At 69.2% G+C, this 55277-nt stretch carries 61 protein-coding genes and 1 tRNA gene (2 of these 62 cut by a window edge); 17 read left to right on the top strand and 45 right to left on the bottom strand.

Annotation, left to right across the window (positions count from 1 at the left end):
- Positions 1-683 carry the beginning of a sodium:solute symporter family protein gene (locus DI005_RS25280; RefSeq protein ID WP_112271188.1) on the bottom strand. It extends 1018 nt beyond the left edge of the window, so only the first 683 of its 1701 coding nucleotides appear in the window; it begins with the start codon at positions 681-683; the stop codon falls past the left edge of the window.
- Positions 684-1049: 366 nt separating this feature from the next.
- Here DI005_RS25280 and DI005_RS25275 point away from each other — a divergent pair, with 366 nt between their 5' ends.
- The 5 genes from DI005_RS25275 (at position 1050) to DI005_RS25255 (ending at position 5105) form a co-directional block, all read left to right on the top strand.
- Positions 1050-1337 (top strand): hypothetical protein, encoded by a 288-nt coding sequence (locus DI005_RS25275; protein WP_113643826.1) that lies wholly within the window; start codon positions 1050-1052, stop codon positions 1335-1337.
- Positions 1334-1687: a hypothetical protein gene (locus tag DI005_RS25270; protein WP_113643824.1), complete on the top strand. Its 354-nt coding sequence runs from the start codon at positions 1334-1336 to the stop codon at positions 1685-1687. The genes DI005_RS25275 and DI005_RS25270 overlap by 4 nt, the downstream gene beginning before the upstream one ends.
- The gene (locus DI005_RS25265; RefSeq protein WP_113643822.1) at positions 1684-2346 is read left to right on the top strand and encodes a DUF2637 domain-containing protein; all 663 of its coding nucleotides are present in this window, start codon (positions 1684-1686) and stop codon (positions 2344-2346) included. The genes DI005_RS25270 and DI005_RS25265 overlap by 4 nt, the downstream gene beginning before the upstream one ends.
- A complete protein-coding gene (locus DI005_RS25260) occupies positions 2343-4472 on the top strand; it encodes an FtsK/SpoIIIE domain-containing protein (protein ID WP_113643820.1) in 2130 nt (709 codons plus the stop codon). The genes DI005_RS25265 and DI005_RS25260 overlap by 4 nt, the downstream gene beginning before the upstream one ends.
- A gap of 108 nt (positions 4473-4580) precedes the next feature.
- A complete protein-coding gene (locus DI005_RS25255; RefSeq protein WP_113643818.1) occupies positions 4581-5105 on the top strand; it encodes a phosphoribosylamine--glycine ligase in 525 nt (174 codons plus the stop codon).
- A gap of 488 nt (positions 5106-5593) precedes the next feature.
- On the opposite strand, the gene DI005_RS25250 is transcribed toward DI005_RS25255, so the two are convergent.
- The 6 genes from DI005_RS25250 to DI005_RS25225 all read right to left on the bottom strand — a co-directional run bounded on the left by DI005_RS25250 (position 5594) and on the right by DI005_RS25225 (position 9501).
- On the bottom strand, positions 5594-6352 hold the full coding sequence (locus DI005_RS25250; protein ID WP_113643817.1) for a hypothetical protein: 759 nt from the start codon (positions 6350-6352) through the stop codon (positions 5594-5596).
- An 18-nt stretch (positions 6353-6370) separates the two neighbouring features.
- Positions 6371-6796, bottom strand: a complete 426-nt coding sequence (locus tag DI005_RS25245; protein WP_113643816.1) for a hypothetical protein — start codon at positions 6794-6796, stop codon at positions 6371-6373.
- Between the two features lie 151 nt (positions 6797-6947).
- Positions 6948-7211, bottom strand: a complete 264-nt coding sequence (locus tag DI005_RS25240) for a hypothetical protein (RefSeq protein ID WP_113643815.1) — start codon at positions 7209-7211, stop codon at positions 6948-6950.
- Entirely contained in the window at positions 7208-8647 is a 1440-nt protein-coding gene (locus tag DI005_RS25235; protein ID WP_233520310.1) for an AAA family ATPase, read from the bottom strand. The genes DI005_RS25240 and DI005_RS25235 overlap by 4 nt, the downstream gene beginning before the upstream one ends.
- Entirely contained in the window at positions 8644-8976 is a 333-nt protein-coding gene (locus DI005_RS25230; protein WP_113643813.1) for a hypothetical protein, read from the bottom strand. The genes DI005_RS25235 and DI005_RS25230 overlap by 4 nt, the downstream gene beginning before the upstream one ends.
- 318 nt (positions 8977-9294) lie before the next feature.
- Complete coding sequence (locus DI005_RS25225) at positions 9295-9501, bottom strand: AlpA family transcriptional regulator (RefSeq protein WP_113643811.1); 207 nt, start codon at positions 9499-9501, stop codon at positions 9295-9297.
- Positions 9502-9601: 100 nt separating this feature from the next.
- Between DI005_RS25225 and DI005_RS25220 the strand changes: the two genes are divergently transcribed.
- Together DI005_RS25220 and DI005_RS25215 are read left to right on the top strand one after the other, a co-directional pair.
- Positions 9602-10075, top strand: a complete 474-nt coding sequence (locus DI005_RS25220; protein ID WP_158559900.1) for a helix-turn-helix domain-containing protein — start codon at positions 9602-9604, stop codon at positions 10073-10075.
- Positions 10062-11360 (top strand): site-specific integrase, encoded by a 1299-nt coding sequence (locus tag DI005_RS25215; protein WP_113643807.1) that lies wholly within the window; start codon positions 10062-10064, stop codon positions 11358-11360. Before DI005_RS25220 ends, DI005_RS25215 begins: the two co-directional genes overlap by 14 nt.
- Here DI005_RS25215 and nucS read toward each other — a convergent pair.
- Positions 11312-11971 (bottom strand): endonuclease NucS, encoded by a 660-nt coding sequence (nucS, locus tag DI005_RS25210; RefSeq protein WP_112271187.1) that lies wholly within the window; start codon positions 11969-11971, stop codon positions 11312-11314. The genes DI005_RS25215 and nucS overlap by 49 nt on opposite strands.
- Before the next feature lie 88 nt (positions 11972-12059).
- Here nucS and DI005_RS25205 point away from each other — a divergent pair, with 88 nt between their 5' ends.
- Positions 12060-12599, top strand: a complete 540-nt coding sequence (locus DI005_RS25205) for an NUDIX hydrolase (RefSeq protein WP_113643847.1) — start codon at positions 12060-12062, stop codon at positions 12597-12599.
- Positions 12600-12693: 94 nt separating this feature from the next.
- Here DI005_RS25205 and DI005_RS25200 read toward each other — a convergent pair whose 3' ends face one another.
- The 10 genes from DI005_RS25200 to DI005_RS25155 all read right to left on the bottom strand — a co-directional run bounded on the left by DI005_RS25200 (position 12694) and on the right by DI005_RS25155 (position 22085).
- On the bottom strand, positions 12694-13467 hold the full coding sequence (locus tag DI005_RS25200) for an enoyl-CoA hydratase-related protein (RefSeq protein ID WP_112271185.1): 774 nt from the start codon (positions 13465-13467) through the stop codon (positions 12694-12696).
- Positions 13468-13499: 32 nt separating this feature from the next.
- The gene (gene ehuA, locus DI005_RS25195; protein ID WP_112271183.1) at positions 13500-14285 is read right to left on the bottom strand and encodes an ectoine/hydroxyectoine ABC transporter ATP-binding protein EhuA; all 786 of its coding nucleotides are present in this window, start codon (positions 14283-14285) and stop codon (positions 13500-13502) included.
- A 21-nt stretch (positions 14286-14306) separates the two neighbouring features.
- The gene (ehuD, locus tag DI005_RS25190; protein WP_112271181.1) at positions 14307-14966 is read right to left on the bottom strand and encodes an ectoine/hydroxyectoine ABC transporter permease subunit EhuD; all 660 of its coding nucleotides are present in this window, start codon (positions 14964-14966) and stop codon (positions 14307-14309) included.
- Positions 14963-15649, bottom strand: coding sequence for an ectoine/hydroxyectoine ABC transporter permease subunit EhuC (ehuC, locus tag DI005_RS25185; protein WP_112271179.1), 687 nt, complete (start codon positions 15647-15649; stop codon positions 14963-14965). The genes ehuD (DI005_RS25190) and ehuC (DI005_RS25185) overlap by 4 nt, the downstream gene beginning before the upstream one ends.
- A 13-nt stretch (positions 15650-15662) precedes the next feature.
- Complete coding sequence (gene ehuB / locus DI005_RS25180; protein WP_228714122.1) at positions 15663-16580, bottom strand: ectoine/hydroxyectoine ABC transporter substrate-binding protein EhuB; 918 nt, start codon at positions 16578-16580, stop codon at positions 15663-15665.
- 229 nt (positions 16581-16809) lie between these two features.
- A complete protein-coding gene (gene ehuA / locus DI005_RS25175; RefSeq protein WP_112271178.1) occupies positions 16810-17577 on the bottom strand; it encodes an ectoine/hydroxyectoine ABC transporter ATP-binding protein EhuA in 768 nt (255 codons plus the stop codon).
- A gap of 19 nt (positions 17578-17596) precedes the next feature.
- A complete protein-coding gene (gene ehuD / locus DI005_RS25170) occupies positions 17597-18253 on the bottom strand; it encodes an ectoine/hydroxyectoine ABC transporter permease subunit EhuD (protein ID WP_112271176.1) in 657 nt (218 codons plus the stop codon).
- Positions 18253-18966 carry an ectoine/hydroxyectoine ABC transporter permease subunit EhuC gene (ehuC, locus tag DI005_RS25165; RefSeq protein WP_112271174.1) on the bottom strand — a complete coding sequence of 238 codons (714 nt, stop codon included), beginning with the start codon at positions 18964-18966 and terminating at the stop codon, positions 18253-18255. The genes ehuD (DI005_RS25170) and ehuC (DI005_RS25165) overlap by 1 nt, the downstream gene beginning before the upstream one ends.
- A gap of 12 nt (positions 18967-18978) precedes the next feature.
- Positions 18979-19872, bottom strand: coding sequence for an ectoine/hydroxyectoine ABC transporter substrate-binding protein EhuB (ehuB, locus tag DI005_RS25160; RefSeq protein WP_112271172.1), 894 nt, complete (start codon positions 19870-19872; stop codon positions 18979-18981).
- A 188-nt stretch (positions 19873-20060) separates the two neighbouring features.
- Positions 20061-22085 carry a protein meaA gene (locus DI005_RS25155; RefSeq protein ID WP_113643805.1) on the bottom strand — a complete coding sequence of 675 codons (2025 nt, stop codon included), beginning with the start codon at positions 22083-22085 and terminating at the stop codon, positions 20061-20063.
- Between the two features lie 160 nt (positions 22086-22245).
- On the opposite strand from DI005_RS25155, the gene DI005_RS25150 reads away from it, so the two are divergent.
- Together DI005_RS25150 and DI005_RS25145 are read left to right on the top strand one after the other, a co-directional pair.
- On the top strand, positions 22246-22869 hold the full coding sequence (locus DI005_RS25150) for a LysE family translocator (protein ID WP_113643846.1): 624 nt from the start codon (positions 22246-22248) through the stop codon (positions 22867-22869).
- Positions 22870-22970: 101 nt separating this feature from the next.
- Positions 22971-23711 carry a trypsin-like serine protease gene (locus tag DI005_RS25145; RefSeq protein ID WP_228714121.1) on the top strand — a complete coding sequence of 247 codons (741 nt, stop codon included), beginning with the start codon at positions 22971-22973 and terminating at the stop codon, positions 23709-23711.
- 4 nt (positions 23712-23715) lie between these two features.
- On the opposite strand, the gene murA is transcribed toward DI005_RS25145, so the two are convergent.
- Positions 23716-24990, bottom strand: a complete 1275-nt coding sequence (gene murA / locus DI005_RS25140) for a UDP-N-acetylglucosamine 1-carboxyvinyltransferase (protein WP_112271166.1) — start codon at positions 24988-24990, stop codon at positions 23716-23718.
- A gap of 154 nt (positions 24991-25144) precedes the next feature.
- On the opposite strand from murA, the gene DI005_RS25135 reads away from it, so the two are divergent.
- A complete protein-coding gene (locus DI005_RS25135) occupies positions 25145-25720 on the top strand; it encodes a cob(I)yrinic acid a,c-diamide adenosyltransferase (protein WP_113643801.1) in 576 nt (191 codons plus the stop codon).
- An 80-nt stretch (positions 25721-25800) separates the two neighbouring features.
- Here DI005_RS25135 and DI005_RS25130 read toward each other — a convergent pair whose 3' ends face one another.
- From DI005_RS25130 to argS, 22 genes are all read right to left on the bottom strand, one after another.
- On the bottom strand, positions 25801-26232 hold the full coding sequence (locus DI005_RS25130; protein WP_112271162.1) for a DUF2550 domain-containing protein: 432 nt from the start codon (positions 26230-26232) through the stop codon (positions 25801-25803).
- 25 nt (positions 26233-26257) lie between these two features.
- Complete coding sequence (locus tag DI005_RS25125) at positions 26258-26623, bottom strand: F0F1 ATP synthase subunit epsilon (protein ID WP_112271160.1); 366 nt, start codon at positions 26621-26623, stop codon at positions 26258-26260.
- A gap of 120 nt (positions 26624-26743) precedes the next feature.
- Positions 26744-28168 carry a F0F1 ATP synthase subunit beta gene (gene atpD / locus DI005_RS25120; RefSeq protein WP_112271158.1) on the bottom strand — a complete coding sequence of 475 codons (1425 nt, stop codon included), beginning with the start codon at positions 28166-28168 and terminating at the stop codon, positions 26744-26746.
- A 3-nt stretch (positions 28169-28171) separates the two neighbouring features.
- Positions 28172-29107 carry a F0F1 ATP synthase subunit gamma gene (locus tag DI005_RS25115; RefSeq protein WP_112271156.1) on the bottom strand — a complete coding sequence of 312 codons (936 nt, stop codon included), beginning with the start codon at positions 29105-29107 and terminating at the stop codon, positions 28172-28174.
- Positions 29108-29119: 12 nt separating this feature from the next.
- On the bottom strand, positions 29120-30760 hold the full coding sequence (atpA, locus tag DI005_RS25110) for a F0F1 ATP synthase subunit alpha (RefSeq protein ID WP_113643799.1): 1641 nt from the start codon (positions 30758-30760) through the stop codon (positions 29120-29122).
- Between the two features lie 63 nt (positions 30761-30823).
- Positions 30824-31645 (bottom strand): F0F1 ATP synthase subunit delta, encoded by an 822-nt coding sequence (locus DI005_RS25105; protein ID WP_113643797.1) that lies wholly within the window; start codon positions 31643-31645, stop codon positions 30824-30826.
- Between the two features lie 12 nt (positions 31646-31657).
- Positions 31658-32218: a F0F1 ATP synthase subunit B gene (locus DI005_RS25100; protein ID WP_112271150.1), complete on the bottom strand. Its 561-nt coding sequence runs from the start codon at positions 32216-32218 to the stop codon at positions 31658-31660.
- Between the two features lie 31 nt (positions 32219-32249).
- The gene (locus DI005_RS25095) at positions 32250-32507 is read right to left on the bottom strand and encodes an ATP F0F1 synthase subunit C (protein ID WP_110337835.1); all 258 of its coding nucleotides are present in this window, start codon (positions 32505-32507) and stop codon (positions 32250-32252) included.
- Between the two features lie 73 nt (positions 32508-32580).
- On the bottom strand, positions 32581-33372 hold the full coding sequence (gene atpB / locus DI005_RS25090; protein ID WP_113643795.1) for a F0F1 ATP synthase subunit A: 792 nt from the start codon (positions 33370-33372) through the stop codon (positions 32581-32583).
- A gap of 362 nt (positions 33373-33734) precedes the next feature.
- Positions 33735-34169 (bottom strand): hypothetical protein, encoded by a 435-nt coding sequence (locus tag DI005_RS25085; RefSeq protein WP_113643793.1) that lies wholly within the window; start codon positions 34167-34169, stop codon positions 33735-33737.
- A complete protein-coding gene (locus DI005_RS25080) occupies positions 34166-35329 on the bottom strand; it encodes a glycosyltransferase family 4 protein (protein WP_112271144.1) in 1164 nt (387 codons plus the stop codon). The genes DI005_RS25085 and DI005_RS25080 overlap by 4 nt, the downstream gene beginning before the upstream one ends.
- 70 nt (positions 35330-35399) lie before the next feature.
- Positions 35400-36050, bottom strand: coding sequence for an L-threonylcarbamoyladenylate synthase (locus DI005_RS25075; protein ID WP_112271142.1), 651 nt, complete (start codon positions 36048-36050; stop codon positions 35400-35402).
- Positions 36051-36061: 11 nt separating this feature from the next.
- On the bottom strand, positions 36062-36925 hold the full coding sequence (gene prmC, locus DI005_RS25070) for a peptide chain release factor N(5)-glutamine methyltransferase (RefSeq protein WP_112271140.1): 864 nt from the start codon (positions 36923-36925) through the stop codon (positions 36062-36064).
- A gap of 4 nt (positions 36926-36929) precedes the next feature.
- Entirely contained in the window at positions 36930-37295 is a 366-nt protein-coding gene (locus DI005_RS25065) for a MerR family transcriptional regulator (protein WP_113643791.1), read from the bottom strand.
- A 93-nt stretch (positions 37296-37388) separates the two neighbouring features.
- The gene (gene prfA, locus DI005_RS25060) at positions 37389-38465 is read right to left on the bottom strand and encodes a peptide chain release factor 1 (protein ID WP_112271136.1); all 1077 of its coding nucleotides are present in this window, start codon (positions 38463-38465) and stop codon (positions 37389-37391) included.
- A gap of 92 nt (positions 38466-38557) precedes the next feature.
- Entirely contained in the window at positions 38558-38782 is a 225-nt protein-coding gene (rpmE, locus tag DI005_RS25055) for a 50S ribosomal protein L31 (RefSeq protein ID WP_112271135.1), read from the bottom strand.
- Between the two features lie 138 nt (positions 38783-38920).
- The gene (gene rho, locus DI005_RS25050) at positions 38921-40846 is read right to left on the bottom strand and encodes a transcription termination factor Rho (protein WP_112271134.1); all 1926 of its coding nucleotides are present in this window, start codon (positions 40844-40846) and stop codon (positions 38921-38923) included.
- A gap of 324 nt (positions 40847-41170) precedes the next feature.
- Positions 41171-42055, bottom strand: a complete 885-nt coding sequence (thrB, locus tag DI005_RS25045) for a homoserine kinase (RefSeq protein ID WP_112271133.1) — start codon at positions 42053-42055, stop codon at positions 41171-41173.
- The gene (thrC, locus tag DI005_RS25040; RefSeq protein ID WP_112271132.1) at positions 42052-43131 is read right to left on the bottom strand and encodes a threonine synthase; all 1080 of its coding nucleotides are present in this window, start codon (positions 43129-43131) and stop codon (positions 42052-42054) included. Before thrC ends, thrB begins: the two co-directional genes overlap by 4 nt.
- Entirely contained in the window at positions 43128-44441 is a 1314-nt protein-coding gene (locus DI005_RS25035; protein ID WP_112271131.1) for a homoserine dehydrogenase, read from the bottom strand. The genes thrC and DI005_RS25035 overlap by 4 nt, the downstream gene beginning before the upstream one ends.
- Positions 44438-45877 carry a diaminopimelate decarboxylase gene (gene lysA / locus DI005_RS25030; protein ID WP_112271130.1) on the bottom strand — a complete coding sequence of 480 codons (1440 nt, stop codon included), beginning with the start codon at positions 45875-45877 and terminating at the stop codon, positions 44438-44440. Before lysA ends, DI005_RS25035 begins: the two co-directional genes overlap by 4 nt.
- 8 nt (positions 45878-45885) lie before the next feature.
- Positions 45886-47541, bottom strand: coding sequence for an arginine--tRNA ligase (gene argS / locus DI005_RS25025; RefSeq protein ID WP_112271336.1), 1656 nt, complete (start codon positions 47539-47541; stop codon positions 45886-45888).
- A gap of 237 nt (positions 47542-47778) precedes the next feature.
- Here argS and DI005_RS25020 point away from each other — a divergent pair, with 237 nt between their 5' ends.
- A complete protein-coding gene (locus tag DI005_RS25020; protein ID WP_113643789.1) occupies positions 47779-48615 on the top strand; it encodes a DUF3105 domain-containing protein in 837 nt (278 codons plus the stop codon).
- 3 nt (positions 48616-48618) lie between these two features.
- Positions 48619-49320, top strand: a complete 702-nt coding sequence (locus DI005_RS25015) for a DUF305 domain-containing protein (protein ID WP_113643787.1) — start codon at positions 48619-48621, stop codon at positions 49318-49320.
- Positions 49321-49323: 3 nt separating this feature from the next.
- On the opposite strand, the gene DI005_RS25010 is transcribed toward DI005_RS25015, so the two are convergent.
- On the bottom strand, positions 49324-50250 hold the full coding sequence (locus DI005_RS25010; RefSeq protein ID WP_113643785.1) for a cation diffusion facilitator family transporter: 927 nt from the start codon (positions 50248-50250) through the stop codon (positions 49324-49326).
- Between the two features lie 143 nt (positions 50251-50393).
- Here DI005_RS25010 and DI005_RS25005 point away from each other — a divergent pair, with 143 nt between their 5' ends.
- The gene (locus DI005_RS25005) at positions 50394-51869 is read left to right on the top strand and encodes an NAD(P)/FAD-dependent oxidoreductase (RefSeq protein WP_233520309.1); all 1476 of its coding nucleotides are present in this window, start codon (positions 50394-50396) and stop codon (positions 51867-51869) included.
- A 24-nt stretch (positions 51870-51893) separates the two neighbouring features.
- Positions 51894-51966 (top strand) — tRNA-Arg (locus DI005_RS25000).
- A 65-nt stretch (positions 51967-52031) separates the two neighbouring features.
- On the opposite strand, the gene DI005_RS24995 is transcribed toward DI005_RS25000, so the two are convergent.
- From DI005_RS24995 to DI005_RS24985, 3 genes are read right to left on the bottom strand one after another with little or no spacing between them, the layout of a single operon-like run.
- Positions 52032-52682 carry a DNA alkylation repair protein gene (locus tag DI005_RS24995; protein WP_113643845.1) on the bottom strand — a complete coding sequence of 217 codons (651 nt, stop codon included), beginning with the start codon at positions 52680-52682 and terminating at the stop codon, positions 52032-52034.
- On the bottom strand, positions 52682-53509 hold the full coding sequence (locus tag DI005_RS24990; RefSeq protein WP_113643782.1) for an alpha/beta fold hydrolase: 828 nt from the start codon (positions 53507-53509) through the stop codon (positions 52682-52684). The genes DI005_RS24995 and DI005_RS24990 overlap by 1 nt, the downstream gene beginning before the upstream one ends.
- 11 nt (positions 53510-53520) lie before the next feature.
- Positions 53521-54027 carry a PadR family transcriptional regulator gene (locus tag DI005_RS24985; protein WP_113643780.1) on the bottom strand — a complete coding sequence of 169 codons (507 nt, stop codon included), beginning with the start codon at positions 54025-54027 and terminating at the stop codon, positions 53521-53523.
- A gap of 106 nt (positions 54028-54133) precedes the next feature.
- Here DI005_RS24985 and DI005_RS24980 point away from each other — a divergent pair, with 106 nt between their 5' ends.
- Together DI005_RS24980 and DI005_RS24975 are read left to right on the top strand one after the other, a co-directional pair.
- The gene (locus DI005_RS24980) at positions 54134-54568 is read left to right on the top strand and encodes a VOC family protein (RefSeq protein ID WP_112271087.1); all 435 of its coding nucleotides are present in this window, start codon (positions 54134-54136) and stop codon (positions 54566-54568) included.
- 96 nt (positions 54569-54664) lie between these two features.
- Positions 54665-55277 carry the 5' portion of a GNAT family N-acetyltransferase gene (locus tag DI005_RS24975; protein ID WP_113643779.1) on the top strand. It continues 335 nt past the right edge of the window, so 613 of the gene's 948 nt are visible here — the first part of the coding sequence; its start codon is at positions 54665-54667; the stop codon falls past the right edge of the window.

Below are 55277 nucleotides of genomic sequence, written 5' to 3'. Positions count from 1 at the left end.
CCGCCGGGGCCGCCGCTGATCCTGTCGACGAGGCCTTCCCACCCGCCGACCTTGTAGAGGCCGACGATCGTGAGCGGCAGCAGCGCGGCCACGATCACGAAGAACTGGAGCACCTCGTTGTAGATCGCGGCCGAGAGACCGCCGAGCGCCGTGTAGGACAGCACGATCACGGCGGCGAGGATGATCGACACCCAGATGGGCCATCCCAGCAGCAGGTTGACCACGCTCGCGAGCAGGAACAGGTTCGCCCCGGCGATCAGGATCTGCGCGAGCGCGAAGCTGATGCCGTTGACGAGGTGCGCGGGCTTGCCGAAGCGGCGCAGCATGAACTCGGGAACGCTGCGCACCTTGGATCCGTAGTAGAACGGCATCATCACGATGCCGAGGAAAAGCATGGCCGGCACCGCGCCGATCCAGAAGTAGTGCGCGGTCGGCATGCCGTACTGGGCACCGTTGGCCGACATGCCCATGACCTCGATGGCGCCCAGGTTGGCAGCGATGAACGCGAGCCCGGTCACCCACGCCGGCAGCGACCTGCCGGACAGGAAGAAGTCGAGGCTGGTGGACACCTGCCTTCGCGACAGATAGCCGATTCCGAGGACCAGCAAGAAGTAGAAGGCCAGCAGTAAGTAGTCGATCGCGTTCGCATCGAGCCTCAGATCCGCCTGGGCAAGGACGGTCACCAGCCCACCTCCGGAATCAACACTAGTCAACAACACTCATCAGGGATCAACCTGCGGGCGCACATTACCGCACGATTTCCCGCGGGTGAATGGCACACGGCAAATCGGCACGTGTTGGTGACTTGGTGACAGCCGTCGCGGAGGTCAGAACAGGCGGAACTGATGTCGGCGAACGCGCTACCAGCGCGAACGCGACCAGATGGCTGCTGACCTGCTCAAACAGCTTCTAGCTACTTCCAACAACTTCTAGCCGCTTACAGCCTGGCGCGCCCCCAGTGCGCCCCAGGAGCCAACAGAACAAGGCGGCCCCCGGCGGTGCGCGAACACCAACCGAGGGCCTTGATCCACTGACAAGGAGTGGACCCGTTGAATGACACTACTGCCCAGGGCCTGGGCGAGATCCGCGTGCTGCTGAGCACCACGCTCGAAGCGACCGAGAGAGTGGGCCGTCAGCTTGCCGAGGTGCATGCCCGGCTCGATGCGCGCGACGAGGTGGCCCGGACGCTGATCCGCCACCACCGTGAGACCGAGCTGCGGGCAGCCGAGGCCTACCTCGGCATGCGGCCGCCGTTGCGCGTGATCCCCGGCTCCCCCACGCGGCGTACCGCCCGCCGCGGGCAGCTCCGCATCGTGCGTGGTGGTGGTTCCCGATGACCGCCGAGCCGTACCCCCAGCTTGGGATGCTGGAGCGCACGTTGCGCGAGGAGCGCGACGAGCACAGTCTGGCGCTGGACCAGACCGGGGACCGCTACGACGAGGGCGGTCTGGACGCCCTCACCGGTGCCTTGGACGCGCTGTGGCGCTTCACCGGGGGCCGCTACGGCGAGCCGTGGCCTGACGACCGGCTGACGCTCCCCGGCGCCCTCAACCGTCCCCCGGCACCCACCCCTCGGCGTGGCTATCTGGTGCTCGCCATCGCGCTGGCCGTGCTCCTGGTGCTCGTGATCGTGCTGCATGTCGCCACGGTCACCGCGGGCCTGTACTGCCCGGAGGTGACCCGATGAGACGTTCGTGGATCACATGGGCCGGGCTGGCCGTGGTGGCCGGCGCGGCTGCGGTGCTGTCGTTCGACGCGCTCCGGCAGCTCGCGGTGCTGGCGGGTACCCCGGCAGGGCTGGCGTGGCTGCTGCCGGTCACGTTCGACGCGGCCGCGCTGGTGGCCACGCGGCTGTGGCTGGCAGGTGACGCACCGGGCGCTGCCCGGCGGTTCGCCCGCACGCTGGCGTTGACGATGATCGGACTGTCGGTGGCCGGGAACGCCACCAGCCACGCCCTGGTGGCCTACCAGGTGACGCCACCGTGGTGGGCGGTGGTCGCGGTGGCCGCGGTGCCTCCAGCCGTGCTCGGGGCGGTGGCGCACCTGGCCGCCCTGGCAGCGCGGACGGCGGCCTTCACTCCCGCGGTTAGCCCTTGCAAGGGCGAACCGTTCTCTGGCGAGACGTCTGGCCACCCCGGCAACTTCCGTCCGGCACCGGGCGGAAGTGACCTGGTGGACCGGGCGCGGTACCTGGTGGCCGCTGGTGACGCCGAGGGTGTGAAGGTCGGGCGGGGTCGCCTGGCGCGGGAGCTGGGCATCAGCGAGAACCAGGCGCGTGGGCTGCTGCGCCAGCTCGAGTCCGAGCGACGCCCGTCCCTGCGCGTGGCTGGGGGTGAGGCCCGATGACCGCCGAGCGCATCGAACGCGATCGGTCCCGGCAAGGCAACCGGGACCGAGACGACGAGGCGGGCGAGGTGGTGCCGTTCCGCGGCGCCACCCCCGCGCCCGCCGACGAGCCGGGCGAGGTTGAGCAGGCCGTACCGGTGCTGGACGGCGAGCTGATCGAGGAACCCCAGCCCGTCGACACCGCCGAGCAGGCCCCCGCCCGGTTGCGCGCCAAACGAGTGGAGCGGCGCCCGGTGCTGCCCACGTGGATGCACTCCACCGACGAGGCCAAGGAAGTGGCGCGGTGGGCCGCCGGGCACGCCGGGCACGTGCTGGCCTACCACCTGGTGCGGGTGCCGCTGTACGCCGCGAAGCTGGTGGCCTGGTCCCCGGTTGGGCTGGTGAAGATCCTGGTGGCTGGTGGCCGGTGGGTGTTCGACACCGAGTCGCACCAGGTGCGTCTCGACGCGGTGCGCCGATCCGACGCCGACACCTACATGCGGCTGGATCGCCAGCACGGCGAGCACGTCAAGCACCGGGCGATCGTGGCCGCCCTCGTGGTCGCCCTGGTCACCGTGGGCGGTGTCCTGGTGGTGCTCCTCGGCCCCGGCTGGGTCACCGCGCTCATGACCGCGGGTACCGTGACAGCGCTGGGTGTGCTCGGTGCGCCGAAGGACCGGCCCGTGACCGGGCACGCCGTGGTCGTGGAACGCTACGAACGGCTCACCTCCGAGCAGGTCGAGCGCGCGTTGTCCTCCCTCGGTATCGCCGCGATGACCGCGAAGGGCGCCCGGATCACCTTCCCCGCGCCGATCCAGCGGCACGGCCCCGGCTGGCGAGCCGAGGTCGACCTCCCGTACGGCGTCACCGCATCCGACGTCATCGAACGCCGTGACCGGCTCTCCGCCGGGCTACGGCGCCCCCTGGGCGCGGTGTGGCCCGAACCGGTCGCCGAGCAGCACGCCGGGCGCCTGGTGATCTGGTGCGGTGATCAGGACATGGCCAAGGCCAAGCCGACGCCGTGGCCGCTGCTCAAGACGGGCAAGCCGCACAGCGTGTTCGCGGCCCTGCCGTTCGGCACCGACCAGCGCGGCCGCGCCGTGGGCGTGGACCTCATGTACTCCAACGTGCTCATCGGCGCGCTTCCCGGTGCGGGCAAGACGTTCGCCCTGCGCGTACTGGTCCTCGGTGCCGCGTTCGACCCGCTGTGCGAACTGCGCATCTTCGAACTCAAGGGCTCCGGTGACCTCGATCCGCTGGAGGCGGTGGCGCACCACTTCGGGTCCGGCGCCGACGACGAGACCGCCGCCGAGTGCGTCGCGTCCATGCGCGAGGTCTACGCCGAGCTGGAGACACGCGCCCGCACGCTCAAACGGCTCGCCAAAGCCGGGCGCGCACCCGAGAACAAGGTCACGCCGCGGCTGGCCGCCGAGGTCCCCGAGCTGCGCCCGCTGCTGTTCGTCGTCGACGAGTGTCAGGAGCTGTTCGCCCATCCCGTCTACGGCAAGGACGCCGCCACGCTCGCCACGGCGATCATCAAGCGCGGCCGGGCACTCGGCATCATGCTCGCGCTCGCCACCCAGCGCCCGGACAAGGACAGCCTGCCCACGTCGATCAGCGCCAACGTCGGCATCCGGTACTGCCTGCGCGTCGCCGGGCAGCTCGAGAACGACATGATCCTCGGCACCTCGGCCTACCGGAACGGCATCCGCGCCACCATGCTCCGCCCGTCCGACAAGGGCGTCGGCTGGCTCGTCGGCGCCTCCGACGAACCGCAGATCGCCCGCGGCTACTACGTCGACGGCGAGGACACCAAGCGCGCCGTGCAGGTGGCCCGGTTGCTGCGCGAGCAGGCCGGCACCCTCACTGGCGCCGCGGTCGGCGAGGAACGGCACGTGGTCAACGTGCTCGACGACGTGCGGGCCGTGTTCGGCGACGAGCCGAAGCTGTGGACCACCACCGTCCTGGAACGCCTCGCCCAGCTCCGCCCCGAGGTCTACACCGGCTGGACCGCCGAGCAGCTCGCCGCCGCGCTGCGCCCGTTCGGGGTGCGCCCCACACAGGTGTGGGCCACCAGCGACGACGGCACCGGCAGCAACCGCAAGGGCTACGCACTCGACGCACTCACTAGCGGCGAACAGGGCTAGACCTATCCCCCCACCTAGACCCCTGGCGGGCCGCTGACCAGCGACCTAGCGGCTAGCGGCCCGCCAAGGCCAACCGCAGGCTCGTCCGCGGATGCTTGGATAGGTCGCATGACGCTCACAGCGTTCGTCACCGGCCTAGCCGGGCTCGTCCTCGCCGCAATGTCCCTCGGCTGGCAGATCGCCTCCTGGTTGCTATCCGGGGGGCGCGTGAAAGCCAAACTCCGCCATGGGGTCATCGGCTGGAACGGGACCGCTGCGGTTGTCGGCGACGTCCAGCGCGACGGCAAACCCAACGACATCGCCCCGGTCCGAGCACAGGGCGGGAACGGCCCCGAAGTCCTCGCCCTTGAGGTCGCGAACGTGGGCCGTGCCGCGGTGACCATCACGAGCTATGAGGCACGGCTCAAGGGAACCGGCACTGCCTTCGGGCCGATCCGGGACCACATGGGACCGCAACTACCACACCGACTGCAACCCGGCGAGCGCGCGACCTGGTACATCGAGATGCAGAGCGTACGTGCGCTTGTGCACGCCGGGCAGGTCATTGCGAAGGGAGCGCGAGAGGTAGACATGGCCGTCACTCTGGGCACCGGCAAGAGAGTTGCCACTCCGACCAGAATCATCGTCGCCTAGTCGCCACCCCCGTGGAAGACATCTCTACGAGACGTCCTGGTCCCTGCGCGAGGCAGGGCTGTCCACGCGGGCTATCGCATCGGCCACTGGAGTCGATCAGGCGACCGTCGTCCGGGACCAGCGACAAGCACGTGATGCAAATGCATCACGTCAGGTTGAGCAAGATGCAGAACCGTCCAACGTGGTCGGCCTGGACGGCAAGACCTACACCCCCTGGGGCCATACCCCCCATACCCCTACCCACCTGGACCGCCGGGGAGGTCTCTCGAAGGTGCGGAGGGTTCAGACTTTTCGTACTGCAACGCCGTTGCGCCCGCGCAAACCCTTTCAGTTGCGGAGCTGGCCGGAAACCTCTCCGGCGGTCCCTCCCTGGCCCACTTGGGGGGTTTCCCCCCAGGGGGATGACGCTGAGGCGACCGACCCCCGCAACCTGGAGGGATCGGTCGCCTCGCGCTCAACCCGGGCGATGCGATGTTTCGCCTGGGGAGTCAGCCGACTTGCGGTACTCGCTCGTTGAGCCAATCGGCGAGCGCGGCTTGTCGTTGGTCCTGCTGCTGTTGGACTGCCTCGCGCGCCTGCTGTTCGGTGACCTGGCTGACGGCTTCGGCGTAGGTGCGTGCACCGTGTGGCGCCGGGTTCTGTTCGGCGAAGCTGGCGAGGCCGGCCGTCGCCGGTCGGGTGCCGACGTAGTCAGGTAGCGCGTGGAGGGCGGCCAGCACGCCCTTGTGCTCGCTGGCGAACTCGCGACCGAGCAGGCGTGAGGCTTCCTTGGTGGCCTCGTCCCGCATCTGCCGGAAGTCCTGTAGCTCCATGCCCATGTTGTCGGCGACGCGCTTGTCCCCGTGGGGGGTGAGGCAGCGTCGCAGGACGGCCTGCAGCCGTTGGGCGTCGGTGGCGCGCTGCTCGTAGGCCTGCCCGGCCTCGCGCACGAAGTAGGTGTCGATGGTGAGCTTGTCGAGGTGCCGCCACTTCACGGCACTGCGGTATGCGGTCCACTCGGCTACGCCCGGCTGTCCGGCGCGCACGGCGGTCTCGAAGTCGCGCCACGCGGACTCGACCTGGCCGCGGTGCCGGTCGAGGAAGGTGTGACGCTGCTCGGCCCAGAACTCAGGGGTGAGCCGCGCGCGTTCGGCCTGCCGTTCGGCTTCACGCCGTGCGCGTTCGGCCTGCTCGGCTTCGGCCCGCGCCTTGAGTTCCTGGTAGCGCTGCTCGACTTCGGCGAGCTGTTCCACGGTGGGGCTGGACATGTGGTGTACCTCCTGTTGTTAGCGGAGCGAGGGGCCGTCGTAGCGGGGGATCCGCTGGTTGAGCATGGTCAGCGCGTCGCGGGTGCGGCCCTGCTTTGCGGCCATTTCGGGGCTGTCTCCGTTGCCTCCTCCGCTCCGTCCGCCTTGGGACGGGTCGGGTTTCGGGTTCTGTGTCCGCGGCGGCTCGGTGTGCGCCGGGGTGCTGGCCTGGGCGGCGGCGTTGTAGAAGTCGACGGTTTCGTGTGGCTGGTCGCCGTGTGGCCCGCCGTAGGTGCGAGCCGCGGTGTCGACGTAGCCGAGTTCCTGTGGCTCGGCCTCAACGTGGCGGTAGAAGCGGGAGATCCCGCCGTCGTGGGTGCCGTCGGCGTTGTGCGGGGGCATCTTGGCGCGCTGTCCGGTGATTTCTTCGCGGATGGCGCGCATGCGGGCGGCTGGGTCGGTCATCGGCGTTCCTTTCGGTGGGTGGGTGCCCGGCGTCGCCGGGCGTAGGCGTCCTGGGCGCCAGCAAGGGCCAAGGCGAGCATGGTGATGACGACGAGGGCCACGGTGAACGCGCCGACGACGGCCAGGGCATGGATGGCTGGCTCGGGGAGCTTCACTGGCTGGCCTCGCTGTCGCCGGGCAGCAACCGAAGGTGCGGCGGGCTGGTGCGGGCTACCCGGATGTCGTCCATGGCGTTGCACTCGGGCATGTGCAGCAACGTGGCGTCCCACGAGAAGGTGTCCCGCAGGGTGTTGACCACGATCGCTGGCTCAGACTGGCACTCGGTACAGGGCGTGAGGGTGGTGGCGAACTCGGCGGCGATCTCGTCCCGGCTGATCACCAGTGGCTCGCTGGGCTTGGGCGTCGGGTTGTTCATGCGGTTCCCCTTGTCTCGATCTGCTTGAGGATTCGGTGGTAGGCCGTGCTGGGATCTGAGGGTGGATTGCGTCCGCTGTACACATCGGCTACGAGGCGCCGGGCTACCTCAACGGTGAGGCGAAGGCTGCTGTTCACCAGGCGATCCACCACGGCCTGCTGCGGGGTCTCTGCGAGGTCCGGCAACAAGCGTTCCCCGTCCCCGACAGCGGGGGTGGGGAACAGGGGAACGCTGTTGTCTGTCGGCCCAGTGGGCTCAGCACTGTGGCCTTGAGCCGACTGCGCTGACTGCACCGGCGATCCGCTCTGTTTGTGCAGGTCATGCCCAGTGGGCTCAGTTGGCTCAGTCGTGTCACCACTGGCCGGTTGGGTCACGGGTGAGCCGACTGTGTCGAGGGTCCACACGGTGGTCCGGGGGAAGCCGCTGGACTCGTGTCCGACACCGGCCTTGTCCTTGGCGCGCTTCAAGGTGGCTTCGCTGAATCCGGCGCCGCGACCGGCCTTGAACACGTCCTTGCGGGGGGCCGATCCGCCTTGCTCTACGAGGTAGTCCGTCAACCACGCGGCAGCCTCGTCACGTTCGGTCCGGTCGACCGGCGGCGCGGCTTCGTGGTCAAGGAGGTCCCGCACGTGCGTGTCGGATTCACCGATCGGCACGAAGGTGCCGACATCGGTGGGTCCTTCGGGAGTGTCGACAAGCGCGGGCTCGATGCGGTAGCGGATGCTCGGCAGGCCCTGAGGGGCCACGTTCGTCTTGATGAGGCTCAGCACGCACGAGTCGTCGTCGGCGTCGCGGTCACGGGCGAATCCGATGGCGGAGCGCACGACCTGCCCGAACTCGGCGGAGCCGCTGATCATGTGCAGCGGGTCCGCGCCGGCGCTCTTGCGGAAGTGGGCGACACCCACAACGGCGATGTTGAGTTCCTGCGCCAGCCGGGAAACGGGCTCGAGGTAGCGACGCACCACACCCTGCTTCACGAGGTCGCTCGCCCCGGACATGGTGGACAGCAACGCGTCCAGCACCACCAGCCTTGCGCCAGTGCCCTTGATCTCCTCACGGAGCTCGTCGAGGTCGACGGCGAGGGACACGATCGCCTCACCACCGTCGCTGGTCTCGGCGTAGAGCCGGTACACGCGGTCGAGGTCAGCCCCGGAGGCAACGAACCGCGGCGCCAGGGTGAAGGACCAGGAGTCTTCGGTGCCGAGGTACAGCACGGGCGAGGGCACGCCGTAGAGCTCGCCGGGCAGACGGCCGCGGGACAGTTCGGCGGCTAGCCACACCGCGGCCTGACTCTTGCCGATGCCCGCGTGCCCGACCCAAAGCGTCAGCTCGCCGAGGGGCACCCGCTGGTCCCACAGCCACGTGCGCCGCTTGAGCGGGATCTCAGCGACGGGCTGAGACCGCACACGACGCACGGGCTGGCCTGGCTCGGTCACGCGGCCCTCCCCTGGGTCATGAACACGCGCCAGGACCAGCGGGCCTGGGCGCGAATCTGTTCGGGTGTCCGCGGCGGGCTGTCGAAGGTGTTCCGTCGCCTCTGAAGCTCGGCGTACGTCGGCGCCGCCGCGACGGCCCGCCAGTCGACGAGCGCGGCCATATCGGCGGTGCTCGCCGACAGGTCGCGCCGCTCGCGCCACTCTCGCCACTCGGCGAGCAGGTCACGGACGTGTTCGGAGGCCCACAGCTCGCGCCAGGTCGCGGCGTCGGTGTAGAGCGCGGCGTACTCGGAGCGGGTGAGCACCACGACGTCGTGTTCGTCAGCCATGACGCACACCCCCAGCGTTGAACAGACGGGTGCAGCGAAGCCGGTAGCGCCGTCCGCATCCGCCCCTGACACCGGTCAGCAGGTCGCCGAGGGCGTCGGCGAAGTGTTGGTGTGAACCACCGCAGTGGGGGCAGCGCACGACGAGGGCGAGGTACCGCTGACGGCGAGCGGACGGCTCGTACACGTCGCAGGTTGCGATGCGGAGCTGTCGCTCCGGGCCGGTAGACTGGGCGCCATCAGGTGATCTGGTGTTCTTTCCTCCAGCGACGGCGGCCCTCTGCCCAGGGCCGCCGCTTCGCGTTTCCGGGGCCATCACGATCAGGCAGCCCCCCGTTCAGCTCCACCGACGGCCTGCTGCGCTAGCCAGCTCTCAACGTCTTCCCACGAATAGCGGGCATATCGTCCGATTCGGACGTATCTTGGCCCCTTCTTCCGGTGCGCCCATTGCGTGAGGGTCGCCGCAGGAACGCCGAGATACTCGGCGACTTCCTCGCGCGTGGCGAGCTTTGGTCTGACATCTCGCATGCTGTTTCCCCTTGGAATCAATGGCGCGTTACTTGGCAACGCCTGATGCGAGTTTCCGTGAGGGGTTGCATGTTGTCAAGTGACGTGCCACTGTTGCCATGTGGAAACATTCGCTTCGGCACTACAGAAGAACATTGCCGACCTTCGACGGCAGCGCCTCTATACAGTGCGTTCGCTCGCTGACCGACTCGCCGAACTGGGCCAGCCCGTGCACCCATCGGGCATCACGAAGATGGAGAACGGCACGCGGACACCAAGCGCGCTGGAGGTCGTCGCACTGGCGCTCGCGCTCAATGTGAACGTGAGCCGACTACTGATGCCGTTCACAGCCTCGAGCAACGAACAGTTCGAGCTCCCTGGGGTCGGAAAGGTTTCGGCGTTCGACATGTGGCTCTGGGCGGACGGATGGCAGCCCCTCGACCTTCCCGACGACGAGAACACGGGTCGAGCACTCCTCGACTTCCAGTTGCACGCACGTCCTCCACAGTTGGTGAAGCCTGAAGCAAGAGAAGACTGGGAGCGACTGCGCAACATCCGCGCAGCCAAGGGGGACGACGCGAGTGGCGAGCATTGAGGACCGCTGGCACCGAACGGTGAAGCTCCCGGACGGAACCACAGCAAAGGAACGCACTGACCGGTACGGCACCGGCCTGCGTTGGCTGGTGAGGTGGCGTGAACCGGCCGGGAACGAGCGGAAGCAGAGCTTCGCGAAGAAGGTCGACGCGGACGCTCACGCGAACCGTGTCGAGGCCGACAAGCTGACCGGCGCCTACATCGACGTGCGCGCCGGCAAGGAGCTGTTCAGCGCGTACGCGACACGGTGGCTCGCGGACCAGACCACAGACGCGCTCACCCGCGAGAACATCGGCGGCCGGCTACGCCGCTACGTCGAGCCGTACCCGCTGTGGAACTCTCCCCTCAACCAAATCAGGGCCGGGGCGTTGCAGTCGTGGCTGAAGTCGTTGGCCGTCGTCCGGACGTCCGGTGGTTCACCGTTGGCTTCGAGCACTCGGGGCGTTGTGTTCTCCCACGTGTCGGCGATCTTGAATGCCGCCGTTGACGATGGGCTGATTGGGAAGAACCCCGCCCGTTCGTCAAGCGTCAGCGCGCCCCGTCCTGACCCGCGGAAGGTGACGCCGTGGCCGCGCGAGTGGGTGATCGGGATGCACGAGCAGCTGCCCGAGCGGTACCGGCCGTTCGTCACCCTCGGCGCCGGGCTGGGACTTCGGCAAGGTGAGATGTTCGGCCTGTCCCCCGACGACGTGGACTTCCTCCGTGGATGGGTGAAAGTTCAGCGGCAGGTCAAGATCGTCGGCAACAAGCTGGTGTTCGCCTTGCCGAAGGGGCGGAAGGTGCGGCAGGTGCCGCTGCCCTCGGTGGTTCGTGATGAGCTCGCCGCGCACCTGGCGGCACACTCAGCCGTGACGGTGACGCTGCCGTGGGAGGAGCCGGACGGCGCCCCCACAGCGGTGCCGCTCGTGGTGACCACACGGGAGTCCCGAGCATGCAACCGCAATCACTTCAACCAGGAGGTGTGGAAACCCGCGCAGGAACGCGTTGGCATCCCCAGCTCGCGCGAGAACGGATGTCACGCACTCAGGCACCACTACGCATCCGTTCTGCTCGACGCTGGTGAGTCCATCAAGGCTGTGTCGGAGTACCTGGGGCACTCGTCCGCGGCGTTCACGCTCCGGACCTACACGCACCTGATGCCGGAGAGCGAAAGCCGCACGCGGGCAGCCGTTGACGCCGCACTGCGCCCCCAGTGCGCCCCAGGAGCAGCGGAAGGGGGCTTGACCAGCACAGACGTTCAGAACAGGCGGAACTCGTCGGACTCGATGCCCCGCAGCGCGTCGTAGTCGAGCGTGACGCAGCGGATGCCGCGGTCCTCGGCGAGCGTGCGGGCCTGCGGCTTGATCTGCTGCGCGGCGAACACGCCCTGCACGGGAGCCAGCAGCGGGTCGCGGTTGAGCAGCTCGAGGTAGCGCGTCAGCTGCTCGACGCCGTCGATCTCGCCACGCCGCTTGATCTCCACGGCCACCGCGGCGCCACCCTCGTCGCGGGCCAGGATGTCCACCGGCCCGATCGCGGTCGGATACTCGCGGCGCACGAGCGAGTAGCCCTCGCCCAGCGTCGTGATGTGCTCGGCCAGCAGCTCCTGCAGGTGCGCCTCGACGCCGTCCTTGACCAGACCGGGCTCCGCGCCGAGGTCGTGCTCCACCTCGTCGATCACGTTCTCGATCGTGATCACGAGCTTCTCGCCGGCCTTGTTCTCGACGATCCAGAGGTTGCCGTCCTCGATCAACCAGCACGGCGGACTCATCCAGTTCAGCGGCTTGTAGGCGCGGTCGTCGGAGTGCACCGACACGGAACCGTCGGACTTGACGAGCAGCAGCCGGGTGGCCATGGGCAGGTGGGCGGTGAGCCGGCCGGCGTAGTCGACCTGGCAGCGAGCGATTACTAAGCGCACAGGGGTGAGATTAGGCGACCTGGCGTCGCGGGTGGCGTGACGGGTGGGAGCACCGGAGGAAGATCAAGGGACTTGGCAGACTGGGATGGTGGACCCCATACAGCGCGTGTCGAGCCGCGAGGTGTACCGCAACGACTGGATGACCGTCCGCGAGGACGCCATCCGCAGGCCTGACGGCTCCGACGGCATCTACGGCGTCGTCGACAAGCCGCGCTACGCCTTGGTCATCCCGCTCGACGGCGACCGCCTGCACCTGGTGGAGCAGTTCCGGTACCCGCTCGGGATGCGCCGGTGGGAGTTCCCTCAGGGCACCGCGCCCGGCCGGGCCGACACCGATCCGCTGGAGCTGGCCGCGCGCGAGCTGCGCGAGGAGACCGGGCTCGAGGCCGGGTCGATGACGGAGCTCGGCGTGCTCGACGTCGCGGCGGGCATGTCGAGCCAGCGGGGCACCGCCTACCTGGCGACGGACCTGCGCGAGGGCCCGCACGAGCGCGAGCACGAGGAGCAGGACATGCGCACGGCTTCCTTCTCCCGAGCGGACTTCGACAAGATGGTGGCGAACGGCGACATCACCGACGCCCAATCGCTGGCCGCCTACGCCCTCCTGCTCCTCCACGAGCGCCGCTAAGCCGCGAAGGGACCGTTCACCGCGCCCACCAAACTGCCCCCAAGGCCACCTTTGTTGCGTTGAGCGCAACAAAGGTGGCCTTGGGGAGCGTCAGTCAGTCGGGCCAGTTGGGTTTGCGCTTTTCCAGGAAGGCGGCCATGCCTTCACGGGCGCCCGGCAGCTGGGACGCGCTCGCCATCACCTCGATCGCGATGGCGTAGGCGTCGTCCTCGGGCCGGTCGAGCTGGGCGTAGAGCGTCTGCTTGCCCATCGCCTTCGCCGCCCGGCTCCCCCGCGTCGCGCGCCCGAGCAGCTCCGCGACGGCGTCGTCCAGCTCGGCATCGGGCACCACGCGGTTGACCAGGCCCCAGTCCAACGCCGTCGCCGCGTCCACCACGTCGCCCGTCAGCGCCAGCTCCATCAGCCGCTTGCGGCCCACCGAGCGCGCGACCGGCACCGCGGGGGTGTGACAGAACCAGCCGCCCTTGCCGCCCGGCAGCGCGAAGCCGGCCGACTCGGCGGCCACCGCGAGGTCGCACGACGCCACGAGCTGGCAGCCCGCCGCCGTCGCGAGGCCGTGCACGCGAGCGATCACCACCTGCGGCACCGCGTGCATGGTCCGCATCAGGTCCGTGCACACCCGCAGCAGCTCGCGCACACCCATGAGGTCGCGCGCGGCGACGTCACCGAAGTCGTGGCCCGCGGAGAACACCGGCCCGGCGCCCGCGAGGACGATGCCGGTCGCGTCGGACGCACCCGCCTCCTCGAAGGCCGCCAGCAGTTCCCTGAGATGCCCCTCGGACAGGGAGTTGCGCCGCGACGCACGGTTCATCGTGATGGTGACCGTGTCACCCTCTCGCTTGACCAGGAGATGCTCGTACTCGCCCATCCCCTGACCGTAACGCCGTTCGGCCCCGTTCGTCAGGTCTCGTCGATGACAGAACGCAGGAAGCTCTTTGTGCGTTCGTGTTCGGGTTCGTTGAAGAGCTGTTCGGGCGAGGCGTCCTCGATGATCCTGCCCTCGTTGAACATCAGGACCCGGTGCGAGACGTCGCGCGCGAACTTCATCGCGTGGGTCACGAGCAGCATCGTCACGTCGGTGGTCTTCGCGATGTCGCGCAGCACGTCGAGCACCTCGGCCGCGAGCTCGGGGTCGAGCGCCGAGGTGACCTCGTCGAGCAGCAGCACGTCCGGGTCGACGGCCAGCGCCCGCGCGATCGCCACGCGCTGCTGCTGTCCACCAGAGAGCTGCGACGGGTGCGCGTCGAGCTTGTCACCGAGGCCGACGAGCTCGAGCAGTTCCTTGCCCCTGGCCTCGGCCTCGTCCTTCGGCTTGCCGAGCACGTGGATCGGCGCCTCGGTGACGTTGCGCAGCACCTTCATGTTGGGGAACAGGTTGAAGTGCTGGAACACCATCGTGATCCGGCTGCGCACCTTGCGGATGTGCGCGTCGCTCGCCGGGACGAGCTGGTCACCGCGCTTCTCGTGGTAGAGGTAGTCGCCGTCGACGCCGATCGTGCCGCGGTCGGGCCGCGTCAGCGTCATCAGCATCCGCAGGATCGTGGTCTTGCCCGAGCCACTCGGCCCGATGAGCGTCACCCGCTCGCCCTCGCCGACCGAGAAGGACAGGTCGTCGAGCACCACGTTCTTGCCGAAGCTCTTGTGCACCCCGTCGAAGGTGATGAACTCACCGTTGGTGGTGGTCAAGGTCGTTCCTCTCTAGCAGTCTCAGACGCGGACCTGGCCGTAGCGGCGCTCGACGACACGAGCGACCCAGGCCATCAGCAGCGCGACGACGAGGTACACGAGTCCGGCGGCGGCGATCGGTTCGGAGTAGCGGAACGTCTCGGAACCGATGGCGATCGCACCGCCGAGCATCTCCACCACCGTGATCGCCAGCAGCTGCGGGGTGTCCTTGAACATCGCGATGACGTAGTTGCCGAGCGCGGGCACGACACGCGGGATCGCCTGGGGCAGGATCACGTTCGTCCACGTACGCCGCGTCGACAGGTTGAGCGCCGTCGCCGCCTCCCACTGTCCCGGCGGGACACCGTCGATGCCGGACCGGTACACCTCCGAGGTGTAGGTGGCGTAGTGCAGGCCGAGCGCGAACGCGCCGGTCGCCAGCGGCGAGGCACTGATTCCGATGAGCGGCAGCACGTAGAAGAAGAAAAAGAGCTGCACCAGCAACGGGGTCGAGCGGATGAACTCCACCAGGAACCCCACCGGCATGCTGACCCAGCGGTTGTCGCTGCGCCGCAGGAAGGCGAAGACGAGTCCGAGGACCAGCGCGATCACGTAGCCGATACCGGTGGCCGCGAGGGCGACGAGCAGCCCGTCGAGCATCGTGGGCATCGCGTCCCACACGCCGCTCCACTCGAAGTTCACGCCGCGACCTCCTTACGCCCGAACAGTCCCGACGGGACGGTGCGCCCGAGCGAGCGGGCCGCCATCCGTTCCAGCAGCTTCATGATCGCCGTGAAGAACAGCGCGATGACGCCGTAGCCGACGAGCAGACCGAAGAACACGAGCGCGGTCTCTCCCGTCGACGCGCGGATGAGCTGGGCCGAGAAGGTCAGGTCCGAGATGTAGACCAGCGACACGAGCGAGGTCGCCTTGAGTAGCTCGATCAGGTTGTTGGTGAACGGCGGGATCATCGCGACGACCGCCTGCGGCAGGACCACTTTGCGCAGCCGCTGCCACGGCGTGAAGTTCAGCGCGATCGCCGCCTCGATCTGCCCTGGCGGCACTGCTTTCACGGCGCCGCGCACGACCTCGGCCGCGTACGCGCCGATGTTCAGGGCGAGCGCGAGGATACCGGCGAACAGCGGGTTCAGCTGGTAGCCGAAGGTGGGGACGATGAAGATCAGCGCGAACAGCAGGACCAGCGAGGGAAACCCGCGGAAGATCTCCGTGTAGACCATCGCGATCCCGCGGACCCACGTGCGTTCGCTCGATCGCCCGAGCCCCGCGATGAACGCGAAGACCAGGCCGAGCAACGCACCGAAGACCGTGAGCAGGAGGGTGTTGCCCAATCCCTCCCAGACATAGGACATCAAGCCAGAAGACATCGACCGCTTCCCCTCAGCCCGCCGTACCCGTGCACAGCTGCTGTGCCGTGAGGTCGGTCATCTCGTCCCGCGAGAACCCGAACGGACGCACTGTCCTCAGCACCTCGCCGCTCTCCTTCATGGCGGCAAGCTCGCGGTTGAACTCGCGGACGATGGCGGTCTCGCCCTTGCGGAAACCGAAACCGCCCGCACCGTACTGCTTCTCGCCCTTGACCACCGGGATGAAGGTATCGCCGATCTCCAGCCCGGAACCGGGCCGTTCGCCGAGCGCGGACACCAGCGAGAGCCGGGTCAGCATGAGGCAGTCGGCGCGGCCAGCGCGCACGCCGTCGATCCCGGAGGACTGGTCGGGGAACACGATGATGCGGCCGTTCGGCACGCCCACATCAGCGGCGTAGCCCTGCTCGACCGAACCGGTCAGCACCCCGATCCGCGCCCGCTTCTGCACGACACTGTCCAGATCGGACAGACCGAGCGGGTTACCCCGCCGCAGCAGCAAGGCCGCGGGGGCGTTGTAGTCGGGGTTGGTGAACTCGATCTCGGCGCAGCGCTCGGGCGTGATGTACATCCCGGCGGCGATCACGTCGAACAGGCCCGCTTTGAGACCGGGGATGAGCGAGCTGAAGTCGGCGAGCTTCGGCTCGAACGAATCGATGCCGAGCCTGCGGAAAACGGCCTTGCCGATCTCCGGGGCCTCTCCGGTGAGGTTTCCCTCTGCGTCGATGAAGCCGAACGGGCGCTCGTTGGCGAAGCCCATCCGCACCGTGCCCGAGTCGCGTAGCCGATCGAGCAGGTTGCCGCCTTCACCTCCCGCCGCGACACTGATCGACGTGCATCCGCTGGCCAGCGCACCGCCGCCCACAGCGAGACCAAGGCTCACCCCGGTGGCACCACGCAGAAAACCGCGCCTGCTCAGGCTGGAGTTGTTCACGTACTCGTAGCTCCTGTCAGCCGACACCCGCGTCCGCGGTGGAACCGTAAGCGCGGACTCGATTGGACTCACCCTAGGCAATTCACCTGTTCGGGCGCAATCGGAACAGAAAATTTCCGGCGCCGACAACACCTTCGGATGGCCGGCAGGACACGACGACGTGCGGATTCAACACCGGCGACATGCACGTTAAATCGGCGAGTCGCGGTGTCGCGCTGCGGCGGGCGGTTCAGACCGCCCTGTCGATCACGGCGTGCAGGAACGAGCGCGTGCGCTCGTGCGCGGGCTGCGTGAAGAGTTGCTCCGGCGGCGCGTCCTCGATCACTTGGCCCTGGTCGAACATCATCACGCGGTCCGACACGTCCTGCGCGAACTGCATCTCGTGCGTCACGCACAGGAAAGTGATGTCCGTGGTGCGGGCGATCTCCTTGAGCACGGCCAGCACTCCGGCCACCAGTTCGGGGTCCAGCGCCGAGGTGACCTCGTCGAGCAGCAGCACCTGCGGCCGCATCGCGAGCGCCCTCGCGATCGCCACCCGCTGCTGCTGCCCGCCGGAGAGCTGCATGGGATGCGCGTCGATCTTGTCGGAAAGGCCCACCATCTCGAGCAGTTCGCGGGCGCGCTGCTCGGCCTCCGCTTTGGACAGCCCAAGCGCGCGGACCGGCGCCTCGGTGACGTTCTGCAGCACCTTCATGTTCGGGAACAGGTTGAACTGCTGGAAAACCATCCCGATGCGCTTGCGCTGGTTGCGCAGGTGCCGCTCGTCGGCCGGCACGAGCTTGCCGCCCCGTTCCATGTGGCTGAGGTACTCGCCGCCGACCTGGATCGTGCCGTCGTCCGCTGTCTCCAGCGTCATGAGCAGCCGCAGGATGGTCGTCTTGCCCGACCCGCTCGGGCCGATGAGCGTCACGAACTCACCCGGTTTGACGGAGAAGTCGAGCTCGCGGAGCACCACGTGGTCGCCGAACTTCTTGACCACCCGGTCGAATTGGATCATCACGTCCGACGAGGGACTGCTATACGGTTCCGACACGGCGCTCCAACTTTCTGACGAGGATCGAGGCCGGGTAGCTCACCAGGAGGAAGAACACGCCGGCCAGCGTGTACGGCTCAATGACCCGGAAGGTCTCCGCACCGGCTTCCTTGGCGCTGTTCAGCACGTCCACGACGCCGATGGCGAGCAGCAGCGGGGTCTCCTTGAACATCGAGATCGTGTAGTTGCCGAGCGCGGGCAGCACCCGGGGAACCGCCTGCGGCAGGATGACGCCCGTCCACACGCGACCGCGCGGGATGCTCAGCGCCCTCGCGGCCTCCCACTGTCCTTTCGGGATCGCCTCGATGCCCGCCCGGTACACCTCGGAGGTGTAGGTGGCGTAGTGGACGCCGAGCATGATCACGCCGGTGAGGAACGGTGACAGCTTCACCCCGATCGCGGGCTGCAGCAGGTAGTAGAACGCGAAAACCTGAATGAGCAGCGGGGTGCTGCGGATGAACTCCACGAACAGGTACACGAACTGGCTCAGCACCGGCACGCCCACCCTGCGGATCATGGCGAAAACGAGACCGAGCACGTAGGCCAGCAGCGCGCCGAGCACGGTCAGCTCGATGGTGACGAGTATGCCCTCCGCGAGCAGCGGCAGCGAGTCGATCGCGTACTCCCAGTCCCAGTCCATCACACACCCCCCGCCGTGGCCGAGGAAAAGACCTTGCTGCGCGGTGGCGGCTTGCGACCGAGCCTGCGGGCTCCCGCCCGCTCCAGAGCCCGCATCACAACGGTGATGATGATGGCGAGCAACAGGTAGATGATCAGCTCGACGGCGTAGATGACCGTCAGGTCACCCATCGGAAGCGCGGGCCGAAGCTCCTCGCCCTTCTGCGTGATCTCGTGAGCCGAGATGAAGTACAGCAGCGCGGTGCTCTTCAGCAGCTGGATGAACAGGTTGTTGAACGGCGGCAGCATCTCGACGACGGCCTGCGGCAGGATCACCCTTCTCATGCGGTCGAACGGGCCGAGGCTGAGCGCGACCGCCCCCTCGTACTGGGCCTTGGGCACCGACTGCACGGCGCCGCGCACGATCTCGGCGCCGTAGGCCCCGTGGTTGAGACCGAGCACGAGGATGCCCGCGAAGAGCGGGACGATCTGCAGCCCGACGAGTGCGGGCAGGACGAAGTACAGCCAGAACAGCTGCACCATCTCGGATGTGCCGCGGAACCCTTCGACGTAGATCCGGCTGATGACGCGCACCGTCCGCGACTTCGACAACAGCGCGAGCCCCGCGATGAACGCCAGCACGATCGTCAGCGCGATCCCGCCGAGCGTCGCCTGTATGGTGACCGGAACTCCCTCGAGGAGCGTGGAGATGATCCGGCCGAGGTTGTCGGACACGGCGCCTCCCGATTACGCGCCGCAGAGACTTTCGGTGGTGACGTCGGGCTTGGGCAGGTTCACCTCACCGAAGCCGAACGGCTCCACGATGCGAACCCACTCGCCACTGTCGTGCAGCTTCTTCAGCTGCTCGTTGAACGCGTCGCGGAGTGACTCGTCGCCCTGCCGGAAGACGAAGCCGCCCGCGGAGATCACCGGCTTGCCGTCCTCCTCGGGCTGGAAGCTCTCGGTGACCTCGACGGGCGCGTCGGGGTTCTGCTTGACCAGCCACTTCAGTGAGATGTCGGTCAGCGCGGCGCAGTACACGCGGTCGTCGATCACGGAGCGGAGCATGCTGTCCTGCGTGTCGAGCGTCGTGATGTTGTCCTCGGACACGCCCGCCGCGGTCGCGTAGCCCTTCTCGACCGCACCGGAGAGCACCGCGACCTTCACGTTCTTCTGTGCGAGGTCCTCGAAATTCTTGACCTGCTGGGGATTTCCCCTCGGGACGAGCAGTGCGGCGAGCGCGGTGTAGTCCGGTGTGGAGAACAACGCGGCGTTGCACCGCTCCGGTGTGATGAACATGCCCGCCGACACCACGTCGTACTGCCGGGCGTTCAACGCGGGGATCAGCTGGTCGAAGGTGACCACGCTGTTCTGCACGTTGCGGATGCCCATGGCGTTGAAGACGGCTCGGGCCACTTCCGGCGCCTCACCGGTTACCTTGCCCGAGGCGTCGGCGAAGCCGTAGGGCTGCTCGTTTGCGATGCCGATACGGATCATGCCGGAGTCACGCGCGCTCTGGAGCGTGTCGCCGTCGCCGGTGCCCGCGCAGGCGGACAACAAGGTCGGCCCCCCGATCGCCGCCGCTCCGATGACCGCCGAACGCCTGAAGAACTCTCTGCGGGTCCACTCGCTGTGCGCCATGACGGCACCTCATTTCGATTGACCTCGTCGTCAATCCCTATGCGAAGCCCGGTACGTGCTCGCGCACAGGGGCGTAGTCACCGAAAGTAGGTGCGCCGCCCGGCCTGGTCAAAGGATCGCAAAACTCTGACCACAGGCTGTTACCATAACGAGATCATGAGATTCGGCCCCTGACCGGATCGGCGGAGTCATTCGTCCGGCAGACCGCGAGCGTGCCTGATCACCGTCACGATTTCGGCCATGATCTCGGTCAGCGAGTAATCCTTGGGTGTGAACACCCGGGCGATGCCGCGCTCCCGCAGCAGGGCGGCGTCGTCGGCCGGGATGATGCCGCCGACGACCACCGGGATGTCCCCGGCACCCGCCGCCCGCAGCCCGTCGACGACCTCGGGCACCACCTCCAGGTGTGAGCCCGACAGCACCGAGAGCCCGACGACGTGGACGCCCTCCTGCACCGCCGCGGCGACGATCTGCTCCGGCGTGAGCCGGATGCCCTGGTAGACCACCTCGAACCCGGTGTCGCGGGCGCGCACGGCCACCTGCTCGGCGCCGTTGGAATGCCCGTCGAGACCCGGCTTGCCGACGAGGATGCGCAGTCGCTCGCCCAGCTCCTCGCTCGTCGCGCGCACGCTCGCCGCCACGCCGGCGATCTCCTCGGCACCCTCGCCGGGCGAGGACGCGGCCGACACCCCGGTGGGTGCCCGGTACTCGCCGAAGACCTCACGTAGTGCGCCCGCCCACTCACCGGTGGTCACCCCGGCCCGCGCGCACGCGAGGGACGCCTGGAACAGGTTGGCGGTGGTGCCCGCCTGCTCCTTCAACGTCTCCAGTGCCACCCGCACGGCCTCGTCGTCGCGGGTCTCCCGCCAGCGTTCGAGCGCGGCGATGGCCTGCTTCTCGGCCACGGGGTCGGCGGTCTCGATCGCTTTGGCGCCCTCGGCCTGCAACGGGCTCGGCTCGGTGGTCTCGAACCGGTTGACGCCGACGAGCACACGCTCGCCCGACTCGATCTTGCGCCGGTACTCGACGAGCGAGGACACGAGCTGCGACTTGAGGTATCCGCTCTCGACGGCCGCCACCGCGCCGCCCATGTCCTGCACCCGCGCGATCTCCTCGCGCGCACCGGCGACGATCTCCTCCACTTTGGACTCGATGACGTGCGAGCCGTCGAAGATGTCCTCGTACTCCAGCAGGTCCGTCTCGAACGCGAGCACCTGCTGCATGCGCAGCGCCCACTGCTGGTCCCACGGCCGGGGCAGCCCGAGCGCCTCGTTCCACGCCGGCAGCTGGATCGCCCGCGCCCGCGCGCCGCGCGAGAGCGACACCGCGAGCATCTCCAGCACGATGCGCTGGACGTTGTTCTCCGGCTGGGCCTCGGTGAGCCCGAGCGAGTTGACCTGCACGCCGTAGCGAAGGCGGCGGGCCTTCGCGTCGGTGACGCCGTAGCGCTCGCGCGTCAGCTCGTCCCACAGCGCGGCGAACGCGCGCATCTTGCACATCTCCTCGACGAACCGTACGCCCGCGTTGACGAAGAACGAGATGCGGCCGACGACCTTGGCCATGTCCTCCTGGCCGACCTGGCCGGAGTCGCGTACGGCGTCGAGCACGGCGATCGCGGTGCTGAGCGCGTAGGCCACCTCCTGCGTCGGCGTCGCGCCCGCCTCCTGCAGGTGGTAGCTGCAGATGTTGATCGGGTTCCACTTCGGGACGTTGTTCACGGTCCACGCGATCACGTCGGTGGTCAGCCGCAGGCTCGGCCCCGGCGGGAAGATGTAGGTGCCGCGGGAGAGGTACTCCTTGATCACGTCGTTCTGCGTCGTGCCCGTGAGCTCCGCCAGCACCTCCGTGGGGTCGTGGCCCTCGGCCTCGGCCTGCTCCTGCGCCACGGTGACGTACAACGCGAGCAGCCACATCGCGGGCGCGTTGATCGTCATCGACGTGTTGGCCTCGGCGAGCGGGATGCCGTCGAAGAGCCTGCGCATGTCGCCGATGTGGGCCACGGGCACGCCGACCTTGCCGACCTCGCCCCTGGAGAGCTTGTGGTCGGCGTCGTAACCGGTCTGCGTCGGCAGGTCGAAAGCGACGGAGAGGCCGGTCTGCCCCTTGGCGAGGTTGCGCCGGTACAGGTCGTTGGAGGCGGCGGCCGAGGAATGACCCGCGTACGTCCGCATCACCCACGGCCGGTCACGCTCGCGGTCGGTCGGGTACGGCACGCCGATGCACCTCCTCGGGACAGCTGATGGTTCAGCGTACTTGGGGGTAACCACCCCCGCGACGTGTAACGCACCACGTCGAGCGGGGTTGTGTTGCGCCGGCCGCTGTGACCGAAAACCGCGAGCCTCCACCCCGGAGGTGCCGATAGTGTGGGCATACGTGACATGGAGTTCGTACGCCAGCTATCTGGTCTTCGTGATCGTCGTGGTGCTGGCCCCCGGGCCCGACACGGTCGTGACGCTCAAGAACTCGTTCGCGGGCGGGTTCCGCGGCGGGCTGCTGGCTGCGTCCGGCATCGCCGTCGGCAACCTGCTTCAGGGCACGGCCGTGGCGTTCGGCCTCGGAGCCGTCATCGTGCAGTCGCAGCCGGTGTTCCACACCGTGCGCTGGCTCGGGGTCGCCTACCTCTGCTACCTCGGTGTCCAGGCGTTCCGCGCCGCCTGGCGCGGCGACTACGGCTCGCTGGACGAGCTGGGCTCGCGTTCGAGCGGGTTCCGCCGCTTCCGCGAGGGCTTCCTCTCGAACGTCACCAACCCCAAGGTGCTCGCGCTGTACCTGTCGGTGCTGCCGCAGTTCCTCGACCCCGTGCACAGCACGCCGTTCGACGCGCTGCTGCTCGCCTACACCGTCGCCGTGCTGGGCGGGCTGTGGCTGCTGCTCCTGCTGCTGTTCGTCAACCGGGTGCGGGGCTGGCTGTCGCGGCGCAGGGTGCGCAGGGCGCTTGACACCGTCACGGGCACCACCCTGTTCGGCTTCGGCGCCGCGCTGGCCGCCGAGGGTTAGGGACCAGACGAACGGCACTGGTTACGGCGGCCACCGCCGCACCCGCCATCAACTCCTACAACGCCACCCCAGCTCCCGAGCGCACCGAGGTGGGCGCGCTCGTGGTGACGTGGGACGACGACGGTGATCCCGCGACGCCCGAACGGTTCGACTGGGTGTGCTCCGGCACGATGGTCGACGCCGACACGTTCCTCACCGCCGCCCACTGCACCACCGGCTGGCCCGGGGGCGCGCGCTTCCACGTGTCGCTCGACCAGGACGTGCAGGGCGGCCTCGACGCCGCGGCCGAGCGGTTCCCCGGCGACCCGGCGGCCATCGCGGACGCGGTCGGCGTCGAGGGCGTCGCCCACAGCGAGCCCGGCTACCCCGGCAACTCGGCCGACTCGCACGACATCGCCGTGGTGGAGTTGCCTGCCGCCGGGGTGGCCGCTCGCTGGGAGTTCACACCGGCCACGCTGCCGGAGGAGGGCCAGCTCGACCGGCTGGGCCCTCGGGGGCTCGACGACACGGAGTTCGTGGTCGCCGGCTACGGCACGCAGGAGGCACGGCGAGGGCCGGGCGGGCACACCCACCCGGGCGGCGGGGTGCGGATGAAGGCACCGGAGTCGTTCGACGCGCTCAACAAGACCTGGGTCCGGCTCGCCATGACGGCGCCGCAGGGCAACGGCGGCGCCTGCTACGGCGACTCGGGCGGACCCAACTTCGCGCTGATCGGCGGCGAGCGGGTGCTGGTGTCCACCACGATCACCGGCGACGCGCCGTGCTACGCCACGAACGTCACCTACCGGCTCGACGCACCCACCGCGCGGGCGTTCCTCGCCCCGTTCGTGGCGCTGCCGTAACCGCTCAGGCCCGTTCCGGCTCGGTGGCGACGCGCTCGATGCGCGCCCCGAGCCGGTTCAGGTTCTCCACGAAGTGCGGGTAACCGCGGTCGATGTGGAAGACGTCCCAGACCTCGGTGACGCCGTCGGCGCACAGGCCGGCCAGCACGAGCCCGGCGCCCGCCCTGATGTCGGAGGCCCAGACCGGGGCGCTCGAGAGCTTCTCGACGCCCCTGACCACCGCGTGGTGGCCGTCGGTGCGCGCGTCCGCGCCCAGCCGCACCATCTCCTCGATGAACCGGAACCTCGCCTCGTAGACGTTCTCCGTGATCATCGACGTGCCCTCGGACACCGACGACAGCGCCACCGCGAACGGCTGGAGGTCCGTCGCGAAGCCCGGGTACGGCAGGGTGACGAAGTCCACCGAGCGGGGCCGCTCGGGCTGCACGATGCGGAAACCCTTGCCGTCGAACGTCGTGACGTCGGCGCCGGCCAGCCGCAGCTTCTCCAGCACCAGCTCCAGGTGGTGGGGGTTCACCCCGGTCACCGTCAGGTCACCCCGGGTCATCGCGGCCGCGAAGGCCCACGTAGCGCCGACGATGCGGTCGCCGATCACGCGGTGCTCGGTGGGGTGCAGCGACTCGACACCCTGGACGGTCAGCGTGGACGTGCCCGCGCCCTCGATCTTCGCGCCCATCTCGGTGAGCATCGTGCAGATGTCGACGATCTCCGGCTCGCGCGCGGCGTTGTCGATCACCGTGGTGCCTTCGGCGAGCACGGCGGCCATGAGGATGTTCTCGGTGGCGCCGACGCTCGGGAAGTCCAGCCAGATCTGGGCCCCGTGCAGGCCGTCGGCCTCGGCGACCACGCAGCCGTGCTCGATGGTGCTGGTGGCGCCGAGCTTGCGCAGGCCGTTCTGGTGCATGTCCAGCGGCCGGGAACCGATGGCGTCGCCGCCCGGCAGAGCGACGACGGCCTTCTTGAGCCTGCCGACGAGCGGGCCGAGCACGCAGACCGAGGCCCGCAGCTTGCCCATGGCGGGCGAGTCCGCGCGGTGCGAAAGCTCGGAGGGCGTCGTGATGTGCGCGGTGTCACCGTCGAGTTTGACCTCGCAGCCGACACTGCGCAGCACGTCGGCCATCAGCGGGACGTCCAGGATCTGCGGGCAGTTGGTGATGGTTGTCGTGCCCTCGGCGAGCAGTGCCGCCGCCATCAGCTTGAGCACGCTGTTCTTGGCGCCGACGACCTCGACCTCGCCGACCAACCGCGCGCCGCCATGCACGTCGAAGTGCTCGCTCATGGACGCCAATAATGCCCGCCGGGTCCGGCGGACTCGCGCAGGGGCACACCAACCGTTGAGCGCCATCACAATTCCGGCCCGAGCTGAAACGTCTCGGCAGGCGGCGGCGATGAGTCCCATCCCAGGTAAGGGAAATCCCGCCTAGACTCCGGGCATGCCCGTTCGGATCAATCGCGTGTACACCAAGGTCGGCGACACCGGCACGACCGCGCTCGGTGACGGCTCCCGAGTACCCAAAACGGACCCACGGCTCGGCGCCTACGCCGACGTGGACGAGACGAACTCGGTGGTCGGCGTCGCGATCGCGCTCGGTGGCCTCACCGAGGAGGTGGCGGACGTGCTGCGCTCCGTGCAGAACGACCTGTTCGACGTCGGAGCGGACCTGTGCGCGCCGATCGTGCCGGACCCGGAGTACCCGCCCCTGCGCATCACGGAGGCGTACGTGGAGCGGCTGGAGGGCTGGTGTGACGAGTTCAACGAACGGCTGGGAAAGCTGACGTCGTTCATCCTGCCGGGCGGCACGGCGGGGGCCGCGCTGCTGCACCAGGCGCGCACGGTCGCGCGCCGTGCGGAACGTTCGGGCTGGGCACTGGTGGAGGCCGATCCGGAGCGGACCAACCCGCTGGCGGTGAAGTACCTCAACCGCCTCTCGGACCTGCTGTTCATACTGGCCCGCCTGGCGAACCCGGACGGCGACGTCCTCTGGAAGCCCGGCGGCGACCGAACCTGACCCGCCGTCCCCCAAGGCCACCTTTGTTGCGCTCAACGCAACAAAGGTGGCCTTGGGGGCCGCTAGGTCGTGCGGGCGGATCAGCTACGCGGGATTCGGCGGCCCGGAGGGGCCGATTCGAGCCAGGAGAGGAAGCCCGTCAGCGCGCCGGGACCCATCGCGATCTCGATGGGCTCTTGCTCGTCGGACTCGCAGCGCAACACGGTCGAGCCCGCCGGCACGGCGTAGGACTCGGTGCCGATGGGCTCGCGCCGGTCGGCGATCTCGAGGTTGTCGCGGCGGAAGACACGGTCGGGGGCGATCCGCAGGCTCCACACGCGATACCAGACGAACTCCTCGCCCTGGTACCGGCCGATGCCGAGGTGCCAGCCCGAGCGTTCCCTGTCCGGTTGCCAGCGCAGCGCAACGCTCACGCCGCCGTGGCGGCGCATGCGCACCCAGCGCCACGCGTAGATGACGGCGACGGCGAGCAGCACGAGCAGGAGGGCGAGGACCACAAGGGCGATGTCCATGGCCGGCTCCCGCTCGTCGTCGCCGTTAGGCCGACTGGCCTGCCGCCCGGAGCCTCGCGGCCGCTCTGGCCCTCTCGGCCTCGTCCTCGGCGCCGAGCGCCTGCTTGGCCGCCTCGATGTCGATCTCCTCGCCGAGCTCGGCTGACTCCGCGAGAACGCTCACGGACTCGTGCGTGATCGACAGGAAGCCGCCGTGCACCGCGGCCGTGATCGTGTCACCGTCGGTGGTCGTCACCTTCACGATGCCGCCCTCGACCAGCTGGCCGAGCACCGGCTCGTGGCCGGGCATGACACCGATCTCGCCCTCGGTCGTCTGCGCGACGACGAACGAGGCGGTACCGGACCACAGACGACGCTCGACGGCCACCAGCTCGACGGACATCTCAGCCACGTAGGTCTCCTTCGAATCGCGCGTCCCACCAGTGTAATAGGCGCGCCGTCAGTCAAGGGTGTGAGTAAGCGAACGACGGGGCCACATCCACAATGGACCGGCCCCGTCGCTCACCAGGAGTCACTTACCGGTGATTTCCTTGTACTTCTTCTCGAGGTCGTCGAGACCACCGATGCCCAGGAACGCCTGCTCCGGGTAGTGGTCGAAATCGCCCTTCGCGATCTTGTCGAACGCCTCGACGGTCTCGGCCACCGGCACGGTCGAACCGGGCTGACCGGTGAACACCTCGGCGACCAGCATGTTCTGCGAGAGGAAGCGCTCGATGCGGCGGGCCCGCTGCACCGTCAGCTTGTCCTCTTCCGACAGCTCGTCCATACCGAGGATCGCGATGATGTCCTGCAGCTCCTTGTACTTCTGCAGGATCCGGATGACCTCGGAGGCCACGCGGTAGTGCTCGTCGCCGACGATAGCCGGGTCGAGAATCGTGGAGCTGGAGGCCAGCGGGTCCACCGCGGGGAAGATGCCCTTCTGGAACACCGACCGCGAGAGCTCCGTGGTGGCGTCCAGGTGCGCGAACGTGGTCGCGGGGGCCGGGTCGGTGTAGTCGTCCGCGGGCACGTAGATCGCCTGCATCGAGGTGATCGAACGGCCCTTGGTCGAGGTGATCCGCTCCTGCAGCACGCCCATCTCGTCGGCCAGCGTCGGCTGGTAACCCACGGCCGAAGGCATGCGGCCCAGCAGGGTCGACACCTCGGAACCGGCCTGGGTGAACCGGAAGATGTTGTCGATGAACAGCAGCACGTCCTGGTTCTGCACATCGCGGAAGTACTCCGCCATGGTCAGTGCCGACAGCGCGACGCGCATACGCGTGCCCGGCGGCTCGTCCATCTGGCCGAAGACGAGCGCGGTGTTGTTGATGACGCCGTCCTCGGACATCTCCAGGAACAGGTCGGTGCCCTCACGGGTGCGCTCGCCGACACCGGCGAACACCGAGGTGCCACCGAAGTTCTGGGCGACGCGAGTGATCATCTCCTTGATGAGCACCGTCTTGCCGACGCCCGCACCGCCGAACAGGCCGATCTTGCCACCCTGCACGTACGGGGTGAGCAGGTCGATCACCTTCAGGCCGGTCTCCAGGACCTGGGTCCGGCCTTCCAGCTGGTCGAACGCGGGCGGGTTCCGGTGGATGCTCCACCGCTCGAGGTCCGCGCCGTGGCCGGGCTTGTCGAGGCAGTCACCGAGGGCGTTGTAGACGTGGCCCTTGACCTCGTCGCCGACCGGGACGGAGATCGCGGAGCCGGTGTCGGTGACCTCCGCGCCACGGACGAGGCCGTCCTGCGGCTGCAGCGAGATCGTGCGCACCAGGTTGTCACCGAGGTGCTGCGCGACCTCGAGGGTCACGGTCTTCTGGAGCTCGGCGAACTCGATGTCCACCTTCAGCGCGTTGTTCAGCTCCGGGATGTGGCCGCGCGGGAACTCCACGTCGACGACCGGCCCGGTCACGGAGACGATGCGCCCCTTGATGGCAGCTTCAGTGCTAGTCATAGCTCAGTCATCACTTCCTACAGCGGCGAGCGCATCAGCTCCACCGACGATTTCGCTGATCTCCTGGGTGATCTGGGCCTGGCGGGCCTGGTTCGCCAGCCGGGTGTAGGTCTCCACGAGTTCGCTGGCGTTGTCCGACGCCGACTTCATGGCGTTGCGCTGCGCCGCGAGCTCGGAGGCCGCCGACTCCAGCAACGCCGCGAAGATCCGCGTGTTGATGTACTTCGGCAGCAGCGCGCCGAGCAGCGTCTCGGCGCTGGGCTCGAAGTCGTACGCGGGCAGAATGCCCTCGGCGGGCTGCTCATCGGTGTACTCGACCTCGAGCGGCGCCATGCGCTTGGCGACCGGCGTCTGGGTGAGCATCGAGCGGAACTCGGTGTAGACGATGTGCAGCTCGTCGACACCGAGCACGCCGTCCTCGCCCGGCGAGTCGCCCTGGTCGTCCGCGCCCGCGAGGAACGCCTTGACCAGTGCCTCGCCGACCTCGGCGGCGTTCTCGTACCTCGGCTGCTGCGAGAACCCCGTCCAGCTGCCCGCGATCTCGCGGCCACGGAACCGGTAGTAGTTCACGCCCTTGCCGCCGATGACGTACAGCTGCGGGTCCTTGCCCTGCTCACGCAGGAGCGACAGCAGCTCCTCGGTGGCTCGCAGCGCGTTGGCGTTGTAGCCGCCGCACAGCCCCTTGTCACTCGTCACGACGAGCACCGCGACCCTGCGGGGGTTCGGACGCTCGACGAGCAGCGGGTGGTCGAGGTTGGCCGCCGCGCCCGCCAGCGCCGAGAGCACGTTGGTGATCTCGCCGGCGTACGGGCGGGACGCCTCGACACGCGCCTGCGCCTTGCTGATGCGCGAGGTGGCGATGAGCTCCATCGCCTTGGTGATCTTGCCGATCGACTTGGTCGCCCGGATCTTCGACCGGAGCTCACGAAGCTGTGCCATGGCCTCCGCCCGTTACTTCTTCGGGGCCGGACGGTGGACCTTGACCGACTCCTGGCCGACCTTCTCGGCGTCCATCGCGTCGGCCTCCGCCTCGACGAGGGTGCGGCCCTCCGACGTGGTGAAGCCCTTCTTGAACTCGGCCACCGCGTTCACGACGCGTTCGGCGAGCTCGTCGGACCACTTACCCTTGTCGCGGATCTCGGCGAGGATGTCGTCGTGCTTGTGCCGCAGGTTCTGCAGCAGCTCGCTGTTGAACCGGGCGGTGTCCTCGATCGGCACCTCGTCGAAGTGGCCGTTCGTGCCGAGGAACACGGTGATGACCTGCTGCTCGACCGGCACCGGCGAGTACTGCGGCTGCTTGAGCAGCTCGTACAGCCGCGCACCACGGTCCAGCTGCGCCCGCGACGCGGCGTCGAGGTCGGAGGCGAAGGCGGCGAACGCCTTCAGCTCCTCGTACTGCGACAGGTCGATACGCAGCGAGCCGGAGACCGTCTTCATGGCCTTGATCTGCGCGTCACCACCGACTCGGGAGACCGAGGTGGTCACGTCGACCGCCGGCCGCTGACCGGAGTTGAACAGGTCCGACTGGAAGAAGCACTGGCCGTCGGTGATCGAGATGACGTTGGTGGGGATGTAGGCCGAGATGTCGTTGGCCTTGGTCTCGATGACGGGGAGGCCGGTCAGCGAGCCCGCACCCAGCTCGTCCGACAGCTTCGCGCAGCGCTCCAGCAGGCGGGAGTGCAAGTAGAAGACGTCGCCGGGGAACGCCTCGCGGCCCGGCGGGCGGCGCAGCAGCAGCGAGATCGCGCGGTAGGCCTCGGCCTGCTTGCTGAGGTCGTCGAAGACGATCAGGACGTGCTTGCCCTGGTACATCCAGTGCTGGCCGAGTGCGGAGCCCGAGTAGGGCGCGAGCCACTTGAAGCCGGCGGGGTCGGAGGCCGGGGCGGCGACGATCGTCGTGTACTCCAGCGCGCCCGCGTCCTCGAGGGACTTGCGCACCGCGGCGATCGTGGAGCCCTTCTGGCCGATGGCGACGTAGATGCAGCGGACCTGCTTGCTCGGGTCGCCGCTCTCCCAGTTGGACTTCTGGTTGATGATCGTGTCGACGCAGACCGCGGTCTTGCCGGTCTTGCGGTCGCCGATGATCAGCTGGCGCTGACCGCGGCCGATCGGGGTCATCGCATCGATCGCGGTGATACCGGTCTGCATCGGCTCGGACACCGGCTGGCGCTCCACCACACTCGCGGCCTGGAGCTCGAGGGCACGCGTCTCGTCCGCGGCGATCTCGCCGAGGCCGTCGATCGGGTTGCCGAGCGGGTCGATGACGCGGCCGAGGAAGTTCTCGCCGACGGGGACCGAGAGGATCCGGCCGGTCCGCTTGACCTCCTGGCCCTCTTCGATCTTCTCGAAGGCGCCGAGGAGCACGACACCGATCCGCCGCGGCTCCAGGTTCTGCGCGACGCCGAGGACACCGCCGGGGAACTCCAGCAGCTCGTTGGCCATGGTCGACGGCAGGCCTTCGACGTGGGCGACACCGTCACCGGTGTCGACGACGACGCCGACCTCTTCCCGGCTCACATCCGGGGAGTAACTCGAGACGTAGTTCTCGATCGCACTGCGGATCTCATCCGAGGAGATCGTCAGCTCCGCCATGTCGTTCCCGCTCTCACTTCGTTCTTGCCACTGTGCAAAGTATGTGTTATGTGGGCGCTCGCGTCAGCGGGCGAGCTGCCTGCGCAGTGCGTCAAGGCGCCCGGCCGCGCTTCCGTCGATCACCTCGTCGCCGATCCTGACCACGAGTCCGGCGCCGATTCTGCGATCCAGCTCCACGTGCAGTGCGATCGACCGCCCGTAGATCTGCCCGAGCTTCTCGGCAAGCTGCTCACGCTGCTCGCTGGACAGCTCCGTCGCGCTGGTCACGTAGGCCACCGAGCGTTCCCGCCTCTCGGCTGCCAGCCTGACCAGCTCGTCGATCCCGAAGGCGATGCTCCGGCCACGAGGCCGCGCCACGACCTGCTCGACCAGCACCCGGGTGACCGGGTCGACCTTGTCCGACGTGAGGTTGCGGACGAGAGTCCGCTTGCCCTCGACCGGCCCCACCCGGTCGGACAAGGTCCGCTCGAGCTCCGGCTCGCCCTCCACGATACGTGCGATCCGGAACAACTCGTCCTGGACGGTGTCCAGTTTGCCGGTTCGCTCGGCACTCTCCAGCAGCGCGGCCCGCCCGACGGACTCCAGGCCGTCGAGCAGCTCCCGAGGGCTGGACCAGCGGCTGCCCACCACGGCGTCGAGCACCTGGAGGGCGGGTTCCGACACCTTGCCCTGCAGCAAGGTCCTGACGAGCCGCTTACGGGCCTCGGGGTCCGACGAACCGTCACCGACGGCCCGCCGCAACCCGACCTCCCTGGCGAACACGTCCACCACGGAGAGCAGCTCTTCCCCGACGGCGGACGGGTCGTTGCCCGCGTCGCCGAGCACCTCGTCGAGACGGTTCTCGGCGAAGCCAAGAGCCTCCCGGCTCGCAGCATGCAGCGTCATCTACGACTACTCCTAGTTCCTGGCTCCGGCCGCACCGTTGCCGCTGGCCTCGAGCTCGGCCAGGAACCGGTCCACGGTGCCGCGACGGCGGGCCTCGTCCTCGAGCGCCTCACCGACGATGCGGCTTGCGAGCTCGATGGAGTTGCGGCCCAGCTCGGCCCGCAGCTCCGCGACGATCTGCGCCCGCTGCGCCTGCAGCTGGGCCTCGCCCTGCGCGACGATGCGACGGGCCTCTTCCTGGGCGTCTGCCCGCAGCTCTTCCTTGATCTGCTCGGCCTCGAGCCGCGCGTCGTCGCGGATCTTGGCGGCCTCGGTCCGCGCCTCGGCGAGCTGCGCCTTGTACTGCTCCAGCGCCTGCTCGGCCTCGGCCTGGGCCTTCTCCGCCTTCTCGATGCCGCCCTCGATCTTCGCGGTGCGCTCCTCGTACAGCTTCTCGAAGCGCGGCACCGCGAACTTGCGCAGCACCCACAGCAGCAGCAGGAACGCGACGAAGCCGAGGATGATCTCGGAGAGGTGCGGGACGACCGGGTTCGGCGCCCCTTCGGCCGCTAGGACCAGTTGGGTGTTCAGCACGGCTTCTCCCTAAAGCGATGAGCGGAAAGACTCAGCCACCGGAAGCGATGAAGTAGATGACGATGCCGAACAGCGCGAGCACCTCGACCAGGGCGAAGGTCGTCCAGGCGATACCCATGAGCTTGCCCTGGGCCTCGGGCTGGCGGGCCGTGCCGTTGATGACCGCGGACCAGATCAGACCCACACCGATACCGGGGCCTATGGCGCCAAGACCGTAACCGATGGCGGCGAGACCCGGGTTGATGTTGGACGCGGCCTCCGCGGCCTGGGCGAGAACAATGTTGCTCACTTGCGATTCCCTTTCGACTCGGTCCGCGACTACGCGGATCGGGGGGCTTGTGTTTGTTGCCGGCGTTACTTACTCAGTGTTCGGCGGCCAATGCGGCACCGATGTAGTTGGCAGAGAGCAGCGCGAAGATGTATGCCTGCAGCACCTGGATCAGTGCTTCCAGGAAGGTCAGGATGATCGCGAAGGCGAAGCTCACCACCGACACCGGCTTGAGCGCCGCACTCGCCTCGAGCAGCAGGTACTCACCGCCGAGCGTGAACACCAGCAGCAGCAGGTGACCCGCGAACATGGCGGCGAAGACTCGCAGCGCCAGCGTGATCGGGTTGATGAGGAACTTCTGCAGGAACTCGATCGGCGTCAGCAGCGGAAGGATGAAACCGGGGGCGCCCGCGGGCACCGTCTCCTTCTTGAGGTAGCCGACGAATCCGTGCCGCTTGAAGCCGACGTAGTGGTACACGGGGTAGACCACCAGCACCGACAGCGCGAGCGGGAAGCCGATGTGCGACATCACTGGGAACTGGATGACCGGGATGATCCCGAAGATGTTGTTCACCAGGATGAAGCTGAACAGCGCGAGGATGAGCGGCACGAACGGACGGAAGTCCTTGGCGCCGATCTGCTCCCGCGCGATGTTGTTGCGCCCGAAGTCGTAAATGGATTCGGCCGCGAACTGGAACCTGTTCGGCACGATCTTGAGGTTGCGCGTGGCGAGCAGGAAGAACGCACCCACGATGACTGCCGCCAGCACGGCGAGAACCATCGGCTTGGTAACGAAAGTTCCTTCGCCGAAGATAGGACCAAGGTTGAAGTCCTTCGCGCCCGGCGCGACGAACTCGTCGCCTTGGGCCAGTACCAGCGCGCCCAACTGGGCTCCTTCCGGTTCTCCCGGCCGGCGTTCACTCCGCCGGGGGAATCGTCACGATCGGGACTTAACGTACCCGATACAGATCGAGTACTCGGAAGCGGCTACCACGTTGCGTAGGACTCGACCGGGCCACCCGGAGCCCTGACGGACCACCACACCGGGGAGCACGATCGACGCCGCCTCCACGGCGCGGACGATACCAGTCGTCCGATTCACTCCGTACGCCCGTACTCCTTAACGGGACGAAGGTCCCGTCTCGTCGGGAGGTACGTCCCGACGAGACAGGGCGGCGAAGCCGGTTGGCCCCACGCCGCCGGCTGGGACCGCCACGCAGGCCACGTCGACAGGTCCTCTTTCCGGAATCAGGGGATGATGGTCGGGACCTTGGTCCGTTTGAACGCGACCATCTCGGCACCGGCCCAGACGAGGATCACGGCCATCATCGTGATGGCGAGCGAGAGAGTGTGCAGGGCGTCGACGCCGCGGAGCAGCGTCATCACGCCGAAGATCACCAGCATCTTGAAGACGTAGCCACCGAGCGCGACGGCCATCACGGCCATCGGGTCCATCGCGGCGGACTTCCGCATCATGAACAGGGTCGCCAGCGACGAGGCGAACGCGACGGCGCCACCGACGAGCGCGCCGAAGAGCCCGGCGGTGCCGATCCACACCAGGCCGACGACGGCACCGATCACGACGATGCCGACCGCAGGCCACAGCGCGGTGCGCAGCATGGCGTCGGCCAGCTTCGTCACCTGCTCGGCGTGCTTGTTCCGGGTCTCTGCCTGCTCAGTCATGGGGCTCCCTGCTGGTTTCGCGACCTCAGTCTAGGGACAACGGAGATGAGCGCGGCCACCACCAGCCCCGCACAGGTGATCCAGAACACAGCCGCGGTGTCGAAGAGCGTCACCGCGACCGCTCCGAACGCCAGCAGCCCCGCCCACAGGTAGATGAGGAGCACAGCCCTGCGCTGCGAGTGCCCGATCTCCAGAAGCCGGTGGTGCAGGTGCATCTTGTCGGCCGCGAACGGGCTCTCGCCACGCCGCGTCCTGCGGATGACGGCCATGACGAGATCCAGCAGCGGCAGGAACAACACGGCCGCGACGACGAACAGCGGCGAGAGCAACGCCACGACGTCGGTCGCGTCGAACGACGTGTAGTTGATCTTTCCTGACGCGGACGTGCTCGCCGCGGCGAGCATCAACCCGATCATCATCGAGCCGGAGTCGCCCATGAAGATCTTCGCGGGCTGGAAGTTGTGCGGCAGGAAGCCCAGACACGCGCCGGCGAGCGTCGCCGCGATGAGCGCGGGCGGGTACGTGCCGACATCGCCACCGGACGACGCGAGCAGGCCGAGCGAGAACGCGCACGTGGCCGCGGCCGCGATGAGGCCGAGCCCGCCGGCCAGCCCGTCGAGGCCGTCGACGAAGTTCATCGCGTTGACCATCACCACCACCAGCAGCACGGCCAGCAGGCCGCCCTGGTTGCGGTCGAGGATCAGTACCTGGCCGAGCGTCTCGCCGTCGCCGCCCCACGGCACCCAGAACGACACCCACTGCAGTCCGAACAGCACCAGGATGCCCGCGCACATGACCTGCCCGGCGAGCTTGGTCCACGCGTCGAGCTCGAACCTGTCGTCGAGCGCGCCGATCAGGACGATCACCGCGCCGCCGATCAGCACGGCCACCGGGTCGTAGGAGTAGTCGAACGCGCGGCGCAGCACCGGCAGCTGGTGGGCCATCGCCATCCCGCCGAGCACGCCGATGTACATCGCGAGCCCGCCCATCCTCGGGATGGGGATGACGTGGACATCGCGCTTGCGCGGAACGGCGACCGCGCCGACCTTGATCGCGAACCGGCGCACCACGGCGGTCAGCAGGAACGTCAGCGCCGCGGAGACGAGCCCGACGAGGATGTACTCGCGGATGGGGAGACCGGCTGAGACGGTGGGGGTCATCGGGTGTTCATCCCCTGCGGAAGAAGTGCTGCGGGGTCACAGCGCGCAACGCTATCGCTACCGGCCCCCGTCACGGGCGGGGGCCGACCTCGACGCCGAGAACCTCCGACACCGCCTCGGCCTTCACGGCCCCCTCCCGCAGCAGGACCGGCGATTCACCCGTGAGGTCCACGATCGTGGAGGGAACGGGGTCGCCGCTCGGACCGCCGTCGAGGTACACCGAGACCGACTCGCCGAGCTGGTCCTTCGCCTCCTGCGCCGTGGCCGCGGGTGGCTGGCCCGACACGTTCGCGCTCGACACCGCCATCGGCCCGACCTCGCGCAGCAGCTCGATCGCCACCGGGTGCAGCGGCATGCGCAGCATCACCGTGCCCCTGGTGGTGCCGAGATCCCAGTTCAGGCTCGGCGCGTGCGGCAGCACGATGGAAAGGTCACCTGGCCAGAAGGCCTCGATCAGCGCGCGGGCCTGCTGGGGAACCCCGAGCACCAGACCGTCCACTGTGGACCAGGAGCCGACGAGCACGCCCACCGGCATGTCCGGCCCCCGGTGCTTGGCCTGCAACAGCGAGCGCACGGCGCCCGCGTCGAACGCGTCGGCGCCGATGCCGTAGACGGTGTCGGTGGGCAGGACCACGAGCCTGCTCGACCGCACCGCGGAGGCCGCCGCGCGCAGGCCGTCGGCCCTGGTGTCCGGGTTGCTGCAGTCGTACACCGCGCTCATGGCCCGTGAGCTTAGCCCCGTAGCGCTGTGACGAATCGCGGACGTCCGCTGAGGTCCGGATGGTCCCGTACGTCCTTGAGCACGCGGCGCGCGCGCAGCAGCGCGGGCACCGCGGCGCCGTGGGTGTCGTCATGCTCGATCGCCACGCCCCCGCCTGGCCGCAGCAGCCGCGCGGCCGTGGCGACCACGTGCCGGATCACGTCGATCCCGCCCTCGGCCGCGAACACGGCTTGCGGCGGGTCGTGGTCGGCGACCTCCGGCGGCACCGGAGTGCCCTCGGGCACGTAGGGCGGGTTGCACAGCACCAGGTCCACGAGCCCGTCCAGCTCGGCGAACACGGTGGGGTCGGTGACGTCACCGGAGTAGAGCCGGATCGGCGTGTCCCCCGCCGCGGCCCGCGCGTCGGCGTTGTGGCGCGCCCACGCGAGTGCGTTGGTGTCGTTGTCGACGGCGTACACCACGGCGTCGGGCCTCGCGTTCGCCACGGCGAGGGCCAGCGCGCCCGAGCCGGTGCACAGGTCGACCACCACCGGATACTCCCTGCCCTTGAGCAGCTTGAGGCCCCATTCGAGGAGCAGCTCGGTCTCCGGGCGCGGTACGAACACGCCGCTGCCGACCGACACGGTGATGTCCCCCAGCGCGGCCCAGCCGGTGAGGTGCTGCAGCGGAACCCGCTTGGCGCGCTGGCTCACGAGCTGCCCGATGGCCTCCACGACCGAGGGGTCCACCAGCGGCACGAGGGGCAGCCGCCCCCGCTCCACGCCGAGCACATGCGCGGCGATGAGCTCGGCATCGGTCCTCGGGGAGGCGACGCCTGCCTGGTCGAGGATGCGGGTCGCCTCCAGGATCGCGAGGCGCAGCGGCTGTCTGTTCACGGTGTCAAGACTGGCACAACCCCTGCCACTGGCCGGGGACGTAGGTCGCGAGAGTGCTGCGCGTTCGCCGCAACGTGTCGATCTTCTCGTCCATGGTCGCCAGCTCCTGGCGAAGGGTGTGGACCAGCTCGGGGCACACGTCCCAGCTCGGCAGCTCCCCGACCGCGCACGGCAGCACCTCACGGATCACCTCCGTGGACAGTCCCGCGGCCAGCAGCGCCCTGATCTGGCGCACGGTGGTCACCGCGTCGTCGTCGTAGACCCGGTAGCCGTTGCCGCCGCGGCGGGCAGCCAGCAGGCCCTGCTCCTCGTAGTAGCGCAAGAGCCGGGGGCTCACCCCGGTCCGTCCGGACAGCTCACCGATCCACATACGACGCACCCCACCAGTCCCGACCGCAGTGAAGGCCACCTTCACTGCGTTGAACGCAGTGAAGGTGGCCTTCACTGCGGCTGGGCGGGGCCTTTAGGACTGGGCGGCTAGGCGCTCCTCGCGGTCGGCGTCGCGCAGCGCGTCGAGCACGCCGGTCAGCTCGCCGTCCAGCACCTGGTCCAGGTTGTAGGCCTTGTAGTTCACGCGGTGGTCGGAGATCCGGTTCTCCGGGAAGTTGTAGGTCCGCACCCGTTCCGAGCGGTCGACCGTGCGCACCTGGGATCGGCGGGCGTCGGCGGCCTTCGCGGCGGCCTCCTCCTCGGCGAGCGCCTGCAGCCGGGCCTGGAGCACCTGGATCGCCCTCGCCCGGTTCTGGATCTGCGACTTCTCGTTCTGGCAGGACACCACGATGCCGGTGGGCAGATGGGTCACGCGCACGGCGGAGTCGGTGGTGTTGACGCTCTGCCCACCGGGACCCGAGGAGCGGAACACGTCGATGCGCAGGTCGTTCGGGTCGATCTCGACCTCGACCTCCTCCGGCTCCGGGTAGATCAACACGCCGGCGGCCGAGGTGTGGATGCGGCCCTGCGACTCGGTCGCCGGCACGCGCTGCACCCGGTGCACGCCGCCCTCGAACTTCAGTCGCGACCACACGCCCTCGGCCGCAGCGTCATTGCCGCCCTTGCCTTTTATCGACACCGTGACGTCCTTGTAGCCGCCGAGGTCGGACTCGGTGGCGTCGAGCACCTCCGCTTTCCAGTTGTGCCGCTCGGCGTAGCGCAGGTACATGCGCAGCAGGTCGCCCGCGAACAGCGCCGACTCCTCGCCGCCCTCACCCGACTTGATCTCCATGACGACGTCGGAACCGTCGTAGGGGTCACGCGGCAGGAGCAGCTCGGTCAGCCTCGCCTCCAGCACCGGGATGCGGGCCTCGAGCTCCTCGGCCTCCTCCGCGAACGCCTCGTCCTCGGCCGCGAGCTCCTTCGCGGCCGCCAGGTCGGAACGGGCGCCGTCCAGCTCCTTGCGGGCCTTCACGATGGGAGCCAGCTCGGCGTAGCGACGGCCCAGCTTGCGTGCCAGGGCCTGGTCGGCGTGCACCGACGGGTCCGCGAGCTGTTCCTCCAGCTCGGCGTACTCGTCGAGCAGCCCCTGCAGAGCACTCGATTCCACTGGCTTCCTCTCGCGAACGGGCCGGACGGACACTGCTCAAGCAAACGGCGCCCGCCCTGCCTCGAAGGCAGATGCGGGCGCCGTCGGTGAAGCTACTTGGCGTCGCTCTTCTTGCGCTTGCCGTAGCGAGCCTCGAACCGCGCGACCCGGCCACCGGTGTCCAGAATCTTCTGCTTACCGGTGTAGAAGGGGTGGCAGTTCGAGCAGATCTCAGCGTGGATCTTGCCGGTGCCCTTGGTGCTGCGGGTGGTGAAGGTGTTGCCACAACCGCAGGTCACCTCGGTGACCACGTACTCGGGGTGAATACCGCTCTTCATGGGGTCCTCTCTCGGTGGCCGCCGGGTCCTCGCTGGGAGGTGAACCGGAGCCGGACGTCAGCGGAGTAATTCTGCCAGATGGGGCAGCGTCCGGTTGAACGCGCCCCATCCGGCGGCTATTCCTTACCTCGGTCGTCGTCAGTCGTCGTCGTTGCCCGGTGCGGTCTTGGAGACCTGCATCAGGAACTCGATGTTGGTCTTCGTCTTGCGCAGCCGGTCGAGCAGGAGGTCGATCGCCTGCTGCGAGTCGAGCGCGTGCAGCACCCGGTGCAGCTTGTGCGTGACCGCGAGCTCGTCCGGCGAGAGCAGCAGCTCCTCCTTGCGGGTACCGGACGGGTTGACGTCCACCGCGGGGAAGACCCTGCGCTCCGCGATCTTGCGGTCGAGCTTGAGCTCGGCGTTGCCCGTGCCCTTGAACTCCTCGAAGATCACCGTGTCACCGGTCGAACCGGTCTCGACCATCGCCGTGGCGAAGATCGTCAGCGAGCCGCCGTCCTCGATGTTGCGTGCCGCGCCGAGGAACCGCTTCGGCGGGAACAGCGCGGTCGAGTCGACACCACCGGAGAGGATCCGGCCGGACGCCGGGGCCGCCAGGTTGTAGGCACGGCCGAGGCGGGTGATCGAGTCGAGCAGCACCACCACGTCGTGACCCATCTCCACGAGCCGCTTCGCGCGCTCGATCGAGAGCTCGGCGACCGAGGTGTGGTCCGACGGCGGGCGGTCGAAGGTCGAGGCGATGACCTCGCCCTTCACCGACCGCTGCATGTCGGTGACCTCTTCCGGGCGCTCGTCCACGAGCACGACCATCAGGTGGCACTCGGGATTGTTGGTGGTGATCGCGTTGGCGATGTCCTGCATGATCGTGGTCTTGCCCGCCTTCGGCGGCGACACGATCAGCGCACGCTGGCCCTTGCCGACCGGCATCACCAGGTCGATCACCCGCGTGGTGAGCTTGTTCGACGAGGTCTCCAGCCGGAGCCGCTCGTTGGGGTAGAGCGGCGTCAGCTTGGTGAACTCGGGCCGCTTCTTGGCGACGTCCGGCTCGAGGCCGTTGACCGAGTCCACCCGGACGAGCGGGTTGAACTTCTGGCGCTGCTGCTCGCCCTCACGCGGCTGGCGCACCACACCGGTGATCGCGTCACCGCGGCGAAGACCGTACTTCCGCACGAGCGACAGCGACACGTAGACGTCGTTCGGGCCGGGCAGGTAACCCGATGTGCGGACGAACGCGTAGTTCTCCAGCACGTCGAGGATGCCCGCGACCGGAAGCAGGACGTCGTCCTCGCGGATCTCGGTGTCGGCGTTGCCGCCGCCCTCACCGCGGCCGCCGCGACGGCGACGGTCCCGGAACCGGCGGCCGCGGCGCCCGCCGCGCTCGTCGTCGTCCTGGCCACCGCCCGCGTTGCTGTTGCTGTTGTTGTTCTGCTGCTGGCCGCGCTGGTTGTTGTTCTGCCTGCGGCCGTCGTCGTTGCCCCCACCGCGCTGTTGCTCGGAGGAGGACTGTTCGCCGCCCCGCTGAGCCGAGTCGTCGTCGCCCTTCTGCTGGGCGCCACCGTCGGGGCGGTTGGAGCTACGACGACGGCGGCTCGGGCGGCCACCCTCGTCGGACTGCTGCTGCGGCGTGTCGCCGGAGCCGTTGTCTGACGGCGCCTGCTCCCGCTTGGCGGGGGCCTTCTGCGCGGCCTTGTCCTCCTGCGCCTGCTCCGGCGCGTCCTTCTGGGCCTTGGCGGGCTTGTCCGCCGGGGCCTTCTCGGGTGCCTTGGCCTCGCTGACGCCCTCGAGCGGCAGCGTGTCGGCACCGGCCGAGGCGGACTTCCCGCGCTTGGACTTGCCCTGACGCTCCCGAATGGCGGCGATCAGGTCGCCCTTGCGCATTCCTGTGGTGTCGCCGATGCCCAGCTCACCGGCCAGGGCACGAAGATCGGCGATGACCATGCCGGACAGTCCGCCCGGACGTCGTTTGGGCGCCGCGGCCGCACCACCAGCCTGCGGCGCCTGCTCCCCGGTGCCCGGCGCCTCGGCCTGGGCATTCACGTCGCCGCTCAAAAGATCGGTGTTGCTCACACATGTCCTTCCTGACCGGTCCACGCCTCCACGGTGGACCAGCGGACCGCCGCCCGCGTCCGAATTGCGAGACGGCGTTGTAGTACCTGGTGCGAGCGATCCGGCTGAGACATGCGAGTCGCAGCGGCGGAGCCGCCTGCACGAGGTGGGAACGACCACCGTGTCTACCGGGAACCCGCTTCGAATAAACGGAAGATGTGACCGGGAAACGATCCCAGGACCATCACCGGGTGCGGAAATGCACGGTGACCGAACGCCCCCGAGGGTAGACCGCCCGAGGTCGTGGTGCAACAACCACCCCCTGCGTGGCGTGCCTCACTGTGCCTATTGTGACCTGGCTTCCACCCGGACGCCGGTCAGGTCAACGGACAGCTCGGAGACGTCGAACCCTTCAACGCCGACCTCCCCGGGAAGTATTCCCGTCGTGGTGAGCGCGAGCACCGTCGGCCCCGCGCCGGAGACCGCGGCGGGCACGCCGTGTTCCCGCAGCTCCTGCATGAGCCGGGCGGTCGCCGGGTACGCGGGAGCGCGGTAGCCCTGGTGCAGCCGGTCGTCGGTGGCCGCGAGCAGGAGCTCGGGTCGCGCGGTGATCGCGTGCACCGCGAGCGCGGTGCGGCCCGCGGAGAACGCCGCGTCGGCCAGCGGCACGCTGTCCGGCAGCAGGCCCCTGGTCTCCTTGGTGGAGGAGCGCGTCGCGGGAACGGCGACCACGGGGCGGATGGCGGAATGCGGGTCCAGCCGCTCGGCGTGGAAGCGGTCACCGGCTTGCCAGGCGATCACGAACCCGCCGAGCAGGCTCGCGGCGGCGTTGTCGGCGTGGCCCTCGAACCCGGCGGCCAGCTGCAGCGCGGTGTCGTCCACGGCCTTGCCCGCGAGCGCGTAGCCCGCGGCGATGCCGGCGACCGCAGCGGCGGCCGACGAACCGAGGCCCCTGGAGTGCGGAATCGCGTTGTGGCAACGCAGCCGCAGCCCGGGCACCTGCACGTCGAGGTGCCTGCACGCCTTGCGCAGCGCACGCACGACGAGGTGGTTCTCGTCCGTGGGCACGCCGCTCATGTCACCGGCGCCCGCGTCGACCACCTCGACCTCGAGCCCGGACTCGACCACCTCGATCTCGACGACGTCGTGCAGGCCGAGCGCCATGCCGAAGGTGTCGAAGCCCGAGCCGATGTTGGCCGTCGATGCCGGAACGGTGATCCGCAGCCTCATGACAGTTCGAGCGCGGAGGCGACGGCACGCGGGTCCACGGCGAGTGGCTCCACCTCGACGTTGCCCTCCAGTGCCGTGGCCGGGTCCTTGAGGCCGTGCCCGGTCACCGTGCACACCACGGTGGAGCCGCGCGGGATGCGGCCGTCGGCCGCGGTCAGCAGCAGGCCGGCGACGCTGGTGGCCGACGCGGGCTCGACGAAGACGCCCTCCTTGCGGGCCAGCAGCCGGTAGGCGGCGAGGATCTTCTCGTCGGTGACGGCCTCGAAGAGGCCGCCGCTCGCGTTCTTCGCCTTCACGGCGGGGTCCCACGACGCGGGGCTGCCGACGCGGATCGCGGTCGCGATCGTCTCGGGTTCGGCGACGGGCTCGCCCTTCACGAGCGGCGCGCTGCCCGCGGCCTGGAAGCCGAACATGCGCGGCGTGTTCTCCACCACACCGTCGGCGGCGTACTCGGTGTAGCCGGCCCAGTAGGCGGTGATGTTGCCCGCGTTGCCCACCGGAAGGCAGTGGATGTCCGGGGCCTCGCCGAGCACGTCGCAGATCTCCCACGCGGCGGACTTCTGGCCGACGAGCCGCACCGGGTTCACCGAGTTGACGAGTGTCACCGGGTAGTCGGCCGCCGTCTTGCGGGCGAGCTCGAGGCAGTCGTCGAAATTGCCGTCGACCTGGAGGATGCGGGCGCCGTGCAGCACGGCCTGCGCCATCTTGCCGAGCGCGATCTTGCCCTGCGGAACCAGCACGGCGCTGGTCAGCCCGGCGCGCGCGGCGTAGGCCGACGCCGAGGCCGAGGTGTTGCCGGTCGACGCGCAGATCACGGCCCGCAGCCCGCTAGCGAGCGCGTGCGTGATCGCGACGGTCATGCCGCGGTCCTTGAACGACCCGGTCGGGTTGGCGCCCTCCACCTTCAGGTACACCGTGCAGCCGGTGACCTCGGACAGGTGCGGCGCGGGCATGAGCGGCGTGTTGCCCTCGCCCAGTGTCACGACCTCGGCCCCCGCGGGGATGGGGATCCGCGACGAGTAGGCCTTGATGATGCCGGGCCAGCCCGCCTTCACCGGAGCGTTCACCGTGTTCACGAGTCCTCGCCTTCCACCCGCATGACGCTGACGACCTCGCGAACGACGTCCAGCTTGCTGATCTCTTCCACCGTGGCCTGCAGGGCGGCGTCCGGGGCCAGGTGCGTGACGATCACCAGGCTCGCCGTGGAGAGGCGGTCGCGCTGACGGACCGCCGCGATGCTGACGCCGTGGACCGCGAAGACCTGCGCGACCTGCGCGAGCACGCCCGGCTTGTCGGCCACGTCGAGGCTGATGTGGTAGCGCGTCGGCGTCTGGCCCATGGGCCGCACCGGCAACGCGGCGTGCGCCGACTCGCGTGGGCCCCGGCCGCCCGCCACGCGGTTGCGGGCCGCGGCGACGAGGTCGCCGAGCACCGCGCTCGCCGTGGGGGCGCCGCCCGCGCCCTGGCCGTAGAACATCAGCTCGCCCGCGGCCTCGGCCTCGACGTAGACGGCGTTGAACGCCCCGTTCACGCCGGCGAGCTGGTGGCTGCGGGGAATCATCACCGGGTGCACCCGCGCCGACACCGACTCGGTGCCGTCGTCGGCGGTCACCCGCTCGCAGATCGCCAGCAGCTTCACGGTGCGGTTCAGCAGCTTCGCCGCGCCGATGTCCGACGCGCTGATGCCCGCGATGCCCTCGCGGTGCACGTCGGAGGCGGTGACCCTGCTGTGGAAGGCCAGCGACGCGAGGATCGCCGCCTTGGACGCCGCGTCGTAGCCGTCGACGTCGGCGGTCGGGTCGGCCTCGGCGTAGCCGAGCCTGGTCGCCTCGTCGAGGGTCTCCGCGTAACCCGCGCCGGTGGAGTCCATTGCGGACAGAATGAAGTTGGTGGTGCCGTTGACGATGCCCATCACGCGCGTGATGCGGTCACCGGCGAGCGACTCGCGCAGCGGGCGCAGCAGCGGGATCGCGCCCGCGACCGAGGCCTCGTAGTAGAGGTCGGCGCCCGAGGTGTCGGCCGCCTCGGCCAGCTCGGCCGCGTGCTCGGAGAGCAGCGCCTTGTTGCCGGTGACCACCGACTTTCCCTTGCGCAGGGCGGTGAGCAGCCAGCCCCGCACCGGCTCGATGCCGCCGATCAGCTCGACGACTACGTCCACATCGGACTCGACGAGCCTGCCCGCGTCGGCGGTGAGCAGGTGCTGCGGCAGCTCGGGGTGCTTGTCGGGACGGCGCACCGCGATGCCGGCCAGCTCCACCGGGGCACCGACCCGAGCGGCGAGCTCGTCGGCGTCGTCGATGAGCATGCGCGTGACCTCGCTGCCGACCGTGCCGCAGCCGAGCAGCGCTACCCGGACCGTCCGCCCGTCGAGCGTGGCCACGCTCATGACACCTCCAGTCGCAACATGTCCTCGTTCGTCTCCCGCCGCAGCAGCAACCGGTGGCTGCCGTTGCGCACGGCGACCACCGCCGGGCGGGGCTGCCGGTTGTAGTTGCTGGCCATCGAGTAGCAGTAGGCGCCGGTCGCCGCGACGGCGAGCAGGTCGCCAGGTGCCAGGGTGTCGGGCAACCAGCAGTCGCGGACCACGATGTCGCCGGACTCACAGTGCTTTCCCACGACTCGGGAAAGCACGGCGGTCACGGGCTCCGGCTGGCCGTCGTCGCTGGAGCGGGAGACCAGGCGGACGTCGTAGGCGGCGTCGTAGAGCGCGGTGCGGATGTTGTCGCTCATCCCGCCGTCGACGCTCACGTACCGGCGCACCTCGCTGTCGCCGAGCGCGACGTCCTTGATCGTGCCCACCTCGTAGAGGGTGACCGTGCCGGGGCCCGCGATCGCGCGGCCGGGCTCGCCCGCGATGCGCGGTACCGGGATGTCGGCGAACGCGCATTCCTTGCGCACGATGTCACGGATCTGCGTGACCAGCTGCGCGGGCGGCGGCGGGTTGTCCTTGTCGGTGTAGGCGATGCCGAACCCACCGCCGAGGTCCACAGTGGACAGATCGGCCAGCGCGTCGGCGCCGTGCTCCTTGCGCAGCTCCGTGAGCAGCCCGATGACGCGGCGCGCGGCCACCTCGAAGCCGTCGGCGTCGAAGATCTGCGAGCCGATGTGGCTGTGCAGGCCGACGAGGCTCAGCGACGGCGCGTTGAGCACCCTGCGCACCGCCTCGGCGGCGTCGCCGGCCGCGAGCGAGAAGCCGAACTTCTGGTCCTCGTGCGCGGTGGCGATGAACTCGTGCGTGTGCGCCTCGACGCCCACCGTGACGCGCACGAGCACCTGCTGCACCACGTCGTGCCTCGCCGCGATCTCGGCGAGCCGGGCGATCTCGTAGAACGAGTCGAGCACCACCGTGCCGACCCCCGCCTCGATGGCTGCCTCCAGCTCGGCGATGGACTTGTTGTTGCCGTGGAAGGTGATCCGCTCCGGCGGGAACTCCGCCCGCTGGGCGATCGCCAGCTCGCCGCCGCTGCACACGTCGAGGCTGAGCCCCTGCGCGGCGACCCACCGCGCGACCTCCGTGCACAGGAACGCCTTGCCCGCGTAGTGCACGAGCGCCGGGTCGTCGAACGCCTCCGCGTACTCGGCGCAGCGGGCCTTGAAGTCGGCCTCGTCCACGACGAACAACGGCGTGCCGTACGTCCGCGCCAGCTCACGGACGTCGACGCCGGCGATGCGCACGACGCCGTCCGGGGCACGGTAGGTGTTGCGGGGCCACACCTTCGGATACAGCTTGTCCAGCTCGGCCGAGGTGGAGGGCGGGAACCCCGCCTGGTCGACGTGCGGGTAGACCTCGGCGTGGCGGGGCCCCGCTGGGTGAGCACACATCTAGATCGTTACATCCGTTCCGGGGCGGAAACCCCGAGCAGCGACAGTCCGTTGGCGAACACCTGGCGAGCGGCCTCGCACAGCGCCAGGCGGGCGTGGGTGAGGGGCGTTGCCTCCTCGTCGCCCTGGGGCAGCACCCGAGCCACGTCGTAGAACTTGTGGTACGCCGACGCGAGCGACTCGAGGTAACGGGCGACGCGGTGCGGTTCGCGCAGCTCGGCCGCCTTCTTGAGCACGGAAGGGAACTCCCCGATCGTGCGGATCAGGTCGCCTTCCCTTGGATGGCCGAGCAGGCCGAGGTCGACGTCGGCCGCGCGCTCGATGCCCAGCTCGGCGGCGTTGCGCTGCAGCGACGCGAGCCGCGCGTGGGCGTACTGCACGTAGTACACCGGGTTGTCGTTGCTGTGCTTGCGGAGCAGGTCCAGGTCGACGTCCAGACTGGAGTCCACGGAATACCGGGTGAGCTCGTAACGGGCCGCGTCGACGCCGACGGCCTCCACCAGGTCCTCCATCGTCACCACGGTGCCCGCCCGCTTGCTCATCCGCACCGGCTTGCCCCCGCTGACCAGATTGACCATCTGGCCGATCAGCACCTCGACCGCGTCGGGGCTGTGCCCCATCGCGGCGGCGGCCGCCTTGAGCCTGGCGATGTAGCCGTGGTGGTCGGCGCCGAGCATGTAGATGCACAGCTCGAAACCGCGCCCGATCTTGTCGCGCAGGTAGGCGAGGTCACCCGCGATGTAGGCCGGGTTGCCGTCGCTCTTGATGACCACGCGGTCCTTGTCGTCGCCGTGCTCGGTGGAGCGCAACCACCACGCGTTGTCGGCGTGGTACAGGCTGCCCGACTCCTTGAGCTCCTCGACGACCTTCTCGACCTCGCCCGAGCTGTGCAGCGAGTCCTCGTGGAAGTACACGTCGAAGTCGGTGCCGAACTCGTGCAGGCTCTTCTTGATCTCGTCGAACATCAGCCCGACGCCGATACGGCGGAACAACTCGTGCCGCTCGTCCTCGGGCAGCGACAGCGCGCTGGGCTCCTTGCGGATCACCTCGGCGGCGATGTCGTTGATGTAGGCGCCCGCGTAGCCGTCCTCAGGCGCGGACTCGCCCTTCGCGGCGGCGATGAGGGACCGGACGAACCGGTCGATCTGCGCACCGGCGTCGTTGAAGTAGTACTCGCGGGTCACGTCGGCGCCCTGGGCGCTGAGCAGGCGGCCGAGCGCGTCGCCGACCGCGGCCCAGCGGGTGCCGCCGAGGTGGATCGGGCCCGTCGGATTGGCCGAGACGAACTCCAGGTTGATCTTGACACCGGCCAGCGCATCGCCCCGGCCGTAGGCGTCACCCTCGCTCAGCACGCGGCTCACCAGCTCGCCCTGCGCGTCGGCGGCGAGCCGCAGGTTGAGGAAACCGGGGCCCGCGACCTCGGCGGCCTCCACGCCGTCGGCCTTCGCGAGCGCCTCCGCCAGCGCCTCCGCCAGCTCGCGCGGCTTCAGCCCGACCTTCTTCGCCACCTGCAGCGCCACGTTGGTGGCGTAGTCGCCGTGCTCGGGGTTGCGGGGTCGCTCGACCGTGACCGGGTCGGGCAGGACGCCGTGGTCGAGGCCACGCGCCGACAACACTTCTACCGCGGACGAACGCACGAGGTCAGCAAGGGCGGAGGGAGTCACCAGCCGAGTGTACGGCTGGAGACCCCGCGACCCGTCCACCACCCAAGCCTCCCGACCGAGCCGCTACACGCCCTCCCGCCGGCCCGACCACCACCCCCCAAGGAGGCACTACGCGCCCCTCACGCCCTCCCGCCGGCCCGACCACCACCCCCCAAGGAGGCGCTACGCGCCGCTTACATCTTCTTCCCTACACTTCACAGCCGGTACGCGTCCGTCCTCGAGGGAAACACGGGAGCCATGGCCAGCGGCACGAAGAAAAAGGGCAGCCCGAAGAAGAACGCGGTCAAGGCAGCCCGTGGATCGGTCGTCACCAAGAAGCACACGCCGTGGGGGACGATCTTCTCCGTCGTCGTGATCCTGCTGCTCGCGGTGGGTGTGTTCGGCTACTACTGGATCGCCTCGAGCGACCAGCGGGAGCAGCGCGACCGCGAGGAGGCCGCGGCCGCCTTCGCGCCGTCGCAGCAGAACCCGGACCCGTCGAAGGACATCGAGGGCGTCGTCACCGCCGAGTACGCCGCGGGGGCGCACGTGCTGCCCACCGAGCGCGTCGCCTATGACAAGACCCCGCCCTTCGGCGGCCCGCACGACGGCTACTGGGCCGCCTGCACCGGCATCGTCTACCCGAACGCCGTGCGCACCGAGAACATGATCCACTCGCTCGAGCACGGCGCGGTGTGGATCGCCTACAACCCCGACCGGGTGCAGGGCGACGAGCTGGAGAAGCTGCGGGTGCGCACCGAGGGCAAGCCGTTCACGATGATGTCGCCCTACCCCGGTCTCGACACACCGATCTCGGTGCAGTCGTGGGGCCACCAGCTCAAGCTCGAGAGCGCCGAGGACCAGCGCATCGACCAGTTCATCGCGGCGCTGCGGCGCAACCCGAACACCTACCCGGAGGTCGGCGCCTCGTGCGACGCGCTCGGCCCCGGCGCGTTCGACCCGGACAACCCGCCGCCGTTCGACCCGTCGAAGCCGGGTCCCGACGCGAAGCCCATGGACTACCAGGGCTCCGAGGGCGCTCAGCAGGACCAGCCGATGAGCGGCACCCCGTCCGCTCCCCCGGCCGGCGGCTGATCCATGGCACCTGACGAGCACGGCGAGCTCGTCGATCAGGAGACCCCGGGCTGGTCCCGGGTCCTGATCTTCGGCGCGGCAACGCTCGCGGTGCTGTTGATCGGCGCGACGATCGGGCTCGTGCTGGCCCAGGCGGTCGGCGACGAGGAGCAGCCGGTGCCGACCGCGGGCTCCGTGGACGTCGGCTTCGCGCAGGACATGTCGGTGCACCACCTGCAGGCCGTGACCATGGCCAACTGGGCGCGGGACCACAGCACCGACCCCGCGATCGTGCAGCTGGCCTTCGACATCGCCAGCACGCAGACCGAGCAGGTCGGGCGGATGAAGGGCTGGTTGATGCTCTGGGAGCAGCCGGAGGAACCGCTCGGCGAGTACATGACGTGGATGACCGAACCCGGCGGGCACCAGCACGGCGGCGGGCCGGGCGGCGACAGCTCCGGCGGCCCCATGCCGGGCATGGCCACCGAACAGGAGCTGCGGAAGCTCCGTTCGCTCTCCGGTCGAGAGCTCGACGTCTACTTCCTGCAGCTCATGCTCCGCCACCACCAGGGCGGCACCGAGATGGCGGAGTACGGCAAGGAGCACGCGGCCGTGGGCGCGGTGCGGACGCTCGCGGACAGCATCCTCAAGTCACAGGTCCCTGAGGCGAACCTCATGCGGCAGCTGCTCGCCAAGCGCGACGCCGAGCCGCTGCCCTTTCCCTGATCGTCACCAGGTCAGCTCCTCGCAGCGCCGCGCCGACTCCCTCGGCTCGATCTGCAGGGTCGCGTGCTCGATCGAGTACTCCTGCGCCAGCAGCCGCTGCGCGGAGGCCAGCACCTCCGAGGTGTCCGCGTCGGGCGCGACGGTGAGGTGCGCCGAGGCCACCTCCATGCCCGAGGTGAGAGTCCAGACGTGCAGGTCGTGGACGTCCTCCACGCCGTGGAGTGCACTGAGCTGCCCGCTGAGCTTCGCCACGTCGATACCGCGCGGGGCGTGCTGGAAGAGGATCCGCAGCGTGCGCGCGGCGAGCGACGCGGCCCTCGGCAGCACCCACACGCCGATCGCGACGCCCACGATCGGGTCGGCGTAGCGCCAGCCGGTGAGCATCGTGACGGCCGCGCTGATCAACACGCCGACTGAGCCGACCAGGTCGGCCAGCACCTCCAGGTAGGCGCCGCGCACGTTGAGGCTCTCCTTGGCGCCCGAGCGCAGGAGGTAGAACGACACGAGGTTGGCGACGAGCCCTGCCGAGGCCGCGAGCAGCACGGGGAGGCCGGGCACGGCGGGCGGGTCACTGATCCGCTGGATCGCCTCGTACACGACGTAGGCGGCGACGCCGAAGAGCAGCAGCACGTTGCCGAGTGCCGCGAGGACCTCAGCCCGGTAGAGGCCGAACGTGCGCGTGTAGGTGGGGCCGCTGCGGCGGGCCAGCGCGACGGCGACGAGCGCCATCCCGACGCCGAGCACGTCGGTGAACATGTGGGCCGCGTCGGAGATGAGGGCCAGCGACGACGTGGCGAACCCGACCACGAACTCCAGCACCATGAACGCGGCGCCGATGACGAGTGCGGCGGCGAGCCTGCGCACGTAGCGAGCGGAGGCGCTGCCCGGCCTCGCCGGGTCGACGTGCCCGTGGCCGTGCCCATGGCCCATCGCGTCACCTCCTGGTTCGTTTCGCCGCACGAAAATATAGTCACATGCGCATAAGTGCAATACAGGTGAGGCTAACCTCGCATTACTCTACGGCGGAATTCCCCCACGCCGGGGTGAACAAACGGCGCGTACCGTCACCTCCCGTGGATGTCGCCATCGTCGGGACCGGCCCCAACGGACTGGCCGCGGGAGTGATCCTGGCCAGAGCCGGACTCTCCGTCCATCTCTTCGAGGCAGGCGACACGTTCGGCGGCGGGCTCCGCTCGATACCCCTCTTCGACTCCGAGGTCGTGCACGACATCTGCTCGGCGGTGCACCCCCTCGGCGCCGCGTCCCGGTTCTTCCGCGAGTTCGACCTCGAAGCGCGCGGTGTGGAGCTGCGCGTGCCCGACGCGAGCTACGCGCACCCGCTCGACGGCGCGCCGCCGGGCGTCGCCTACCGCGATCTGGAGCGAACCTGTGAGCAGCTGGGCCGCGACGGCGCGCGCTGGCGCGGGCTCATGGAGCCCCTGGTGAAGCACAGCGAGAGCGTGGTCGACCTGGTGCTCTCCGATCAGCGGCGCCTGCCCAAGGACGTGCTCGCTCCGCTGCTGCTCGCGCCTCGAGCCCTTCTGGGCGGCTCACCGCTGACGAGCAGGCTGTTCGCGGGGCGCACGGCGCGGGCCCTGCTCGCCGGGGTCGCGGCGCACTCGCTCGGCAGGCTGCCGAGCCTGCCGGGCGGCGCGGTCGCGATGCTGCTGGGCCACCTCGCGCACGCGAGCGGATGGCCGCTGCCGAGGGGCGGCAGCCAGCGCCTCGCCGACGCGCTCGTGGCCGACATCGAGGCGCACGGCGGCACCTGTCACGCGTCGACGCCCATCGAGGACCTGCGGGAGGTCGGGCAGGCGAAGGCCGTGCTGCTGAACGTGAGCCCGAAGGTGTTCCTCGACCTGGCGGGTCCGCGCCTGCCTGCCCGCTACCGGCGTCGCCTCGGGCGGTTCACCCACGGCCCCGGGTCGGCGAAGGTCGACTTTCTCGTCTCCGATCCAGTGCCCTGGCGCGACCCTGAGGTGGGCAGAGCGCCGACGGTGCACGTCGGGGGCGACGAGCGGGAGGTCTTCGCCTACGAGTCCGCGGTGCAGCGCGGAGAGCGGCGAGGCGAGCCCTTCGTGCTGCTCGTCGACCCGGCGGTGGCCGACCCGGACAGGGCCCGCCCCGGCAGGCGACCGCTCTGGGCGTACTGCCACGTCCCCAACGGCGACCCGGTGGACCCGACGGAGGCGATCACGGCCCGCATCGAGCGGTACGCGCCCGGCTTCCGCGACACGGTGCTCGAGAGCCGGGCGATCACGGCCCCGGAGTTCGAGCGGTACAACCGCAACTACGTGGGCGGCGACATCGCGGGCGGAGCGGTGACGGTGCCGCAGATGCTCGCCAGGCCGGCGCCGCGGGTGAACCCGTACGCGACGCCGCTGCCTGGCGTGTACCTGTGCTCGGCGTCGACGCCCCCTGGCCCGAGCGTGCACGGCATGGCGGGCTACCACGCGGCGCGTGCCGTGCTGCGCAAGGAGTTCGGCATCCGCACCCTCCCGGCCCTCGAACCGGGGCCGCCGGTGAGCCCGGGAGGGATGGTGCGCTAAGCTGCACAGGTCGCACGGCGATGGGCCCTCGTAGCTCAGTGGATAGAGCACTGCCCTCCGGAGGCAGGTGTCGCAGGTTCGAATCCTGCCGAGGGCGCCCAGATCGTTTTGCGGGTGCAGGGCCTCGACCAGCGGAAACGCCGGTCGAGGCCCTTTAACGTCTCACCCGGCGGTCTCGACCTGCCTGCGCACCATCTCGGTGATCCAGATCGGCGCGAACGGGGACGTGCAGTTCGGTGGGGTCGGGTAGTCCTTGAGCACTTCCAGGCGTTCGCCGACGTCGATGGCCCTGGCCCGGTGCTCGGCGTGGTCGATCCCGATCTGGGCCAGGCAGTGGTTCATCGCCCACTGCAGGCGGTCCGGGGCGGCCTTCATCTCCGCCTCGATGACGTCGAGCAGTCCCGCGAGATCGAGACCCTCGGGCTTCTTCGCCACGCGTTCGGTGGTCAGCGCCCAGCCGGCGCTCGCGACCACCGGATCAGGGTCGGCCGACCAGTCCAGGCGCAGCCCTTCGGCATGCGGGCTCTTCTTCACCACGTAGTTCACGAGCCAGTCGTGCACCTTGGGGCTGCGCGCCTCGCGCACCATGGCATCCAACTCGGCACGCTCGAACGCCTTCGGACGGCAGATCAGGATCGCCAGCAGCCTTGCCGCGGTGTCCTTGGTCTCCCACAGCTCGCGCGCGAGGTCCTGCTGGGTTCTCAGCCGCTTCGCGAGCGCGCGCAGCTTGCTGAGGTTCACGCCGTGATCGTCACCGTGCCTCTCGTTCACCGCGCGTGCCTTCGGATCCTCGAGCGCGGCCAGCTCGGCCATCACGTCGGCCACCGTCGTCTCAGCCACCTGAACCTCCACCCCTCACGGTCCGGGAGTACCGCCGTCAGTCGCGGGTGCACTTCGCCGTCGAGCCAGTGTCGCATCGTTTCGTTGAACAGCGCGACGTCCTCCACGTTCCAGATGTGGTGCATCCCAGGGGCAACGTGGATCTTCGCGTGCGGGGCGGCGGCCCGGATCGCGTGGAGTGAGCGGCGCGTCGACTCCGGTTCCCGTTCGCCGACAACGGCCAGCAGCGGAGCCGTGGAGTCGGCCAGGCCGGTGGGAACCCCGCCCGCGGTCACGTCGGCGAGCACCCGCCGGGCCGTCTCCCTCGACACGCTCAGGCCGTGTTCCACATACGTCTTCCTGCCATCCTCGGGCAGCCGGAACGCCGCCGCTTGCGCTTGCCAGAACCAGGGGGCCTTCCAGAGCAGGAGTTGCAGCTTCGCGGTCGCTCGCACCGTCGCCCCCAGCGGCGACACCATCGCGCCGGTGACGAACAGGCGACGCACCACGCGCGGATGCCGGGCCGCGAGGTGCAGCGCGACGATTCCGCCGAGCGAGAGCCCGACGACGTCGACAGGAGGCGTGATCCGCAGCGCGGCAAGGCGGTCCGCGAGACCGTCGGCGACTTCGGCCATGCCGGGCCACACCTCGCCGGCGTGCGCGCCGAATCCCGGGAGGTCCGGTGTGACGACGAGCCGGTCGCCGAGTGCCTCGACCTGAGGTGACCACATCCAGCTCGCCGCGGCGTTGCCGTGCAGCATGAGCACGGGAGGGGCAGCCGTGCTCATGGCCGGTCGGTGCAGCTCCGCGAAGTCCGTCACGTCAGCTCCTTCTACACATCGGCAAGCCAGTCCAGTTCGGTCCGCACCTGGGCGATCCCGTAGTCCAATGTGGCCAGACGCAGCCGGGCCCGCCGGTCGGGCGGGTCCGGCAACGAGCGCCGCATCTCCTCCAACTCCGCCAGCAAGGACTCGGCGTCCGCACGTCGCGCCGCCAGCAGTTCCTCCACTTGCGACTCCGGGAGGCCGCCGGAGAAGAAGAGCCGCGCCAGGAAGGCATCGCGCTCGGGTTGCCGTTCGAGCTTCGACGTGAGCCAGTCGTTCAGGACCTCGCGGCCCCGCTCGGTGATGTGGTGGACCTGGCGGGCAGGGCCGCCGACACCGGGTGCGGTCTCGACGGCGGCCAGGCCGTCCGCGGTCAACTGGGACAGCGTCCGGTAGATCTGCGCCTTGTCGGCCTGCCAGAAGTACTTGATCGTGGTGTCACAGTGCCGTTTGACCTCGTACCCGGTCATCGGTGACAGATCGAGCAGGCCGAGTATCACGCGCGCCAGAACCATGGCTCCAGCATTCCAGCTAACTAGTAGACTTGTCCACTACTCCAGCCGCGGCCAGGAGAGACCGAGCAACAGACTCCCGGCGGAGGGCACTAGCTATGGTGGGCGGATGGCGTCTGTCAAGCAGTTCCAAGTCACCTTCGACTGCGCAGAACCTGAGCGCGTCGCTCGTTTCTGGTGCGACGTGCTGGGTTACGTCGTGCCGCCGCCACCGGACGGGTTCGCCTCCTGGGAAGACTTCGATCGCTCGCTGCCGCCTGAGCAACAGGGTTCGGCGTTCGCCTGCGTCGACCCCGCAGGTGTCGGCCCGCGGCTGTTCTTCCAGCGCGTTCCCGAAGGCAAGGTCGTGAAGAACCGGCTGCATCTTGACGTGCGGGCCGGCACGGGGCTCGTGGGTGAAGAGCGCCTCGCCACACTCGAGGCCGAATGCGCACGGCTGGTCGCGCTCGGCGCGAAGCGCGTGCGACTACTGCGTGCCGATGGCATCAACGAGTCGTGCATCGTGATGCAGGACATCGAGGGCAACGAGTTCTGCCTCGACTGACGCACCCGCATCTGGGCGGCACGGCCGACGTTCGTCCGTAAATCGGTTCGACGGCTCCGCGGAGTCCTGCCAGAGTGGCACGCCATGAGGCACGCTATGAGCAACGCCGAGCTGCTGACCGCCGAGGACGTGCGGCTCATGCAGCGTCTGGCGCAGCGGGTCACCGCCGCACGCCCGGATCTGGTGAACAGTGACGCGTCGTTCGGCGAGCTGGCCTGGAACTGGGGCAGGGGGCATGCCGACCACGGCGCGACCTGGCCGCGTCAGCTGTGGTTCTCCGGCGGGGAGCTGGTGGCGTGGGCCTGGGCCTTCCTTCCGCACCAGGTGAGGCGCAGCGACGGGTCGGTCAAGGACATCACCGGCGCCTACCTGGCGTATCAGGTCCACCCCGACCACGCCGAACTGGTCGACGAGGTGATCGACTGGTACGACGCCACGGCGGACGACGTCGATCGCACGGTGCTGCCGAGCATCGCCGACGAGTTCGCACTGGCCCGATGGGCGGCACACGGCTACGAGACCGACCCGGCTTCGCTCGGCGACACCGGGAACTGGACCCAGCTCAACGTTCGGGACCTCACCGACGTGGAAGAGCCGAAGCTGCCGGCCGGTTTCCGGTTCCGCACCGCCGACGAGGCCGGACCGGAGGCCGCGGTCCAGGCCCATCAGGACGCCTGGGCTACCACCACGTACACGGCCGAGAGTTACG

Source organism: Prauserella sp. PE36 (assembly GCF_003311655.1).
Taxonomy (GTDB): Bacteria; Actinomycetota; Actinomycetes; order Mycobacteriales; family Pseudonocardiaceae; genus Prauserella_A; species Prauserella_A endophytica.
The sequence above is the reverse complement of the archived record's forward strand: the minus strand, read 5'-3'. Positions and strand labels throughout refer to the sequence as shown.

What these genes read in the sequence shown, in the direction of transcription:
- DI005_RS25270 (WP_113643824.1), top strand. Translation starts at nt 1,334, where the DNA reads ATGACCGCCGAGCCGTACCCCCAGCTTGGGATGCTGGAGCGCACGTTG.
- DI005_RS25265 (WP_113643822.1), top strand. Translation starts at nt 1,684, where the DNA reads ATGAGACGTTCGTGGATCACATGGGCCGGGCTGGCCGTGGTGGCCGGC.
- DI005_RS25260 (WP_113643820.1), top strand. Translation starts at nt 2,343, where the DNA reads ATGACCGCCGAGCGCATCGAACGCGATCGGTCCCGGCAAGGCAACCGG.
- DI005_RS25255 (WP_113643818.1), top strand. Translation starts at nt 4,581, where the DNA reads ATGACGCTCACAGCGTTCGTCACCGGCCTAGCCGGGCTCGTCCTCGCC.
- DI005_RS25250 (WP_113643817.1), bottom strand. Translation starts at nt 6,352, where the DNA reads ATGTCCAGCCCCACCGTGGAACAGCTCGCCGAAGTCGAGCAGCGCTAC.
- DI005_RS25245 (WP_113643816.1), bottom strand. Translation starts at nt 6,796, where the DNA reads ATGACCGACCCAGCCGCCCGCATGCGCGCCATCCGCGAAGAAATCACC.
- DI005_RS25240 (WP_113643815.1), bottom strand. Translation starts at nt 7,211, where the DNA reads ATGAACAACCCGACGCCCAAGCCCAGCGAGCCACTGGTGATCAGCCGG.
- DI005_RS25230 (WP_113643813.1), bottom strand. Translation starts at nt 8,976, where the DNA reads ATGGCTGACGAACACGACGTCGTGGTGCTCACCCGCTCCGAGTACGCC.
- DI005_RS25225 (WP_113643811.1), bottom strand. Translation starts at nt 9,501, where the DNA reads ATGCGAGATGTCAGACCAAAGCTCGCCACGCGCGAGGAAGTCGCCGAG.
- DI005_RS25200 (WP_112271185.1), bottom strand. Translation starts at nt 13,467, where the DNA reads ATGGGCGAGTACGAGCATCTCCTGGTCAAGCGAGAGGGTGACACGGTC.
- ehuC (WP_112271179.1), bottom strand. Translation starts at nt 15,649, where the DNA reads ATGTCTTCTGGCTTGATGTCCTATGTCTGGGAGGGATTGGGCAACACC.
- ehuA (WP_112271178.1), bottom strand. Translation starts at nt 17,577, where the DNA reads ATGATCCAATTCGACCGGGTGGTCAAGAAGTTCGGCGACCACGTGGTG.
- ehuD (WP_112271176.1), bottom strand. Translation starts at nt 18,253, where the DNA reads ATGGACTGGGACTGGGAGTACGCGATCGACTCGCTGCCGCTGCTCGCG.
- ehuB (WP_112271172.1), bottom strand. Translation starts at nt 19,872, where the DNA reads ATGGCGCACAGCGAGTGGACCCGCAGAGAGTTCTTCAGGCGTTCGGCG.
- murA (WP_112271166.1), bottom strand. Translation starts at nt 24,990, where the DNA reads ATGAGCGAGCACTTCGACGTGCATGGCGGCGCGCGGTTGGTCGGCGAG.
- DI005_RS25135 (WP_113643801.1), top strand. Translation starts at nt 25,145, where the DNA reads ATGCCCGTTCGGATCAATCGCGTGTACACCAAGGTCGGCGACACCGGC.
- DI005_RS25130 (WP_112271162.1), bottom strand. Translation starts at nt 26,232, where the DNA reads ATGGACATCGCCCTTGTGGTCCTCGCCCTCCTGCTCGTGCTGCTCGCC.
- atpD (WP_112271158.1), bottom strand. Translation starts at nt 28,168, where the DNA reads ATGACTAGCACTGAAGCTGCCATCAAGGGGCGCATCGTCTCCGTGACC.
- DI005_RS25115 (WP_112271156.1), bottom strand. Translation starts at nt 29,107, where the DNA reads ATGGCACAGCTTCGTGAGCTCCGGTCGAAGATCCGGGCGACCAAGTCG.
- atpA (WP_113643799.1), bottom strand. Translation starts at nt 30,760, where the DNA reads ATGGCGGAGCTGACGATCTCCTCGGATGAGATCCGCAGTGCGATCGAG.
- DI005_RS25105 (WP_113643797.1), bottom strand. Translation starts at nt 31,645, where the DNA reads ATGACGCTGCATGCTGCGAGCCGGGAGGCTCTTGGCTTCGCCGAGAAC.
- DI005_RS25085 (WP_113643793.1), bottom strand. Translation starts at nt 34,169, where the DNA reads ATGACTGAGCAGGCAGAGACCCGGAACAAGCACGCCGAGCAGGTGACG.
- DI005_RS25080 (WP_112271144.1), bottom strand. Translation starts at nt 35,329, where the DNA reads ATGACCCCCACCGTCTCAGCCGGTCTCCCCATCCGCGAGTACATCCTC.
- DI005_RS25075 (WP_112271142.1), bottom strand. Translation starts at nt 36,050, where the DNA reads ATGAGCGCGGTGTACGACTGCAGCAACCCGGACACCAGGGCCGACGGC.
- DI005_RS25065 (WP_113643791.1), bottom strand. Translation starts at nt 37,295, where the DNA reads ATGTGGATCGGTGAGCTGTCCGGACGGACCGGGGTGAGCCCCCGGCTC.
- rpmE (WP_112271135.1), bottom strand. Translation starts at nt 38,782, where the DNA reads ATGAAGAGCGGTATTCACCCCGAGTACGTGGTCACCGAGGTGACCTGC.
- thrB (WP_112271133.1), bottom strand. Translation starts at nt 42,055, where the DNA reads ATGAGGCTGCGGATCACCGTTCCGGCATCGACGGCCAACATCGGCTCG.
- DI005_RS25035 (WP_112271131.1), bottom strand. Translation starts at nt 44,441, where the DNA reads ATGAGCGTGGCCACGCTCGACGGGCGGACGGTCCGGGTAGCGCTGCTC.
- lysA (WP_112271130.1), bottom strand. Translation starts at nt 45,877, where the DNA reads ATGTGTGCTCACCCAGCGGGGCCCCGCCACGCCGAGGTCTACCCGCAC.
- DI005_RS25020 (WP_113643789.1), top strand. Translation starts at nt 47,779, where the DNA reads ATGGCCAGCGGCACGAAGAAAAAGGGCAGCCCGAAGAAGAACGCGGTC.
- DI005_RS25015 (WP_113643787.1), top strand. Translation starts at nt 48,619, where the DNA reads ATGGCACCTGACGAGCACGGCGAGCTCGTCGATCAGGAGACCCCGGGC.
- DI005_RS25010 (WP_113643785.1), bottom strand. Translation starts at nt 50,250, where the DNA reads ATGGGCCATGGGCACGGCCACGGGCACGTCGACCCGGCGAGGCCGGGC.
- DI005_RS24995 (WP_113643845.1), bottom strand. Translation starts at nt 52,682, where the DNA reads ATGGCCGAGCTGGCCGCGCTCGAGGATCCGAAGGCACGCGCGGTGAAC.
- DI005_RS24985 (WP_113643780.1), bottom strand. Translation starts at nt 54,027, where the DNA reads ATGGTTCTGGCGCGCGTGATACTCGGCCTGCTCGATCTGTCACCGATG.
- DI005_RS24980 (WP_112271087.1), top strand. Translation starts at nt 54,134, where the DNA reads ATGGCGTCTGTCAAGCAGTTCCAAGTCACCTTCGACTGCGCAGAACCT.